Source organism: Xanthomonas sp. D-36-1 (assembly GCF_017746155.1).
Classification (GTDB): Bacteria; Pseudomonadota; Gammaproteobacteria; order Xanthomonadales; family Xanthomonadaceae; genus Xanthomonas; species Xanthomonas cissicola.
This window is the reverse complement of record NZ_JAGHWR010000002.1, coordinates 57,672-112,105: the sequence shown is the minus strand read 5'-3', so window position 1 is coordinate 112,105 and position 54,434 is coordinate 57,672. Positions and strand designations below refer to the sequence as shown.

At 64.3% G+C, this 54,434-nt stretch carries 42 protein-coding genes, 4 pseudogenes and 1 riboswitch (1 of these 47 only partly in view); of the genes and pseudogenes, 23 read left to right on the top strand and 23 right to left on the bottom strand.

Annotation, left to right across the window (positions count from 1 at the left end; translation table 11 throughout):
- Positions 1-134: 134 nt before the first annotated feature.
- The 3 genes and pseudogenes from J7367_RS00745 to J7367_RS00735 form a co-directional block, all read right to left on the bottom strand.
- Positions 135-956 carry a two-component regulator propeller domain-containing protein gene (locus J7367_RS00745; protein WP_244672236.1) on the bottom strand — a complete coding sequence of 274 codons (822 nt, stop codon included), beginning with the start codon at positions 954-956 and terminating at the stop codon, positions 135-137.
- A 65-nt stretch (positions 957-1,021) separates the two neighbouring features.
- Positions 1,022-1,937 (bottom strand): annotated as a pseudogene (locus J7367_RS00740) (ATP-binding protein); the annotation flags it as partial.
- A gap of 123 nt (positions 1,938-2,060) precedes the next feature.
- The gene (locus tag J7367_RS00735) at positions 2,061-5,636 is read right to left on the bottom strand and encodes a hybrid sensor histidine kinase/response regulator (protein WP_057660205.1); all 3,576 of its coding nucleotides are present in this window, start codon (positions 5,634-5,636) and stop codon (positions 2,061-2,063) included.
- Between the two features lie 96 nt (positions 5,637-5,732).
- Here J7367_RS00735 and J7367_RS00730 point away from each other — a divergent pair, with 96 nt between their 5' ends.
- Genes J7367_RS00730 through J7367_RS00720 form a run of 3 tightly spaced genes read left to right on the top strand, consistent with a single transcriptional unit; the run spans position 5,733 to position 7,534 of the window.
- Positions 5,733-6,395 carry a YceI family protein gene (locus tag J7367_RS00730; RefSeq protein WP_057660203.1) on the top strand — a complete coding sequence of 221 codons (663 nt, stop codon included), beginning with the start codon at positions 5,733-5,735 and terminating at the stop codon, positions 6,393-6,395.
- A complete protein-coding gene (locus J7367_RS00725) occupies positions 6,392-6,955 on the top strand; it encodes a cytochrome b (RefSeq protein ID WP_057660200.1) in 564 nt (187 codons plus the stop codon). The genes J7367_RS00730 and J7367_RS00725 overlap by 4 nt, the downstream gene beginning before the upstream one ends.
- Before the next feature lie 9 nt (positions 6,956-6,964).
- Positions 6,965-7,534, top strand: coding sequence for a YceI family protein (locus J7367_RS00720; RefSeq protein WP_057660198.1), 570 nt, complete (start codon positions 6,965-6,967; stop codon positions 7,532-7,534).
- A gap of 189 nt (positions 7,535-7,723) precedes the next feature.
- Here the strand turns inward: J7367_RS00720 and J7367_RS00715 are convergent, their stop codons facing one another.
- The gene (locus J7367_RS00715; protein WP_022558793.1) at positions 7,724-7,963 is read right to left on the bottom strand and encodes a glutaredoxin family protein; all 240 of its coding nucleotides are present in this window, start codon (positions 7,961-7,963) and stop codon (positions 7,724-7,726) included.
- An 87-nt stretch (positions 7,964-8,050) separates the two neighbouring features.
- On the opposite strand from J7367_RS00715, the gene J7367_RS00710 reads away from it, so the two are divergent.
- The gene (locus J7367_RS00710; RefSeq protein ID WP_057660192.1) at positions 8,051-9,433 is read left to right on the top strand and encodes an L-serine ammonia-lyase; all 1,383 of its coding nucleotides are present in this window, start codon (positions 8,051-8,053) and stop codon (positions 9,431-9,433) included.
- Between the two features lie 335 nt (positions 9,434-9,768).
- Positions 9,769-10,776 (top strand): alpha/beta hydrolase, encoded by a 1,008-nt coding sequence (locus tag J7367_RS00705; RefSeq protein ID WP_057660190.1) that lies wholly within the window; start codon positions 9,769-9,771, stop codon positions 10,774-10,776.
- 331 nt (positions 10,777-11,107) lie between these two features.
- Here J7367_RS00705 and J7367_RS00700 read toward each other — a convergent pair whose 3' ends face one another.
- The 3 genes from J7367_RS00700 to J7367_RS00690 are packed head-to-tail and all read right to left on the bottom strand — an operon-like array spanning position 11,108 to position 14,438.
- Positions 11,108-12,196 (bottom strand): homoserine dehydrogenase, encoded by a 1,089-nt coding sequence (locus J7367_RS00700; RefSeq protein ID WP_057660187.1) that lies wholly within the window; start codon positions 12,194-12,196, stop codon positions 11,108-11,110.
- Positions 12,193-13,410, bottom strand: coding sequence for an O-succinylhomoserine (thiol)-lyase (locus J7367_RS00695; protein ID WP_022558790.1), 1,218 nt, complete (start codon positions 13,408-13,410; stop codon positions 12,193-12,195). Before J7367_RS00695 ends, J7367_RS00700 begins: the two co-directional genes overlap by 4 nt.
- Entirely contained in the window at positions 13,407-14,438 is a 1,032-nt protein-coding gene (locus J7367_RS00690; protein WP_007967951.1) for a homoserine O-succinyltransferase, read from the bottom strand. Before J7367_RS00690 ends, J7367_RS00695 begins: the two co-directional genes overlap by 4 nt.
- Before the next feature lie 70 nt (positions 14,439-14,508).
- Positions 14,509-14,629, bottom strand: a riboswitch (SAM riboswitch).
- Between the two features lie 127 nt (positions 14,630-14,756).
- On the opposite strand from J7367_RS00690, the gene J7367_RS00685 reads away from it, so the two are divergent.
- From J7367_RS00685 to J7367_RS00670, 4 genes are all read left to right on the top strand, one after another.
- Positions 14,757-15,662, top strand: coding sequence for a M23 family metallopeptidase (locus J7367_RS00685; RefSeq protein WP_057660185.1), 906 nt, complete (start codon positions 14,757-14,759; stop codon positions 15,660-15,662).
- Between the two features lie 139 nt (positions 15,663-15,801).
- Positions 15,802-17,406, top strand: coding sequence for a peptide chain release factor 3 (locus J7367_RS00680; protein WP_057660182.1), 1,605 nt, complete (start codon positions 15,802-15,804; stop codon positions 17,404-17,406).
- Between the two features lie 75 nt (positions 17,407-17,481).
- Positions 17,482-18,126, top strand: a complete 645-nt coding sequence (locus tag J7367_RS00675) for a hemolysin III family protein (protein ID WP_003482378.1) — start codon at positions 17,482-17,484, stop codon at positions 18,124-18,126.
- A gap of 58 nt (positions 18,127-18,184) precedes the next feature.
- Positions 18,185-20,140: an AsmA family protein gene (locus J7367_RS00670; protein WP_081027560.1), complete on the top strand. Its 1,956-nt coding sequence runs from the start codon at positions 18,185-18,187 to the stop codon at positions 20,138-20,140.
- Positions 20,141-20,152: 12 nt separating this feature from the next.
- On the opposite strand, the gene J7367_RS00665 is transcribed toward J7367_RS00670, so the two are convergent.
- The 3 genes from J7367_RS00665 to mtgA are packed head-to-tail and all read right to left on the bottom strand — an operon-like array spanning position 20,153 to position 22,330.
- The gene (locus J7367_RS00665) at positions 20,153-20,581 is read right to left on the bottom strand and encodes a CBS domain-containing protein (protein ID WP_057660180.1); all 429 of its coding nucleotides are present in this window, start codon (positions 20,579-20,581) and stop codon (positions 20,153-20,155) included.
- Positions 20,541-21,587 (bottom strand): glycosyltransferase family 2 protein, encoded by a 1,047-nt coding sequence (locus J7367_RS00660; RefSeq protein WP_057660179.1) that lies wholly within the window; start codon positions 21,585-21,587, stop codon positions 20,541-20,543. Before J7367_RS00660 ends, J7367_RS00665 begins: the two co-directional genes overlap by 41 nt.
- 2 nt (positions 21,588-21,589) lie before the next feature.
- Positions 21,590-22,330, bottom strand: coding sequence for a monofunctional biosynthetic peptidoglycan transglycosylase (gene mtgA, locus J7367_RS00655; protein WP_007967961.1), 741 nt, complete (start codon positions 22,328-22,330; stop codon positions 21,590-21,592).
- 74 nt (positions 22,331-22,404) lie between these two features.
- Between mtgA and J7367_RS00650 the strand changes: the two genes are divergently transcribed.
- From J7367_RS00650 to J7367_RS00640, 3 genes are all read left to right on the top strand, one after another.
- A complete protein-coding gene (locus J7367_RS00650; protein ID WP_007967963.1) occupies positions 22,405-23,295 on the top strand; it encodes an Hsp33 family molecular chaperone HslO in 891 nt (296 codons plus the stop codon).
- Positions 23,296-23,448: 153 nt separating this feature from the next.
- Complete coding sequence (locus J7367_RS00645) at positions 23,449-24,282, top strand: hypothetical protein (protein ID WP_033481266.1); 834 nt, start codon at positions 23,449-23,451, stop codon at positions 24,280-24,282.
- Between the two features lie 243 nt (positions 24,283-24,525).
- Entirely contained in the window at positions 24,526-27,357 is a 2,832-nt protein-coding gene (locus J7367_RS00640) for a TonB-dependent receptor (protein WP_209028890.1), read from the top strand.
- Positions 27,358-27,473: 116 nt separating this feature from the next.
- Here J7367_RS00640 and J7367_RS00635 read toward each other — a convergent pair whose 3' ends face one another.
- Entirely contained in the window at positions 27,474-28,082 is a 609-nt protein-coding gene (locus tag J7367_RS00635) for a TetR/AcrR family transcriptional regulator (protein ID WP_022558782.1), read from the bottom strand.
- A gap of 136 nt (positions 28,083-28,218) precedes the next feature.
- Here J7367_RS00635 and J7367_RS00630 point away from each other — a divergent pair, with 136 nt between their 5' ends.
- A complete protein-coding gene (locus J7367_RS00630) occupies positions 28,219-29,142 on the top strand; it encodes an alpha/beta hydrolase (protein ID WP_007967971.1) in 924 nt (307 codons plus the stop codon).
- Positions 29,139-31,613, top strand: a complete 2,475-nt coding sequence (locus J7367_RS00625; RefSeq protein WP_022558781.1) for an acyl-CoA dehydrogenase — start codon at positions 29,139-29,141, stop codon at positions 31,611-31,613. Before J7367_RS00630 ends, J7367_RS00625 begins: the two co-directional genes overlap by 4 nt.
- Positions 31,614-31,926: 313 nt before the next feature.
- Here J7367_RS00625 and J7367_RS00620 read toward each other — a convergent pair whose 3' ends face one another.
- The gene (locus J7367_RS00620; RefSeq protein WP_007967975.1) at positions 31,927-32,280 is read right to left on the bottom strand and encodes a DUF1304 domain-containing protein; all 354 of its coding nucleotides are present in this window, start codon (positions 32,278-32,280) and stop codon (positions 31,927-31,929) included.
- Between the two features lie 182 nt (positions 32,281-32,462).
- Positions 32,463-33,824 carry an MFS transporter gene (locus J7367_RS00615; RefSeq protein ID WP_022558779.1) on the bottom strand — a complete coding sequence of 454 codons (1,362 nt, stop codon included), beginning with the start codon at positions 33,822-33,824 and terminating at the stop codon, positions 32,463-32,465.
- 369 nt (positions 33,825-34,193) lie between these two features.
- Between J7367_RS00615 and J7367_RS00610 the strand changes: the two genes are divergently transcribed.
- The 3 genes from J7367_RS00610 (at position 34,194) to J7367_RS00600 (ending at position 37,638) form a co-directional block, all read left to right on the top strand.
- Positions 34,194-35,537 (top strand): serine hydrolase domain-containing protein, encoded by a 1,344-nt coding sequence (locus J7367_RS00610; RefSeq protein WP_172955852.1) that lies wholly within the window; start codon positions 34,194-34,196, stop codon positions 35,535-35,537.
- A gap of 680 nt (positions 35,538-36,217) precedes the next feature.
- Positions 36,218-36,637, top strand: a complete 420-nt coding sequence (locus tag J7367_RS22185; protein WP_033481673.1) for a hypothetical protein — start codon at positions 36,218-36,220, stop codon at positions 36,635-36,637.
- Between the two features lie 704 nt (positions 36,638-37,341).
- Positions 37,342-37,638, top strand: coding sequence for a hypothetical protein (locus J7367_RS00600; protein WP_139792716.1), 297 nt, complete (start codon positions 37,342-37,344; stop codon positions 37,636-37,638).
- On the opposite strand, the gene gcvH is transcribed toward J7367_RS00600, so the two are convergent.
- From gcvH to nudE, 9 genes and pseudogenes are all read right to left on the bottom strand, one after another.
- Complete coding sequence (gene gcvH / locus J7367_RS00595) at positions 37,639-38,034, bottom strand: glycine cleavage system protein GcvH (protein ID WP_003482419.1); 396 nt, start codon at positions 38,032-38,034, stop codon at positions 37,639-37,641.
- A gap of 143 nt (positions 38,035-38,177) precedes the next feature.
- The gene (gene gcvT, locus J7367_RS00590) at positions 38,178-39,287 is read right to left on the bottom strand and encodes a glycine cleavage system aminomethyltransferase GcvT (protein ID WP_022558774.1); all 1,110 of its coding nucleotides are present in this window, start codon (positions 39,285-39,287) and stop codon (positions 38,178-38,180) included.
- 169 nt (positions 39,288-39,456) lie between these two features.
- Positions 39,457-39,889: pseudogene (locus J7367_RS00585) on the bottom strand (NfeD family protein).
- Between the two features lie 27 nt (positions 39,890-39,916).
- Positions 39,917-40,032 (bottom strand): annotated as a pseudogene (locus J7367_RS00580) (SPFH/Band 7/PHB domain protein); the annotation flags it as partial.
- 161 nt (positions 40,033-40,193) lie between these two features.
- Positions 40,194-40,336 (bottom strand): annotated as a pseudogene (locus J7367_RS00575) (SPFH/Band 7/PHB domain protein); the annotation flags it as partial.
- Between the two features lie 141 nt (positions 40,337-40,477).
- Positions 40,478-40,813 carry a YnfA family protein gene (locus J7367_RS00570; protein ID WP_007967986.1) on the bottom strand — a complete coding sequence of 112 codons (336 nt, stop codon included), beginning with the start codon at positions 40,811-40,813 and terminating at the stop codon, positions 40,478-40,480.
- On the bottom strand, positions 40,810-41,829 hold the full coding sequence (gene mazG, locus J7367_RS00565) for a nucleoside triphosphate pyrophosphohydrolase (RefSeq protein ID WP_057660171.1): 1,020 nt from the start codon (positions 41,827-41,829) through the stop codon (positions 40,810-40,812). The genes J7367_RS00570 and mazG overlap by 4 nt, the downstream gene beginning before the upstream one ends.
- 191 nt (positions 41,830-42,020) lie before the next feature.
- Entirely contained in the window at positions 42,021-42,821 is an 801-nt protein-coding gene (gene cysQ, locus J7367_RS00560) for a 3'(2'),5'-bisphosphate nucleotidase CysQ (RefSeq protein ID WP_057660169.1), read from the bottom strand.
- Positions 42,818-43,366 carry an ADP compounds hydrolase NudE gene (nudE, locus tag J7367_RS00555; RefSeq protein WP_003482427.1) on the bottom strand — a complete coding sequence of 183 codons (549 nt, stop codon included), beginning with the start codon at positions 43,364-43,366 and terminating at the stop codon, positions 42,818-42,820. Before nudE ends, cysQ begins: the two co-directional genes overlap by 4 nt.
- 41 nt (positions 43,367-43,407) lie before the next feature.
- Here nudE and bioA point away from each other — a divergent pair, with 41 nt between their 5' ends.
- Both bioA and J7367_RS00545 read left to right on the top strand, forming a co-directional pair.
- Positions 43,408-44,826 carry an adenosylmethionine--8-amino-7-oxononanoate transaminase gene (gene bioA, locus J7367_RS00550; protein WP_057660168.1) on the top strand — a complete coding sequence of 473 codons (1,419 nt, stop codon included), beginning with the start codon at positions 43,408-43,410 and terminating at the stop codon, positions 44,824-44,826.
- A complete protein-coding gene (locus J7367_RS00545; RefSeq protein ID WP_003482429.1) occupies positions 44,817-45,551 on the top strand; it encodes a 16S rRNA (uracil(1498)-N(3))-methyltransferase in 735 nt (244 codons plus the stop codon). Before bioA ends, J7367_RS00545 begins: the two co-directional genes overlap by 10 nt.
- Before the next feature lie 296 nt (positions 45,552-45,847).
- On the opposite strand, the gene J7367_RS00540 is transcribed toward J7367_RS00545, so the two are convergent.
- Complete coding sequence (locus tag J7367_RS00540; protein WP_057660167.1) at positions 45,848-46,864, bottom strand: glucokinase family protein; 1,017 nt, start codon at positions 46,862-46,864, stop codon at positions 45,848-45,850.
- Between the two features lie 702 nt (positions 46,865-47,566).
- Between J7367_RS00540 and J7367_RS00535 the strand changes: the two genes are divergently transcribed.
- The 4 genes from J7367_RS00535 to J7367_RS00520 all read left to right on the top strand — a co-directional run.
- On the top strand, positions 47,567-50,239 hold the full coding sequence (locus J7367_RS00535; protein WP_007967998.1) for a TonB-dependent receptor: 2,673 nt from the start codon (positions 47,567-47,569) through the stop codon (positions 50,237-50,239).
- A 206-nt stretch (positions 50,240-50,445) separates the two neighbouring features.
- Complete coding sequence (locus J7367_RS00530; protein ID WP_057660166.1) at positions 50,446-52,131, top strand: alpha-L-fucosidase; 1,686 nt, start codon at positions 50,446-50,448, stop codon at positions 52,129-52,131.
- A gap of 3 nt (positions 52,132-52,134) precedes the next feature.
- Positions 52,135-53,202 (top strand): glycosyl hydrolase family 18 protein, encoded by a 1,068-nt coding sequence (locus J7367_RS00525; RefSeq protein ID WP_057660164.1) that lies wholly within the window; start codon positions 52,135-52,137, stop codon positions 53,200-53,202.
- 257 nt (positions 53,203-53,459) lie between these two features.
- Positions 53,460-54,434 carry the start of a family 20 glycosylhydrolase gene (locus J7367_RS00520; protein WP_057660163.1) on the top strand. It continues 1,476 nt past the right edge of the window, so the window shows 975 of its 2,451 coding nt (coding positions 1-975); it begins with the start codon at positions 53,460-53,462; the stop codon falls past the right edge of the window.

The window sequence follows — 54,434 nt, the reverse complement described above, 5'->3', positions numbered from 1 at the left end:
ACTGCCGGCGATGGGGAGCGTGCGTCTGTGAACCGGGAAATTCCCGCGGAAAGCGCCAGAAATGGCGAAATTCCGAAGTTCCAAAAGCCACTCTTCGGAACGACGCCACCTTCCGCCCTGTCAGGTCTCGTTGTTCAGACCTTCCCTAAGACACGGTGTTCCTTTTGATTTTTATACCAAGGCTGCGTTACAAATTTTCCTTTTAAATTGAGCTGATATAGATGGCTATTTCTATCGGTGACCCAAAGATTCCCCTGCGAATCCAGCCGTACGCCATTCGTAGCTTGTATACCTCCTGGCAGTAGTACACGCTCAAAGTCATTGCCTGTCCAGCGGGCAATGCCTGAGTCGCCGCCAATCCACAATGATCCGTCCGCCGCGACAAGCAAGGCATTGACACTATTCGACGGCAGGCTACGCGCATCATCTACCGCAAACATAAAGTGATGCAGGCTACCATCCGGCCGCCGCCGGTAAAGCCCATTCCCAAGCGTCCCAAACCATAGATCGCCATCGTGGGTCTGCGCGATCGCCCAAACTGTGGCATGCCTGAGCTCAGGAAACTGTGCACTCACCAAGGGCTTGAATGCGCGCCGTTTAGGGTCCAGAACACCCACACCACCATTATCAAAACCGACCCATAGCCCGTCGTCGGCATCGACTTTCGCAGCCCAGACAAAATTATCTGTCAGTCCGTCTTCCATCCGCCAGATGCGGTAGTTACGCCCATCAAACCGGGCCAGGCCATCGGCAGTTGCCAGCCATAGATAGCCGTTTTTATCTTCGGCAAAGTCGTTCACTGTGTTGGAAGGCAATCCATCGGCCACAGTGAGCTGGATCGGCACAGGAGTGGTTGGGACTGCCGCGGCGGCAAGCACGGGCAGCGCTGCAATCACCAAAACCAACCACAGCGCAGCAAGGTTTTGTCCGAAATCGGGGCAAAGTAGGCGTGACATAAAAGTTTCACATCAGGTCATCGCATAGTGCGGGCCACGCCGTACGTGAGCAAGCATGCATTCGATCACTTTAAGTCGGCCGATGCGGTGCCATCTGCGACCGCCGCGCATGAACTCACAACGTCGCACGCAGCCGTAATCGCTTCCACCAGCAGATCGGCAGTGACCGGTTTGCGCGGGAATCCGTCGAAGCCTGCGGCCTTCGTCTGGGTCTGCGCAGGGCTGTCAGCCTGTGCCGTGACCGCCGGCAGCGCGAAGCGATGGCCAAGCTGACGCAGCTGCAATGCCAGGGCGAAGCCGTCCCGCCCGGGGAGATCAAGATCCAGCAGCGCGATGTCGAACCGGCCATCCACCGTTTCCGACAATGCAGCCAGCCCATGCACGGCATGCACCACACGGTGACCTCGGTTGGTCGACAAGCCGCTGATCACCTCGGCCACGGCAGGGTCGTCTTCCACCAGCAGGATGCGCAGCGGCTCGCCTGCAAGCAGCTGGACCTGACCGGCAGCGATGTGCGTGCCGGAGCGGTCGATCGGCAGGGCAGATCCACGGTGAACCGGGTGCCGACGCCAAGCCGGCTGCCCACGCGGATTCGGCCTTTCATCGCCACGGTGAGTTCCTGGCAGATCGCCAGCCCAAGCCCGCTGCCGCCGTCGCGCGAACTGGTGCGCGCAGCCTCGCCTTGTTCGAAGCGCTGGAACAATCGCTTCTGCTGTTCCGGCCCGATGCCAGGCCCCCTCGCGCACCGTGAAGCGCAGGGCATCTCCATGCTGGCTGACGGTGAGCGACACCTCGCCGCGGTCGGCAAACTTGATCGCATTGCCCAGCAGGTTGATCAGGATCTGACGCACCCGCGTCGCATCGCCCACGACCACCACATGCGTGGGGAGCTGATTGCGGTACTCGAAGCGCAGGCCGCGCGCGTCAGCGACGGGGGTGCATGAAATCAGCCAGCTCCCGGGGGAGCTGTGCGGGATCGAAGGCTGCCTGCTCGGTAAGCTGTTGCCGTTGCCGTGCCAGCCCCACTCCTGCTGACGCCGCAGGCGCTTTCGCCAGGCCCAGATACCCAGGTTCTGTCGCGTACTGGTCTGGCTTGCACCTCACCTAGGCGTCGCCGGCCTCGTCATCGCGCTGGCCATCATCGACATCGGCAAGTACCCGCGCCAATGCCTGTGCCAGCAGTTCGCCTGTGACCGGTTTGCGCAGAAAGCCATTGCAGCCGGCGGCCATCGCCTGCGGTTCGGCGTCAGTGTCGGCACGTGCGGTCACTGCCACGATCGGGAAGTGCACGCCGCGCGCGCGCAACTGCGCCACCAGCGCCGCGCCGTCGAGGCCGGGCAGATCCAGATCGCACAATCCCGCATCGAAACTGCGCGTGCTTACCTCTGCCAGCGCGGCAAGACCATGCAACGCATGCGTGACGTGATGCCCACGCGTCTGCAACAGGCCCACGATCACCTGCGCCACGGTCTCATCGTCCTCGACCAGCAGCAATTGCAACGGCGCTTGCTCACGCATCGGCGGAGCGCGCACTGCAGGCGGCGTGACCGCAGGCAACGTGGACACCCAGTGCAACGGCAGCTCGACCACAAAACAGGCGCCCTGCCCCAACTCACTGGCGACCGTCACCGCGCCGCCCATCGCCGCCGCAAGTTCGCGGCAGATCGCCAGCCCCAGCCCACTGCCGCCGTGCCGTGCCAGCGTGAGCGCGCCTTCGGCCTGTTCAAACCGCTGGAATAGTCGTCCGCGCTGCTCGGCGCTCATGCCCGGCCCGGTATCGCGTACCTCCACACGCAGACCCTGCCGGGTGTGCTGCGGCAACGTGGTGACGCGCAGGTGCACGCTACCGCGCTCGGTGAACTTCACCGCATTGAACAGCAGATTCAGCAGGATCTGCTGCACGCGGCTGGCATCGCCATGCAATGCCGGCGGCAATGCATCGTCGATCTCGCAATGGAAGGCCAGCTGCTTCTGCTCGGCACTCGGGCGCACCAGTTCCACCACCTGCCCGACCAACTGGCGCAGGTCGAAATCGCGATAATCCAGCGGCAATTTTCCCGCTTCGATCCGGGCCAGATCCAGTGCATCGTTGACCAGACGCAGCAGATGCTTGCCGGCCAGCTGGATCGCGCTTGCATAGCCTTGCTGACGGCCATCCAGTGGGGTCTGCAGCAGCAACTCGCTCATGCCCAGCACACCGGTCATCGGCGTGCGCACCTCATGACCCAACGTTGCCAGAAAGCGCGTCTTGGCCAGCGACGCCTGCTCGGCCAACTCGCGCTTGTGCTGCGCCAGCTGCCACTGCGCGCGCATGCGGATACGTCGGCGATAGGCGGCGGCCAGCAAGGCGCTCAACAGCAATCCGGAAAAACAGATCAATGCAATCCCGATCTCGCTACGCCACCAGGGCGGCCTGACCGAAAATTGCAGCGAACGCACCTGCGAGCGATTGCCCAGCGGGTCGATGCCCTGCAGCGCGAGCTCATAGTTGCCGGCAGGCAGGCTGGCGAATTCGCGGATGCCGGTGTTGCCGATGGTCTGCCAGTCCGTATCGAAGCCTTTCAGGAAGCTGCGATACCGATTGGAAAGCGGGTCGCTGTACGACAGCAAGCGGCTGACGATCTGCAGCTGGCGGTCCTCAGGAGCCAGCTGGAACGGGCGGTCCATGGGCAAGGCGATGCGTGCGCCATTGCGCAGCACGCTGACATGTTCCAACTGCAGTGCCGGCACGAACGGTGCAACGTCCGGCATTGCGGTATCCAGCAGCACGGTAGAGCCGTCGCTGGTCGCTCCGATCAAGGTGCCGCCCGACATCAACAGGCAATGCTGGATGAACTCCTGACTGGTGAGGCCATCGCGCGTGCCGATATTGCGGACCCGCGCCGGATGCACCGAGGGGTCGATCCGCCAAAGCCCACGCAGACTGGAAATCCAGACACGGCCACGCGGGTCGATCTGCATGGCAGAGGCATCGAACCCGTTCAGTCCATCCGCTTCGCCGACCTGACGGATGCGCTTCCAGCCGGCTGCACGCTTTTGCCACTGCTCTGCGCCGGAGGCGCGATACACCCAAAGTGTGTCCGCAGACTGGTTGGCAAATGCCTGGATCGGCGTTCCTTCAAGCCCTGCCACCGGCACGAAGCGGCCTGTCGCGTCGTCCCATGCGAACATGCCGCCCTCGCCGGCCACCCAGACGCGTCCGTCGGGGCCCTGGTCCAGCTGTTGGATATCGATCGCGCGTAGGCCATGCAGGTCTTGTTGGGTCATCCGCTGCAGGACCTTGCCGGTGCGCAGGTCGCGCTGCTGCACCATGTCGATGAAGGCCATCCAGACGGTGTCGCCATGCTCCATGATCCATTCCGGCGCCGACAACGCCGACGACGGCTCGGGCCCGTCGGACGGCCAGTGCACGAAGTCCCCGGTACGCAGATCCATCCGCGAAAGGCCAAAGGTCAGATTCCCCAGCCACACCCGTTGCAGGCGATCCTCCAACGCCGACACCAACTCCATCCCTTTGAGCTGCGGCGACTGCAGGCCTGTCTGGAACGAATCGCCGGTGCTCGGATCCACGCGCAACAGACGCCCCTGCGCATCGACCTGCCATAAGCCCCCTGAGCGCCTGGCAGGCGCCAGGTTGCAATAAATCGCATCGCCCATCGGCACCGCGGGCTTGAGTACGGCACTGCGTTTCCAGTCGGCTGGCAGATACCCCAGCCCGGTGCCATGCATGGGCACCCACAGCCCGCCATCGGCCGCCCCCATCAAGCCGACCACGTTACGACGCGACAACGGCCCCTCGCCGCTCAGGGCGGGCACCGGTGGACGCTCTCCGCGCGTGCGCCACAGGCCACGTCCGCTGCCCAGCCAGAATTCGCCATCCGGCGTCGCGACCGCGCCCCAGAATTCATTGCCGTTGCCGAACATCGTCGACCAGGCAAGCGGCTGCCAGTGACCGTCGGCGCGCAGCACGTGCAATCCCGATTCGCTTCCCAGCCATAGACGGTCCCCGGTCCACTGCAGACCGAAAATGGACGATTGCCGGTTTGGCTCGTCCGCGATGTATTGGCGATGCAGTTGCTTGCCGTCGTAATAGGCCAGGCCATTGCTGGTACCGATCCACAGACGGTGCCGGTTGTCCACCGCCAGGTTCATGACCATGGCTTGATCCAGCGCGCCTTCGATCCCGCCCAGATCCACCGACGACATCCCTCCGCTGGCATCGATGCGCACCAGCGCACCGGTGGTGGTACCGGCCCAGATGCCGCCATCGAATGCGGCGATGCTGAAGATCTCGCCGTCCTTCAACAATGGATAGTCTGCAGCGCGATAGTGACGAAAGCGCCCGCGGGCGGCATCCAGGACGCTCAACGTCTTGCCGCAGCCGACCCAGACCCGGTCCAGCGCATCGATGTGCAGTGCCTGCACCGCGTTGCAGGGCAACGATCCAGGGTCGGCCGGATCGTGGCGCCAGGTCCTGAATCCCGCGCCGTCGTAACGCACCAGACCGTCGAGCGTTCCAAGCCATAAATAGCCGGCGCGATCCTGGCTGATGGCAACCACCATCGTCGAAGGCAAACCTTCGCTGGGTCCCACGATCCGAAAGCGTGGCACTTCCGGAATCGTTGCCGCGCACGGCCAGATCGCCAACAGCACGGCCAGCACCACGATGAGTACACGCATGGGGGAATCCTTTCCTCGTCCAGCCGGCATGCTCGCAACGGATCGTTGCGAGCGCAAGCCAAGCGCGCATTGCCGGGATATGTCTAGAATCCGCCCATGACAATCCTCGCCCGCCTGCTGGTGTCCTCTGCCCTGGTCGCAACCAGCCTCGCCGCCACCGCTGCGCCAGCGCGGTACGCGCTGGATCCGGTGCATACCCGGGTACTGTTTGCGGTGGAACATGCCGGCTTTTCCAAGGCATTGGGCACCGTTTCCGGAAGTAGCGGCACCCTGGTCTTCGACCCGGACGACTGGGCCGCCGCCCGGCTGGATGTCACCGTGCCGCTGCACCGCGCAGACCTGGGCGATGCCAAGTGGAATCAGGCCACCCTGGCACGCAACCTACTCGACGCCGAGCGCTTTCCCGACGCGCATTTCGTCTCCACGCACGTCGAGGCCAGCGGCGAAAACCACGCCAAGGTCACCGGTAACCTCACCCTGCACGGGGTCACCCGCCCGGTCACCCTGGAGGTCACCCTCAACGCGCTCAAACGTCACCCGCTGCCGCCGTTCCGCCGCACCGCCGGTTTCTCCGCCACCGCCACGCTGAGCCGCGCGGAGTTCGGGATCGACGCATGGAAATCGATGATCGGCGACAGCGTGGAGTTGCGCATCGAAGCCGAAGCCGTGCGCGAAGGCCGCGCCGACGACCAGACGCCCGAGCCGCAAGCCGCACCCACGCCGCCGGGCTCCGCCGCCAACCAGGAATCGGGCACATGAGCATGAAGAACGTCGAACGCTGGGGCGGTGTGAGCCAGACCCTGCACTGGTTGATCGCACTGCTGATCCTGGTATTGGGTATCGTCGGCCTGACCATGGGCGAACTGCCCAAGACGCCGAAGTACTTCTGGGTGTACACCGCGCACAAGTCGGTGGGACTGACCGTCCTGGCCTTGGTGATCGTGCGGCTTGGCTGGCGCATCTATGCCGGCGCACCGCCTCCGGTGGCCGGTACACCGCGCTGGCAGGAGCGCATCGCCGGGTTCACCCACTGGCTGCTGTACGCCATGATCTTCGCCATGCCGCTGTCGGGCTGGTTGTACGACTCCACCAGCGGTCTGCGGCCGTTCCGCTGGTTCGGCCTGTTCAATGTGCCCAAGCTCAGCCCCCCGGACGAACAACTGCGCGCCATTGCGCACTTCATCCACGAATGGGGTTTCTGGTTGCTGATTGCCGTGGTGCTGGCGCATGCCGGCGCTGCGTTTTACCACCACCTGTTCCAGCGCGACGCCACGCTGGCGCGGATGTTGCCGCGTGGCTGGCTGGCTCCCAAACCATAAGGATTTCCCATGTCGTCCAAGTTGTTTGTCTCTCCGCTGCTGGTCGCGGCCTCGCTGGTTGCCACGTTCGCCGCCGCACCGGTGCTGGCCGCCGATTACGTGCAGGCGCCGGGCTCTAGCCTGGTATTTGCCAGCAAGTACGACGGCGAAGTGTTCACCGGCAAGTTCCCCGGCTTCGACACCATGCTGAGTTTCGATCCGGCCAACCTTGCCGGGGCCAAGCTCGACGTGCGCATCCCGCTGGCCAGCGCGGTCAGCGGCAACAACGACCGCGATTCCACCCTGCAGGGTCCGGATTTCTTCAACGTCGCCAAGTTCGCCACTGCGCGCTACCGCGCCGACAAGTTCCGCGCCCTGGGCGGCAACCAATACGCCGCCGATGGCACCTTGGAACTGCGCGGTGTCAGCAAGCCGGTGACGCTGACCTTTACCTGGACGCCCGGCGCGCAGCCGGTGCTGGTCGGCAAGGCCGTCGTCAAGCGGCTGGACTTTGGCGTGGGCGGCGGCGACTGGGCCGACACCAAGACCATTCCGAACGAAACCGCGATCAGCACCAAGGTCGTGTTGAAGGCGAAGTAACGCCACAGGCTGCAACCGGACGCAGCCACTGAGCGGCGGACTACTCGTCGGGTCCGCCGCTTTTTTATGCCCACATGGCGTGGGATAGCGAGCGTTGATGCTCACCTTCAGGACGTGGCCGGTGTGCGCCCCCCGTCCCTTGATCGGCTGCGCTACAGATCGCGGCGTCGGCGCGCTGTCGTGCCGCCCCTACCGCTCGGCGACGTCCTCGTCCAGCCACGCGCGTAAGCGCACGCGATCGAATGGCCACTCCAGCTCGCGCCCACGCGCATCGCGCAGCACCGGCACGCGCGCGCCGTAAACGGCCTCAAGCGCCGCGTCGTCGTCGATAAACACGCTGTCGAAATCGCCCGCACGCGCCTGCGCCAGCACTTCCACGGCCTGGTCGCACAGGTGGCAATCGTCGCGCTGGTACAGGGTCAGGGGCATCCGCCGGGATCTCATGCTGCGCTGCAGCCGTGCCGCAACCGCCGAACGACTAGAATAGCCGCCTTTACGCTCACCTCTTCGGCACGCATGGCTGTCAGCACGTTCGACCTGTTCAAGATCGGTATCGGCCCGAGTTCCTCCCACACCGTGGGGCCGATGCGCGCCGCCGAGCGCTTCGTGCACCGCTGGCTGCTCGATGCCGGGCGCCTACAGGATGTGGTGCGCATCCGCGCCGAAGTGTTCGGTTCGCTCGCCCTGACCGGCCGCGGTCATGGCACCGACAAAGCCGTGCTGCTGGGGCTGGAGGGCCATCGCCCCAACCTGATCGACCCGGACATCATCCCTGCCACGCTGGAGCGCATTCGCGCCAGCAAGCGCATCGCCTTGATGGGCCAGCACGCCATCGTCTTCGACGAAAAGCGCGACCTGCCGATGAACAAGCGGCAGAAGCTGCCATACCACACCAACGGCATGCGCTTTACGGCCTATGACGCCGATGACGCGGTCATCGCCACACGCGATTACTATTCGGTCGGTGGCGGCTTTGTCGTCAATCAGGACGACGCTGCCGACGATCGCATCGTGGCCGACGAAACGCCGCTGCCCTACCCGTTCCTCAGCGGCGACGAACTGCTGGCGCAGTGCGCGCGCAGCGGCCTGAGCATTGCCGCACTCATGTTCGAAAACGAGAAGAGCTGGCGCAGCGAAGACGAGATCCGTGCTGGCCTGCGCGAACTATGGAATGCGATGCAGTCCTGCGTGACGCGCGGCATCCGCGAAGAAGGCACGCTACCGGGCGGCCTGAATGTCTCCCGCCGCGCACCTGCGCTGTATCGCGAACTCTCCTCCAAACCGGAAGCGGCCATGCGCGACCCGTTGACCACGCTGGATTGGGTCAACCTGTACGCCCTGGCAGTCAACGAAGAAAACGCCGCCGGCGGCCGGGTGGTCACCGCGCCGACCAATGGCGCGGCCGGCATCATTCCGGCGGTGCTGCATTATTTCGACCGTTTCTGCGCGGGCGCCTCCGAGCAACGCATCTTCGACTTCCTGCTCACCGCTGCCGCCATCGGCATTCTCTACAAGGAAAACGCCTCGATTTCCGGCGCCGAAGTCGGCTGCCAGGGCGAAGTGGGCGTGGCCTGTTCGATGGCCGCCGGCGGCCTGGTTGCCGCACTCGGCGGTAACCCTGGGCAGATCGAAAACGCCGCGGAAATCGGCATGGAGCACAACCTCGGCCTGACCTGCGACCCGATCGGCGGGCTGGTACAGATTCCGTGCATCGAACGCAACGCCATGGGCGCGGTGAAAGCCATCAACGCCAGCCGCATGGCCATGCGCGGCGACGGCAAGCACAAGGTCTCGCTGGACAAGGTCATCAAGACCATGCGCGACACCGGTCGCGACATGCAGGACAAGTACAAGGAAACCAGCCGCGGCGGCCTGGCGGTGAACGTCATCGAATGCTGAGCCAATCGTAGGCGGGGTGCTGATCAACCCAGCGCGCGCAGCGACGAAAAAACCCGCTGCACAGATGCATGCCCTTGCACTGCCGTTCTCGTGCACACGGGAGAAGATGGGCGAATGCCGATGAGGGAACGCACCAGCCGCGGGAAACGCTCTGCCCTTCTCCCGCACGCGGGAGAAGGTGCGCCAAGCGCGGATGAGGGCAACCAGACGTCGGCGCACGCATTGGAGCCTGGTCGCCAGCCATCATCAGCAACGCGCCCGCAGCGCCCGCCAACCGTCACCCGGCTGTACGTTCCCACCACATCCGCCGCTGTACCGTCAGAGCCTGGATTTGGATGGAGATCACGATGCGAAAGCGCGTTTGCACCCTCATGCTCGCCCTGGCCAGTAGTCCGCTACTGGCGCAGGACGCCAGTTATGGCCCGCGCCTGGAAGGCTTCGACTACCCACATCCAGTCAAGACTTATGCATTCACCTCGCAACAGCAGCCGCTGGAAATGGCCTACCTGGATGTTGCGCCAACCGGCACGCCCAATGGCCACACTGCGGTGCTCTTGCATGGCAAGAACTTCTGCGCCGCCACCTGGGAAGACAGCATCGCAGCGCTAAGCAAGGCCGGCTACCGCGTCATCGCTCCAGACCAGATCGGTTTCTGCAAATCCAGCAAGCCGGCCGCCTATCAATTTTCGTTCGCGCAACTGGCAGACAATACGCATGCGTTGTTGAAGACCCTTGGCATCCAACGTGCAGTGGTGGTCGGCCATTCGATGGGCGGCATGCTGGCCATTCGCTATGCGCTGATGTACCCGCAAGCCACCGAGCATCTGGCGCTGGTGGACCCCATCGGGCTGGAAGACTGGAAGGCCGAAGGCATCCCCTGGCGCAGCGTGGATGCGTGGTACGAGAACGAATTGAAGACCAGCTTCGAACGGATCAAGACGTACCAGATGGACGTGTACTACGCCGGTCAATGGAAGCCGGAATTCGAACGCTGGGCGCGCATGCAGGCCGGCATGTCGCTGGGCAAGGGCAAGCAGGCCGTGGCGTGGAATCAGGCGCTGACCTACGACATGGTCTTCAACCAGCCGGTGGTCTACGAGCTGCCCAAACTTGCGGTGCCGACCACGCTGTTCATCGGCCTCAAGGACCGCACCGCCATCGGCAAGGACGCCGCACCGCCCGAGGTCAAGGCACGCGTGGGCGATTACACCAGGCTGGGCAAGCGCGCGGCGGCCGCGATTCCGAATGCCAAACTGATCGAGTTTGCCGACCTGGGCCATTCGCCGCAGGTGCAGGACCCGGCGCGTTTCAATGCCGCGCTGTTGAAGGCCATTGCGCAGTAATGCTGTGGGTGGATGAGCGGGCAACGGTTGGTCGCCCTCTCATCTTCACCGCGGCGGGTCGAAGCCGGCTGCAGCCAGCACCGATGGGTAGATGGCGCCTGCCCGGCAGTCAACGTGCCGGCAGCTGGAAACCCGCGCGCCAACTTTCATCCATCATGCACCCATCCGACATCCGGTCATCTTGCAACCACGCCTGGATCGAGCGATCGGGCGCCTGCAGCCCGCACATCCGAGGCTCCAACGCGTCGGCACGCGCAGCGTCGATCGCGCACACGCATCCGCACCGCCGCTAGGCGCGCGGCAACGCACCGGAGTCAGCTCGGTCGCGTCATCAGCCGGCCACTATCCGCAGCACATCATCCAGCAGCGCCGCTGCAGTCACCTCGGCCCCGGCGCCCGGCCCCTGGATCAGCAGCGGCTGCGCACGATAGCGGTCGCTGCTGATCGCCACCCGATTATCGGTCCCGGCACCGCCTGCCAACGGGTGATCCTGTGCCAATTCGCGCACGCCCACGCTCGCTCCATGCGCGTCCACGCGGCCGACAAAGCGCAGGCAACGTCCTGCCGCACGCGCCTGTTGCCAACGCGCCCCCACCACCGTATCCAGCGCGCCCAACTGCGCATCCAGCTCAGCAAGCGGCAGCTTGGTAATAGTGTCAGGCACCAGCGATTCCACATGCACCTGCTCGGCCTCCAGCTGCCATCCCGCGGCACGCGCCAGGATCAGCAGCTTGCGCCGCACATCCTCGCCAGAGAGATCGATGCGTGGATCCGGCTCGCTATAACCAGCCACCATCGCTTCGCGCACGCAGGTGGAAAACGCGCCACTGCCGTCGTAACGGTGAAACAGCCACGCCAACGATCCGGACAACACGCCTTCGATCGAATGAATGCGGTCCCCACCGGCGACCAAGGCGCGCACGCTGCTCAGCACCGGCAGTCCCGCGCCCACAGTGGCGCTATCGCCGTAATACGCGCCACTGGCATGGCGGGCCGCGTGCAGCGCCTGTGCACGCGCCAACGCGGTGCCCTGGCCCAGTTTGTTGGCGGTAACCACATGCACGCCGCGCTGCAACCATTCGACATGCCAATCGGCCACGACATCGCTGGCAGTCGCATCCACCAGCACATCCCCGGCACGCAGCGCGGTGGTTTCTGCCCACGGCTGCAAGACCGTCTTCCCGCGCGGCGCCGCATTGGCGTGCTGCAGGGCCTGCTCGGCGCTGACGCCACAATCCTGCGCAACACGCGAATTGGCCAGCCAATCGAAGCGCGGCAAGCGCAGTTGGCGCTGCTGCAGCGCGGTGTAGCGCGTCACGAACGCGCGCCCCACGGTGCCGGTCCCCAGCAAGGCCAGCCGCGGCGTAGGCGTCACTGCAGCGACCGGAGAGCGGCGCGAAACGGGCAGGACATTGCTCACGCGTCGACCTGTTTGCGGCTGGCGTTAGTCAGGGTCGCTTCGGCCCGGGCCAGACCGGCGCGCAGATCGGCCAGCAGATCTTCGGCCGACTCGATCCCGATCGACAAGCGCAGCAAGCCATCGGAAATGCCGGCTGCCGCACGCGCTTCGGCGGTCATTGCCGCGTGCGTCATCGAGGCCGGATGCGCGATCAGGCTTTCCACGCCGCCCAACGATTCGGCCAGGGTGAAGTAACGCAAGCCATCGACGAACGCACGCACGGCCGCTTCGCCGCCTTCCAGTTCGAAACTCATCATCGCCCCGAAGCCCTTCTGCTGACGCGCGGCCAGTGCGTGGCCCGGATGCGAGGCCAGACCCGGGAAATACACCTGATTCACCGCCGCATGCCCATCCAGCAGCGCGGCGATCGCATCGGCGTTTTCCTGATGCACGCGCAGCCGGGCATCCAGCGTGCGCAGACCGCGCAAGGTGAGAAAGGCATCGAACGGCGAGCCGGTCAGGCCCAACGCATTGGCCCACCACACCAGTTGCTGATGCAGTTGGGCATCGCGTGCCACCACCGCACCGCCCACCACATCGCTATGGCCGTTGATGTACTTGGTCGTGGAATGCAGGACCAGATCGGCACCGAAATCCAGCGGCTTCTGCAACGCCGGCGACAGGAAGGTGTTGTCCACCACCGTCAGTGCGCCGACCTTCTTTGCAGCTTCGATGACGAAGCGCAGATCGGTGATGCGCAGCAGCGGGTTGGACGGGGTTTCGATCAGCACCAGTTTGGGCGACTGCGCCAATGCATCTGCCAGCGAGCGCGGATCGGTCAAGTCAGCGGTGATCAGCGCGAAGTGGCCCTTCTTGGCCAACGCATTGAACAGGCGCCAGCTGCCGCCGTACGCATCGTGCGGCACCACCAGCGTATCGCCGGGCTGCAGTACCGCATTGAGCACCAGATTGATCGCACCCATGCCGGTGGAGGTGATCACGCCGCCCGCGCCGCCTTCCAGTTCGGCCAGCGCTTCGCCTAACAGGTCGCGGGTCGGATTACCGCTGCGGGTGTAGTCGTACTGGCGCTTGTTGCCGAAACCATCGAACGAGAAATTCGACGACAGCACGATCGGCGGGGTCACTGCTCCGTAGGCGGTGTCGCGATCGATACCGGCACGCACGGCGGCAGTGGCAGCAGTACAGGGGGCGTCGGTGGGGTCACGAAAGCTCATGGGGTTTCTCCGGTGCTGCGAAGGGCGGTAGTGAGGATCGCGTCGATGCGATCGATTTCTTTCAGGAAGGCGTCGTGCCCGTACGGCGAGCGCAACACGCGCAGGCTGCCGCGCGGGCCAAGGCCTTCGACCAGGCTGACCATGTCGGCCAGCGGCACCAGGCGGTCGCCCTCCACCGCCACCACGACGGTAGGCACGCGCACCTGCGCGGGGTCGATGCGATGCAGGTCGATGGATTCGGACAGGCGCAGATACGCGTTCACCGGCGTGCGCGCCACGTACTGCGCACCAGCGGCGTCCAGATAGTCTTCAGCGGCCACACGCACCCGGCCATTGATCACTTCCGGGGGCGCATCGAAGCGCTCGCTGAATTCTTCCGGCGTGCGGTAGCTGAGCATGGCGAACTGACGCGCCAGCGCCAGGCCATGCTGCTCCGCGCACTGCAGCTGGCCCAGCGCCACCGCGCGACGCTGCAGGGCACGCCAGGCCGCGGCGTACGGGTGGGCGCGGTGTGCGCCGCTCACCGCGACCAGGGTGCCGACACGGGCCGCGTGGCGAATTGCGAATTGCAAGCCCACCAATGCACCGTAGGAATAGCCGACAAAGCCATGCAAGCGCCCGATGCCCAGCGCGTCCAGCAAGGCGGCAATCGCATCGGCCTGATCGGCGGTATCGATCGGCGCGTCCAGGATGCCGTCGGCACCGAGAAAATCGAATGCCAGCAGGCGGCGCGATGCCGGATCCAGCGCGCGGCCACTGCCCACCAGCCCATCCACCCAGCCCTTCTCGGGGAACAGGTCGCTGGCGGCCAGATGGCGGTGTGCGGAAATCCCGCCGGCCACGAACACCACCGGCGCATTGGCGGCACCGATCAGTTCATAGCGCAGCCGCAGCTCGCGCATGCCGGCATGGCGCATCGGCAGCGCAATGACGAGTTCGCCACGCACGGCAGTGATGCCGTCGTCGCTGCTGGCAGGGGTGTCAACGAAATCGTTGGTAGATGGCGATGCTGTATTCACGAGGCTCATGGCGGTATCCAGGGTGGATCGGCCATCGAGCTTCGCGGAGCTCGCGTTCGACGTGCGCAAAGCACGATTCGAACCATCTTTCGGCGGACGCGGAGGTCCCCGCAGGATTTGGCACCAAACGCGGACGCTTGCGCGCTCCGCTGGCTGCCCCGGCATCAAAGGGCCTGTCCCTCCGCCGGTCTCGATGGTGAGGCTAAGATGCCACCGGATTTTTGCGATGTCAATCTCTTCATGCGGATGGAAAGATACATTTTCATCCGATACCACTGCGGCCGATGCGGGGCCGCATACTTGCGCTCCCTTGCTCGAGTCGATGGCGTGCCCTACCAAGTGTCCCGCACCGCCCTGCCCGCCCTGATCGCGGCATGCGTTTTGCTGCCGGCCTGGGTACCTGCGGTACACGCGCAGCAGCGTTGGCATTGGCCTGGCGCCGCAAAGCCCTCGTCCCAGACACCTGGCGCACCGTCCGCGATCGCAGCCTCAGGCAGTGGCGCGTCGCTGCAACTGGAGTGGCAGGCACCGGTGTACCGGGCCTGGGTCACCAATCCGCTGGCCGGGCCTGCGCAACTGCGCCTGAGCGCGCCGCCCAGCGAGGATTACCGCGCCGTGCCGCAATTACCGCTGACGCTTGAGTTGGCCGCCCATGAGCGCCGCCTTGTGACCCGGCTGTATCCGGCCAGCAACCAGCGCACCCTGGGCGGTTTCGGGCTCACGCTCGAGGTGGTGCCGGGCAATCCGGGGGCCGTCCCGCAGCCGGTGCGTTATCAATTGCCGTTCCACAACGTGCCGGTACAGGTGGCGCAGGGCTTTGGCGGGCAGTTTAGCCATACCGATCCGCCCAACTGGTATGCGGTGGACTTCGCCATGCCGCAGGGCACGCCGGTGCTGGCAGCGCGCGAGGGCGTGGTCATGGAAGTGCGGCGCGATGTGGTCGACAGCACCCCGAACGACCCTGCCGCTGGCGGCGGCAATCTGGTGCGCGTCCTGCATGCCGACGGCAGCATGGCCCTGTACGCCCACTTGGCGCCCGATGGCGTGGCGGTGCGACCGGGCCAGGCGGTGCACGCCGGCGAGCGGCTTGGCGCCTCAGGCAATACCGGCTTCAGCACCGCGCCGCACCTGCATTTCGCGATCCAGCGCAATGCCGACATGCAGTTGCTCTCGCTGCCGTTCCGCATGCTCGGCCCGCAGGGCGAGCTGCAGTTTCCCTCGCCGGCGCCTTGACCGCCACCCAGCCCGGTCGACCTCCCACCGCCGGAATCGCACGGCGCCCGCGCCTTTCGCAAAAGCGTGCCCCAGCGAAGCCGCTATAATCGTCGGCTTCCTCAGTTTCCGCAGGCGTCCGACCGGGCGCGCCCCGCCCATGTCCGAAGTCTCCAACGAAGCCGCGCGCCGCCGCACCTTCGCCATCATTTCCCACCCCGATGCCGGCAAGACCACGCTGACCGAAAAACTGTTGCTGTTCGGCGGCGCGATCCAGATGGCCGGCTCGGTGAAGGGCCGCAAGGCCGCACGCCATGCCGCCTCGGACTGGATGGCGCTGGAAAAAGAGCGCGGCATCTCGGTGACCTCCTCGGTCATGCAGTTCCCGTACGAGGGCAAGATCGTCAACCTGCTCGACACGCCCGGCCACGCCGACTTCGGCGAGGACACCTATCGCGTGCTCACCGCAGTGGACTCGGCGCTGATGGTCATCGACGTGGCCAAGGGCGTGGAAGAACGCACCATCAAACTGATGGAAGTCTGCCGGCTGCGCGACACCCCCATCATGACCTTCATCAACAAGCTCGATCGCGAAGGCAAGAACCCGATCGATCTGCTGGACGAAGTGGAAACCGTGCTCGGCATCCAGTGCGCGCCGGTCACCTGGCCGATCGGCATGGGCCAGCGCCTCAAGGGCGTGGTGCACCTGATCTCCGGCGAAGTGCATCTGTACGAACAGGGGCGCAATTTCACCCGTCAGGATTCCACCATCTTCCCCTCGCTGGATGCGCCCGGCCTGGTCGAAAAGATCGGCGAGCAGATGCTGGCCGAGCTGCGCGAGGAGCTGGAACTGGTGCAAGGTGCCAGCAACCCGTTCGATCTTGACGCGTACCGCGCGGGCCAACAGACCCCGGTGTTCTTCGGTTCGGGTGTCAACAATTTCGGCGTGCAACCGTTGCTGGATTTCTTCGTCGAACATGCACCGCCGCCGCAGACGCGTGAGACCACCGGCCGCCGCGTGGAGCCGACCGAAGCCAAACTGAGCGGCTTCGTTTTCAAGATCCAGGCCAACATGGATCCGCAGCATCGCGACCGCGTGGCCTTCATGCGCGTGTGCTCTGGCAGGTTCACTGCCGGCATGAAGACGCTGCATGTGCGCAGCGGCAAGGACGTCAAATTGGCCAACGCACTGACCTTCATGGCGTCCGATCGCGAGATCGCCGCAGAAGCGTGGCCGGGCGATGTCATCGGCATCCACAACCACGGCACCATTTCCATCGGCGACACCTTCACCGAAGGCGAATCGCTGTCGTTCACCGGCATTCCCAACTTCGCGCCGGAACTGTTCCGCCGCGCGCGCCTGCGCGATCCGCTCAAGCTCAAGCAATTGCAGAAGGGTCTTGCGCAGCTGTCCGAAGAAGGCGCCACGCAATTCTTCCGCCCGTTGATGAGCAACGACCTGATCCTGGGCGCGGTCGGTGTACTGCAGTTCGACGTGGTCGCGTACCGGCTCAAGGACGAATACGGCGTGGATGCGATCTTCGAGCCGGTGAGCGTCACCACCGCACGCTGGGTGCACTGCGACAACCCCAAGAAGCTGGAAGAATTCCGCGAGAAAAATGCCGGCAACCTGGGCATCGACGCGGCTGGCGAGCTGGTGTACCTGGCACCGACCCGCGTGAATCTGCAGCTGGCACAGGAACGCGCGCCGGATGTGCGCTTCTCGGCCACCCGCGAACATGCGCATGTCAAGGCGGTCGATTGACCTGCGCGTGACCTGCAGCAAGCGTGCGGCACCGCTGGCGATGCGAATTGCTCGCAATTGCGGTACCTTTTTGGCATGAATGCAGATGCCTCCCCCTCGACCGACCTGCGCGACGAAATCGCCAGCGCCGTCACGCACGGCCTGGGGGCGATTGCCGCACTGGCCGGTGGTTCGGTGCTGATCACGCTGGCTGCCATCTATGGCGATGGCTGGCAACTGGCCACCGCCATCGTGTTCAGTGCCACCCTGGTACTGCTCTACGTCGCCTCCACGCTGTTCCATGCCATTCCGCATCCGGGCGCCAAGGCGCGCCTGCAGGTGCTCGATCATTGCGCGATCTATCTGCTGATCGCCGGCACCTACACACCGTTTACGTTGATCAATCTGCGCGGTCCGTGGGGCTGGGGATTGTTCGCCGCCATCTGGACGATCGCCGCCGCCGGCGTGATCTTCAAACTGTTTTTTACCGGTCGCTTTCGATTGCTCTCGACGGTGCTGTATCTGGCGATGGGCTGGCTGATCATCGTGGCCATCGAGCCGCTGCTGCGCTCTGTCGACACCTGGTCGCTGTGCTGGCTGCTGGCTGGCGGGCTCTTCTACACCTTGGGCACGTATTTCTACCAACGCGACACCCAGCGTTACTTCCACGCCATCTGGCATCTGTTCGTGCTCGCCGGTAGCGCTTGCCACTTCGTTGCGGTGATTGCGCAGGTGATGTGATCTGTGACCAACAGCGCGTTCGCGCGCCGTGCACGAGCCATCGCCAACCATTGCGCACGTGAACAACGTGCCCTCCTCCCCCGCTCCTTCGCCCGCCCGCGTATCGCGCCATCGCCGCTGGTGGATCGGGCTCGGCATCGTTGCTGCGCTCGTGGCGATCTTCGTGCTGCTGTTCGACTGGAACTGGTTACGCGGGCCGGTCGAACGCGCAGTCAGTGCGAAGACCGGGCGCGAATTTCATCTGGGTCATCTGGATGTCGATCTGGGCCGCATCACCACGGTGCGTGGCGAGCGATTGAGCCTGGGCAATGCATCGTGGTCCAAGCGCGGCGCAATGGCAGAACTGCACGCGGCAGAGATCGATGTCGAATTCTGGCCACTGCTGCGCGGCAAGCTGCGGCTGCCGGAGATCCGGCTGGAGCACCCCACGCTGTTGCTGGAAGCCGGCAACGATAGCCATCCGGGTAACTGGGTCTTCGACCAGAGCGATGGCGACGGCAGCATGCCGCGCCTGGGCCGCCTGTTGGTTACCAACGGGCGGCTGCAATATATCGACGATGCCAGCCGCTCGGATGTGGATGTGGCCATCAACAGCCTGGCACCGCCCAGCAGCGACCAGCGCGCCGCACCGATCGGCATCGACGGTAAGGGCCGCTGGAAAGGCTATCCATTCTCGCTCAAGGGCAATACTGCCTCACCGCTGGAATTGAGCCAAAGCGAACATCCTTTCCGCATCGATCTGCGCGGCAGCGCCGGCGCCACGCGGACGCATGTGCGCGGCACGTTGACCAATCCATTCCAGTTCCGGGTGTTCGACCTGCAGATGGCGCTCAGCGGCCAGGATATGGAAGACCTCTATCCGCTGATCGGCGTCGCGATGCCATCCACGCCCCCTTACAAGCTGGACGGCCGCTTGCGCCGCGACGGCGATGTCTGGCGCTATGAAAAGTTCACCGGCACTGCCGGCGACAGCGATCTTTCCGGCACTGCAGAAATCGACCTGCGCAACAAGCGCCCGTTCCTGCGCGCTGACCTGGCTTCCAAACGACTGGATTTCGACGACCTGGCCGGTTTCGTTGGCGCGCCGCCCAAGACCGGAACCAACGAGTCGGCAAACGCCGAGCAGAAAAAGCAGGCCGCGCAGCTTGCCGCCAGCGCGCGCGTTCTGCCGACAACCCCGTACGACCTGTCCAAATTGCGCGCAATGGACGCGCAGGTGCGTTGGCGCGCACAGCGCATCAACGCACCGTCCTGGCCTCTGGACGACATGGACGCTTCGTTGACCCTGAAAGACGGCCTGCTGCAGCTGGATCCATTGAACTTCGGCGTCGCCGGCGGCGACATTCGTTCCACCATCGGCATGGATGCACGCAAAGCAATAATCACCACCCAACTGAAGGCCAGCATTCGCGGCATTCGTCTGGATCGGCTGTTTCCCGATGCCACGCTCGCCAAGCAGGCCTCGGGGGCGATCGGCGGCGAGCTGGATCTGCGTGGCCGCGGTAACTCCATCGCCGCGATGCTCGGCAGCGCCGATGGCAGCATCGGCGTCGGCATGGGCCGCGGCCATGTCGGCAACCTGATCATGGAGCTGGCCGGCCTGGACATCGCCGAATCGCTGAAATACCTGCTCACCAAGGATCGCCAGATCCCCGTGCGCTGCATCTTCGGCGACTTCGGCGTGCAGGACGGGCTGATGCAGTCGCGGGCACTGGCTTTCGACAGCACCGACACCATCATCGTCGGCGAAGGCAACATCAGCCTCAAGAACGAAACACTCGATCTGCTGCTGCGCCCGCGCCCGAAAGATCGCAGCATCCTCAGCCTGCGCTCGCCGTTGCGGATCGGCGGCACTTTCAAGGACCCGAGCTTCCGCCCCGACTTCAAGGCGCTAGGCGTGCGCGGCGCGATCGCGGTCGCACTCGGCAGCATCGCACCACCGGCTGCCCTGCTGGCGACCTTCGAACCGGGCCCGGGCAAAGACAGCGATTGCGGCGGCAAGTACGCGCAGTAATGCAGCGCAGCGTCAGCTGGCGATGTAACGCTGCAGCTGGTCGATATCCTGTCGCTGCGCTTCGATCACCGCCTTGACCAGGTCGCCGATCGAAATCACGCCTTGCACGCGGCCGTTTTCGACCACCGGCAAATGGCGAAAGCGTCCGTCGGTCATCAGCTGCATGCAGCGCTCCACCGTATCCGATGGCGATACTGTCACCACCTCGGCGCTCATGATCTCGGCGACGCTGGTCGTGGAAGACGAGCGATCGCGCAGCACTATCTTGCGCGCGTAATCGCGCTCGGAGACGATGCCGACCAAGCGCGGCCCGTCCATCACCAAGACCGCGCCGACGGCCTTCTCGGCCATCAGGCGAATCGCCTCGATCACCGCGGCATCGGCGGCAACGGCAAATACCTCAACCTGCTTGGTCCCCAACAGCTGTCGTACGGTCTGCATGGCCCGCTCCGCGCTTGCTCTGGTGATCGCAGCCTACTCCTACCGCGCCGCGGTGGGTATCGACCAGATACAACGGGCGCTGCTTGGCCTCGTCGTACAAACGGCCCAGGTATTCGCCAATCAGGCCCAGAGCAATCAGCTGAACGCCCCCCAGGAACAGGATCACCGACATCAGCGTTGGCCAACCGGCCACTGGGTCGCCCACCAGCGCAGCCTTGATGACGACCCAGGCACCGAACAGGAATGCCAGCAGCGCGGTAAGTAGGCCCAGATACGTGGCCGCCCGCAGCGGCACCGTGGAAAAGCTGGTGATGCCATCGAGTGCGAAATTCCACAGCCGCCAGACCGTGAACTTGCTGTGTCCGGACAGACGCGGCTCACGCCGATACGGCAGCGCCACCTGGCGAAACCCGACCCAACCGAAGAGCCCCTTCATGAAACGGTGGCGTTCGCGCAGCTGCTGCAAGGCTTGCACGACACGTGGCGACAGCAAGCGGAAATCACCGGTATCGGCAGGGATCGGGGTGCGCGACAAGCGCCTTATCACACGATAAAACGCATGCGCAGCGCTACGCTTGAGCCAACTCTCGCCCTCGCGAATGACCCGCGTACCGAAGATGTTGTCGTAGCCGCCACGCCACAGCGCAACGAATTCCGGGATCAGTTCCGGTGGATCCTGGCCATCGGCATCGAGCAACACCACAGCCCCCGGCAGCACGTGGTCCAGTCCGGCAGAAATCGCCACTTCCTTGCCGAAATTACGCGACAGCCGCACCGCACTCACCTGCGCATCCGCCTCGGTCAGCGCATGCACCACCTCCCAGGTGCCATCGGTGCTGCCGTCGTCGACATACAGCACGTGCGTCTGCAGTGCAGGCAGCTGCGCCAACACCGCGCACAGGCGCGGATGCAGCAGGGGGATGCTGGTTTCTTCATTGAAGGCCGCGATGAGCACCGTCAGGCGTTCGGGCGCAACCGGCGACTGGGCAGCGTCGATGGCGCTCACCGTCAGGGCGCCTGCAGATAGGCAGGGCCGCCCAGCTGGCGCGCCTGCCGCTGGATCCACCCCGCACGTCGCTGCACGAATGCGCCCGGACGACGCGCGTCATAGCGCCGTGGCGATGGCAACACCGCTGCCAGGCGTGCCGATTCGCTTGGCGACAGGCCTGCCGCATCCTTGCTCCAGAACTGCTGCGCAGCCGCTTGCGCGCCATACACCCCGTCGCCGAATTCGGCCACGTTGAGATACATCTCCAGAATGCGTTGCTTCGGCCAGAACAGCTCGATCAACACCGTGTACCAGGCTTCCAGGCCCTTGCGCACCCAACTGCGCCCCTGCCAAAGGAACACATTCTTGGCAACCTGCTGGCTGATGGTGCTGGCGCCGCGCACGCGTCCACCGCGGGCATTGTGATCGCGCGCCTTTTCGATCGCCTGCAGATCGAAACCGTGGTGCATCGGGAACTGCTGATCCTCCGCGGCCACTACCGAAATCGGCAGGCTTATGGCGATCTTGTCGTAATCACGCCACTGCTGATGCAGCGAAAAACTCCAGTCGCCCTCGCCCCAGGCTTCCAGGTAACGCCCCACCATCATGCTGCTGATCGGCGGATCGACCACCCGCAAGACCAGCACCTGCAGCACGCTCGCCGCTGCAAACAGTAGCGGTGCTGCCATCAGCCAGCGCAACCACCGCCGCGCGCGCCGCGGTGGCGCCGCCTGCTTGCCATCCCATGCATCCGTCCCCATTGTTCGCTACGACCTTCAATCCCGATGCCTGCCGCATTATCCGGCAACCAGCGTCCCTTACGCCCGATGTTTCCATGACCGATCACGATCAGCTTTCCCGTTTCCTGCTGCCCGCCGCTGGCGTGCGCGGCGTCCATGTGCGCCTGACCAAGGCCTGGCACGACATCCAGGGGGCCGCCGAGTATCCGCCCGCCGCGCGCCAACTGCTCGGCGAAGCTGCGGTGGCCGCTGCACTGTTCACCGGCCACACCAAGGTCGACGGGCGCCTGTCGGTGCAACTGCGCGGCAACGACATCTTGCGCACCCTGTTTGCCGAATGCACCGCCGCCGGCACCTTGCGCGGCATCGTGCAGTTGGCCGAGGGCGCGGATGCGCCGACCGACCTGCGCGAACTGGGCGAGGCCGCGCTGCTGGCGATCACCATCGAGAACCCCGGCCTGGACCCGCGCGAGCCGCAGCGCTACCAGAGTCTGGTCGGCATGCAGGCACCGGACCTGGCCGAAGCCTTCGAAACCTATTTTCAGCAGTCCGAACAGTTGCCGACGCGCTTGCTGCTGGCCGCTGGCCCGGATCAGGCCGCCGGCCTGCTGTTGCAGAAGCTCCCCGGCGACGAGGGCGACACCGATGGCTGGACCCGGATTGGCGCCCTGTTCGACACCCTGGGCGCACCGGAGCTGCTCTCGGTTGCCGGCCAGGACCTGCTGCACCGTCTGTTCCACGAGGAAGAGCCGCAGTTGCTCGGCAGCAAGCCGCTCAGCTTCGGCTGCTCCTGTTCGCGCGAGCGGGTCGCCTCGATGCTGCAATCGCTAGGCGAGGAGGAGGCGCGCGCGGCCGCCGAGGCAACGGGCGAAGTCGAGGTGCGTTGCGAATTCTGCGGCCGTGAGTATCACTTTCCGTTGACCGCGCTGGACGTACTTTTCAACGCGGCGCAGCCCTCGCAGGAAGCGCCAGAAAGGTTGCAATAGATAGGATGACGGTGGTGTTCTGGGGGGACGCGACCACTTGTTAAATAATCATAAACACCCTAGCATCCTACTTGCCCGCTCTCGGGAACTTAACAACTGCCCCTGGGTCTGACCTCTGGTATGCGATACCTACTGCGCCTCCCGCTAGCTTTGATGGTTGCCCTTGCGGCGGCCACAGGCGTGCACGCGCAGTCGGCGCAGCAGTTGCGCGAAAGTACGATCCTGCCGGTGTGGAACAAGGGCAGCGGCAAGGTGGAAGCCTTTCTGTACCTGGAGCCGACCGGCGAGCAGAAAGCCGGTGCGCGCTGGCATTTCGGTCGCAACTCGCTCGATGCCGCGTTCGGCCTGAGCTCCGGCGACTCGCTTGGCCTGCTCTGCAACAGTAGCCGCGGCACCAATATCAGCGGTCTTGCCAGCCATTGCCTGCTTGCAGGCATCGGCGATGACGAAGAAGACAGCGCGGCTGCCTCGCGTCGCGTGTCCGGCACGCTGGGCTTCAATCGCGGCAGTGGCCGGGTTGGCGTCACCGCGGGCACTGGCCGCGACACCCTGCCAGCCTGGCTGATCGGTGCCGGCAAGGCCCCGTTGACGCGTGTCGAGCAAAACGACCTCACCGTCTTTGGGCAGAAGAACATCGGTCGCGAAGGCTTTGTTTCGATCGGCGGCACGTATGCTCGCGCGCGCCTGGTGCCGCTGGCCGACGTGTCCCCGGCCATTGCCGATCAATGGGACAGCAAGACCTTGAGCGTTGGCGGCGGCTATGGCGCTTTCAGCGCAAATGTCATAGGCCGCGTTGTCGACGTCCCCGGCCAGCCCGAAAAATGGGAAGGCCTGGGCCTGGGCCTGACCTGGCGCACTCCCTGGAGCGGCCAGCTCACCGTTGGCGCGGAGAACGTCATTTCCCGTGGCAAGAACCCGTTCGCACCAAGCAACGAGAGCAACAGCGACGGTACGGTTCCGTACGTCAGATACGAGCAAGACTTGTAACCTATTGATTTCAGAGTGTTTCACAAGACGCCATCGGCCTGCAGCCGGTGGCGTTTTCCGTTACGGATCACCCCTCCAGCCGGCACCTTCACAACCTTCTTCTTTTTCGTTAACGGGACTTTAATTTCTCTCGCAACGCATATACCATCGGTTCACCCTGACGTTTTGGATCCGCTTTTTTCGGAACCCCCGACAGGCAAAACAACCCTTGGCAGTACCCAAGATCACTTGGAGAGAGAGCTAATGAATTGCAAGTCCAACAAGCTGCGCGATGCAGTTGTCCTCGCGCTTGTCGTGGGTGTGGGCGGTACCGGTACCGCCATCGCCCAGGAAGCCGGCACTACCAATCTCGACAAGATCGAGGTGACGGGTTCGCGCATCCGCCAGGTCGATAGCGAGACAGCCCAGCCGGTGCTGCTGATCAGCAGGGATCAGATCGAAAAGCAGGGCTTCAAGTCGGTTGCGGACATCCTGCAGAACATTCCGACCGCGGGCTCGCCGGCCATCAGCCGTACCTCGCCGCTGAGCTCCGGCGAAAACGTCGGTGGTTACTACATCGACCTGCGCAACCTGGGTGCCAACCGTACCTTGGTCCTGGTTGAGCGCATCGAAGTCCTGAAGGACGGCGCATCCACGATCTACGGTTCCGACGCGATTGCAGGCGTGATCAACATCATCACCCGCAAGGATTTCGAAGGCGCCGAAGCGAACGTCTACATTGGCCAGTGGGGCCAGGGCGACGGTCAGCGCGACGTGTACGACTTCACGATGGGCTTCCGTGGTGATCGCGGCTCGCTGACCGCCGGCGTCGAATACACCAACGAAGACCCGGTCTGGGCACGTAACCGCTGGTTCAGCCGCGCCCGATTCCCGACTGGGGAAAAGACCGATCCGCGTCCGGGCGGTCTTTCGGGAACCACTGAATTTGGTCGTTTTGCTTATACCAATGCTGCAGGCGGCACCTCGACGCGCACGCTGCGCCGCGACGTTGCTGGGCTGGATCCGGCTGACTTTTCCAGCTATCGCGCGCTAAACGGCACCGACACCTACAATCCCTCGCTGGCATCCACGGTCTACAGCGGCATCAAGCGCAAATCGGCGTTCCTCAATGGGCACTTCGATTTCACCGACAATGTCGCGTTCGACACCAGCGTTCTGTACACCGACCGCGAGTCGTTCGCACAGAATGCCGGCTATCCGATGCAGAGCGCCAATTTCAACCTGAGCAACGGCGGCCTGTCCATCGACAGCGTCTTCAATCCGCTGGGCAATCAGGCGACCGGCACGCTGCCTGCAGGCGTCGCCCCGCAGGCTGTTCAATATGTGCGGCGTGGCTGGGAAGTTCCGCGCGAAGTTCAGAACAATCTGACCACCTCGCGATTCACGGGCAAGTTTAGCGGCAATTTCAATTTCGGCGAGAAATACTGGGATTGGGAAGCGGGCTTCCTTTACAACCAGAATAAAGGCACGCAGATCAGCACGGGTAATCTCAATACCTATGCCGTCGGCCAGGCCACCGGTCCGTCCTTCATCAATTCCGAGGGTGTGGCACAGTGCGGCACCGCCGCGAACCCGATTACCCTCGGCTCCGGCCCCGGGGCATGCACGCCCTGGAATCCGCTGGTTCCGTTCGGCTACAACGCGCCGAACGGCTTGAACGACCCCAACGTCCAGGCTTACCTGTATCAGCCCGGCCAGGCGCTGTCCGAAACCACCACCAAGAACTACTTCGCAAGCGTTTCCGGCATCCTGGCCTCGCTGCCGGCCGGCGACCTGGGCGTGGCGGTTGGCGTGGAACGTCGCGAAGAAACCGGCTCGTTCTCGCCAGATGCACTCGCACAGACGGGTATCTCGACGGTTCTGGCCGCCGGCCCGACCCGCGGTGGCTACAACCTCAACGAAGTCTATGCCGAGTTGCAGGTTCCGTTGCTGGCGGACCTTCCCGGCGCCAAGGAATTGAGCGTCACGCTGGCAACGCGTTATTCGGATTACGACACCTTCGGCAATACGACCAACAGCAAGTTCGGATTCAAGTGGAAGCCGTTCGAGTCTGTGCTGGTGCGTGGTACATGGTCGGAAGGTTTCCGCGCGCCGACCGTTGCAGACTTGTTCGGCGGCCTGTCGCAGAGCTTCGAGAACTACACCGATCCGTGCGATACCTCGTTCGGCCCGGCTGCCGGCAATGCACGCTGCCTGGCTGATGTGCCGGCAGGTTTCCGTCAGCTCAATGCGTCGGGTGTCGCTCCCGCACCGGGCCCTGGCGAACAGACGAATGTGCCGTTCGTGTCCGGCTCGACTCCCACGCTGACCCCGGAAACCTCGACCTCCAAGACGCTTGGCCTGGTGTGGAGCCCCGGTTTCATCACCGGCCTCAACGCCTCGCTGGATTGGTGGAATATCCGCATCGAAAACACCATCGTTGGCGACACGCCGACCGACCTGCTGGACGATTGCTACCTGCGCGGTATCGAGTCGCGTTGCGTGGGCTTTACCCGTAACGCAGCGGGCAACATCACCAGCTTGTCGTTCGGCCTGCGCAATGCCGGCTATGTTGAGACCGAAGGCTTCGACTTCGATCTGAATTATCGCTTCGAGACGCAGTGGGGCAACTTCACCACATCGCTGTTGAACACCTACGTGTCCAAGAACGAACTGAAGGCCGACAACACCAGCAATCCGCCAAGCCAGCAGAACGGATTCGGCGGCAACTTCCGCGTCCGCTCCAACCTTTCGGTGAACTGGCAGTGGGACGATTGGTCTGTGACCTGGAGCGCGCGTTACTACTCGCGTACCAAGGAGCGTTGCTTCGCCGCCGATCGCTGCAGCCTGCCTGACTTCACTGCTCCCGAGTTCCAGGGCGCAACTGTTGGCATGAACGAGCTCGGCTCCAATACTTTCCACGATCTGCAAGTGGCTTATGCCCTTCCGTGGAACGCAACGGTCGCCGTCGGTGCGAACAACATCTTCGAACACTATTCGGCACCCGCTTATGGCCAGCCCAACTCCGGCTACTCCTATTACGGTGGCTACGACATTGGTCGCTTCATGTACATGAAGTATCAGCAGCGTTTCTGATTTAAAACTGGAACAAAGTAAGTTATGAAAAAACGGCCCCAAGGGGCCGTTTTTTTGTTGGCGAGCGCCAAGATTCGAACAGAAAAATCCGTTTGCCTTACACCAACATAGTCAGCTCACCCCGGAATCAACGTCTGGATCACATGCTCGACGTAGGCTTCGAAATCTTCCCGGGCTGGCTTGGGCTGCTGCAATTGCAGTGAGAGTTGCAGGAAGCCGACGTAGGCGGCGTAGGCCAAGCGGGCACGATGCTGGGCATCGGTACGGGTAAGGCCGGCCTGGCGGAACGAGGCGATGAGGTAATCGAGGCGACGTTGGGACACGCGATCGATGACCGGGCGTACGGCCGGGTGATCGAGTGCTTTGAGCAGTTCGCTATAGATAACGTGCGGTTTGACTTCGTGGGCAACCAGCTGGAACAAGGCGCGCAAGCGGGCGCTGGGGTCGGGCACGTCTTCCAGGCTGCCGAACACTTCCTTTTGCTCGAAGATTTCCCAGCGCTCAAGGGCGGCCTGCAGCAGGGCGTCGCGCGAGGGGAAGTGCCAGTAGAAGCTGCCTTTGGTGACGCCGAGCCGGCGCGCCAGGGGCTCGACTGCAACCGCGCCCACCCCTTGTTCGGCGATCAGGTCGAGCGCGGCCTGTGCCCAATCGTCCGCGCTGAGGCGATTGCCGCGACCGGAGCTGGCGCGGGGCGTGGTGGGGCTAGAGTCGATGGTGTCGTTCATACCGCGATTTAACCATACGCTTGTGTCAGTTGCAGTATGCATCACGAAATTGACATATCAGCGCCATGATTCCGTGGCCTAACCGTCCATACGATTGAGTATTGACAGCCGCCATCGCGCATCCATACCATTAAGTATGGTCATCTCACCCTCTAGCCTCGCCTCAGCTGCGTCCTTGTCCAGCGTCAACGCTGGCGATGCAGTGCTCGCGGTGTCGATGCGGGGGGGCGAACATGCGCCGTCGGTAGTGTTCGCGCATGGGTTTGGACAGACCCGACATGCCTGGGAAGCCACTGCCACGACGCTGGCTGAAAAGGGCTACCGCACCCTGTCGTACGACGCACGCGGGCATGGCGATTCCAGCGCCAATGCGGCGGACCAGCCCTACTCGGCAACGCAGTTCACCGACGATCTGATCGTGCTGGCCGGCGAGCAGCCCCAGCCACCGGTGTTGGTTGCTGCGTCGATGGGGGGCTTGTTCGGGCTACTGGCCGAAGCGCGGTGGCCGGGCCTGTTTCGTGCCATCGTGCTGGTCGACATCACACCACGCTGGGATACCACGGGTGTGGAGCGCATCCTGCGCTTCATGACCGCGCATCCGGACGGCTTTGCATCGCTGGATGCGGCCGCCGATGCGATTGCCGCCTACCTGCCGCATCGGCCGCGCAAAACGCCGGGCCAACTGCAGGCATTGCTGCGGCAGCGTACCGATGGGCGTTGGCGCTGGCATTGGGATCCACGCCTGGTCGACGAACTGGCCGGCCAGGATGCCCAGCTCCAGCAGCATGCATTGCTGGAAGCGGCAGCACAGGTGCGTTGCCCGATGCTGCTCATCAGCGGCGGACGCAGCGATCTAGTGACACCAGCCAACATCGCCGAATTCCTCTCCATCGCGCCGCATGCGCAGCATGTGCATCTGCCCGATGCCACGCACATGCTGGCAGGCGACGACAACACCACGTTTACCGCCACCGTGTTGCATTATCTGGACGCACTGCCGGCGGCTTGCACCATCGCAGCGTCCAACACTACCGAGCATGTCACTGGAGCAAGACCATGAGCATCATTGCACCGTTCCTCCTCGTCGTCCTGGCGGCGGGTATCGCTGCCTACCACCGGATGCGCCTTGCCACGTGGGTTGCGATCAGCGCCTGTGTGCTGGTGGCGTGCTGGCTGCTGGGCGCCAATCTCACCGCCACCATCGTGGCCGCCGCGCTGGTGGTACTGATCTCCGCACCAGTGTTGCTGCCGTTCCTGCGCAAGCCGCTGCTGACCACGCCGCTGATGGGCTTCTTCCGCAAGGTGCTGCCGCCGCTGTCGCAGACCGAGCGCATCGCACTGGAAACCGGTTCGGTCGGCTTCGAAGGCGAGCTGTTCACCGGCGATCCGGATTGGCAGAAGCTGCTGAACTATCCCAAGCCGCAACTCACCGCCGAAGAGCAGGCCTTCCTGGATGGCCCGGTGGAAGAGCTGTGCAAGATGATCAACGACTGGGAAATCACCCACGTCCACGCCGACCTGCCGCCAGAGCTGTGGGACTTCATCAAGAAGAACAAGTTCTTCGGCATGATCATTCCCAAGCAGTACGGCGGCCTGGGTTTCAGCGCGCTGGCGCACCACAAGGTGATCCAGAAGCTGTCCTCGATCTCCAGCGTGGTCAGCTCCACCGTTGGCGTGCCCAACTCGCTCGGCCCCGGTGAGCTGTTGCTGCATTACGGCACCCCCGAACAGAAGGACTACTACCTGCCGCGGCTGGCGGTCGGTGCGGAAGTGCCGTGCTTCGGCCTGACTGGTCCGTTCGCCGGCTCCGATGCCACCTCGATTCCCGATTACGGCATCGTTTGCAAGGGCGAATGGAATGGCGCCAATGTGCTGGGCGTCAAGCTGACCTTCGACAAGCGCTACATCACCCTGGCACCGGTCGCCTCGCTGATCGGCCTGGCGTTCCGCGCCTACGATCCGGATGGTCTGATTGGCGACAAAAAGGACATCGGCATCACCCTGGCGCTGCTGCCGCGCGAAACTCCGGGCGTGGAAATCGGCCGCCGCCATTTCCCGTTGAATTCGCCGTTCCAGAATGGCCCGATCCACGGTGAAGAGGTGTTCATCCCGCTGAGCCAGCTGATCGGTGGCGTGGAGATGGTCGGCAAGGGCTGGAACATGCTCAACGAGTGTCTGGCTGTTGGCCGTTCGATCACCCTGCCCTCCACCGCCAGCGGCGGCAGCAAGGCCGCAGCGGTGGTCACCGGTGCGTATGCGCGTATCCGCAAGCAATTCGGCCTGTCGGTGGGCCGTTTCGAGGGCGTGGAAGAAGCGCTGGCCCGTATCGGCGGCAAGGCCTATGCGATCAGTGCGCTGTCGCAGGCCACGGCCGCGGCGGTGGATCGCGGCGATGTGCCGTCGGTGCCGTCGGCGATTGCCAAGTACCACTGCACCACCATGGGCCGCGAAGTGGTCAGCGACATGATGGACGTGATCGGCGGCAAGGGCATCATCCTGGGGCCCCGCAACTTCGCCGGCCGCGCCTGGCAGGCCGCGCCGATCGGCGTGACCGTGGAAGGCGCCAACATCATGACCCGCAGCCTGCTGATCTTCGGCCAGGGCGCCATCCTGTGCCATCCCTGGGTGTTGAAGGAGATGCAGGCCGCGCAGGATCCCGACACCCGTCGTGGTCTGGAGCAGTTCGACCAGAGCCTGTTCGGTCATATCCGCTTCGGCATTTCCAACGCGGTGCGCTCGTTCTGGTTCGGCCTGACCGGTGCGCGTCTCGGTGCGGCGCCGGGCGATGCGTATACCCGTCGCTTCTTCCGCAAGCTGGATCGCTATTCGGCCAACCTGGCCTTGATGGCCGACGTGTCGATGCTGATGCTGGGCGGCAAGTTGAAGTTCAAGGAGTCGCTGTCCGGTCGCTTGGGCGATGTGCTGAGCCATATCTACATGACCAGCGCGATCCTCAAGCGCTATCACGACGAGGGCGCACCGGCGAGCGACCAGCCGCTGCTGGCCTGGGCCTTCCACGACAGCGTGCACAAGATCGAAACCGCGCTGTCGGCGGCGCTACGCAACTTCCCGATCCGCCCGGTGGGCTGGTTGATGTGGGTGCTGATCTTCCCGTTGGGCCGTCGCGCCGAAGCGCCTGGCGATCGCCTGGGCCATCGCGTGGCTTCGCTGTTGATGACGCCCAACGAGGCGCGCGACCGTCTGGCCAAGGGCGTGTTCCTGACGCCGTGCGCCAACAATCCGGGCGGCCGTATCGCCAGCTACCTGACCAAGGCGGTGATGGCCGAACCGGTGGAGCGCAAGTTCCTGAAGGCGCTCAAGACCAAGGGCATCGAAGCGCTGGATTTCCCGGCGCAGCTGGACGAAGCCGTGGCCGAAGGCGTGATCAGCATGGAAGAGCGCAAGCTGCTGGAGGAGCTGCGGGAGATCATGATGGACACCATCACCGTGGACGACTTCGATCCGCATGAATTGCGTGCGGCCAGCTTCTACGACAAGCCGCAGATGCAACAGCCACGCGAAGCCGCGTAAGGCATAAAGCTGGGGCGAGAATAGACACGGCGGGCTTCGGCCCGCCGTTGTTGTTTGTGGAGATGGGTCTTGTCAGCAGCATGCTGCCTGCAGCTTCATCGGCTGCGGTCTTCGCGGCAGAACGCGCGCACCGGCGGCGCGACCTGTCGGCCGGCTATCGAATGAGCACGTGCTAGGGGCGAACGCGTGCGAGAGTCGCGCACGTCACACGCCGGCAGCAGCCAGGCGCTGAGGCTACAGAACAAGAGCTCATCGCAGCCATGCCCCACTCCTGCGTGTAGCGAACCTGCAGCGAACAACTGCCGCAGCTGGATCAGAACGGCAGCCACACCAGCGCCAAGGCGATCAACGCCGGCAGCGCCTGCACGAAGAAGATCCGGCGGTTGACGCTGTAGGCGCCGTAGCAACCTGCCACCACCACGCAGACCAGGAAGAAGCTCAGCACGTCGGGGCGGGCGGCCAGTGCGCCCCAGAGCAGGCCCGCGGCAAGGAAGCCGTTGTAGAGCCCCTGGTTGGCCGCCAGCACGCGGGTGGCCTGCGCCTTCTCAAGGCTATTGCGGAAGGTCTTCAAGCCCAGCGGATGCGTCCACAGCACCATTTCCAATACCAGGATGTAGACGTGCAACAGTGCGATGCACAGGCCGGCAATGATGGCAAGCAGGGACATGGCAGACCGCCTCGACAAATGGTGCCGCCAGCATAGCCGCGATTGCGGTCGCTCTGTTCGGCACACCTGCACTACCGAGCTGGTGAGTGCGCTTCTGGCGCTGCCAGAGTGAGAGAAGCAGTCCGTCTGCGTGGTCGATGCCAAGCGCCAAGCTGCATCTGCCACGTGTGCTGTGGCGGTGCTTACTCGGAAACGCGCTTGTCCGTCTCCACGTCGCGCTCGACGGGCAGCTTGCGCGCTTGGCGCAACAAGCCGAACGCGCCGACCGTCATGCCGGTCGCCACGACCAGGCCGACGCCGAACACCGCGCTGGAGCCGAACGCAGAGACCAGCTTGTGCACCCAAACGAAGGTGAGATCGCCACCGCGATAGACCACCGTGTCGATTGCGGCGCCAGCCTTGTAGCGCCACTCGCGATTTACCCGCGTGTACAGCGTTTCGCGCGCAGGCTTGGCCAGTGCGAATTCGCTGGAGCGGGTAATCACCTGCACGATCGCAATCATCATCGGCAACGGCGACGCCGCCAAAGCCGCGTAACCCAGCATGATTGCCACGCCCGGGATCAACAACGCCGGCGCGATGCCAAAGCGCGACAGCAACGCCCGCGTCACCAGCAGTTGCAGCACCAGCGCCAGCGCATTGATCGCCAGGTCGATGCTGGAGTAATAGGCGGTGGCCGCCGCTGCATCGGTGTAAAGCCGCCGCACCAGCGCCGCCTGCTCGTTGTAGAGCAAGGTCCCCACGCCCACGCCGAACAACACCATGAAGGCCAGCCAGCGCAACAGCGGTTCACGCACGATCAGCTTGAGGCCGCCGAGTACATCGCCGCCCATTGGCACTTCGCCAGAACTGAGCTGGCCCTCCTGTTCGCGCGCAACGGCCCACAGCCGCAGGCGCAGCACGCAGACCACGCATACCGCCAGAAACCCGGCCGACACCAACATCAGATGCGCGATGCCAATACGTTCGACCAGTACGCGCGTCAGGACCGGACCCAGAAACGCGCCCAGCGTGCCTGCCGCGCCGATATAGCCGTAGTAGCTACGTGCCTGGGCATTGCTGAAGACATCAGCCATGAAACTCCAGAACACCGCCACCGCAAACAGGTTGAAGACGGTCACCCACAAGAAGAACGCCATGCCACGGCCCGGCACGCCGCTGTCGAACAGCACGTAGAACAGCAGCAGGGTCGCGATGAAGAAGCCGTACACCCCCGGCAGGAACACCCGCCGCGGATAGCGGCTGACCAGGGCGCCGTAGACCGGTTGCAGCAACACCATGATCAGGAAGGTGCAGGTAAACAGCACCTGCAGCGTGAAGTCCTTCAGCGGCACACCGTGCGCGGCGAAGAACGCGATCATGCCAGCGGGAAAGAGTGCCTCTACATCGGCCGAGGCGCCCATCGCTTCGCGCACCGGACGCAACACGTAGTAACCGCTGAGCAGACAAAAGAAGTAAAGAAACGACCACGCCAGTGGTGGCGAGCTACGCAGTGCCGCGCGCAAACGGCCAGCCGCAGATCGCGGCGCAGAGGGGCTGGTCATGAGGTAACGGCCGCTCGCACAAGCGGGCCCGACAGAAAAAACATGGCAACGGCAGCACTTGTGAAGGAAGCGCGCAAGTTAGCCGATGCGAGGCAGCGCCACCAGCGACCAGTTGCTGGACACTGCGGCCCGGGTGCCCTCCGCGCCGGCACGCTGCTTGCAACTCGTCTTGCACCAAGCCGTGGCACCGCTTCGGCGGCACCGGAATCCTCGAATGCTGAATCTAAAATCATCAATAGGATCAATGCGATGCCCATTCATCTTCCGGCAGTTTGTGCTATTGCAAAGCGCGGCGCTAGAATCGCCGGAGGCAGCGGAACAGGCGGGACAACCATGACAGAAATGCGCACGCGCCGACGGTTCCGACCGTTGGCTATCGGGCTGTTCGGGGCGTTATTGCCCCTGGCCCTCTCATCCACCGCGCAGACACCCGCGCCCACCGCCACTGCGTTGCAGGCGGCCACTGTGGCGCAGTCGCCCACCGCACCGCTGCCCTATCGCACTTCGCTGCCGGCCAACCAGGTGCTGGCACCTGCTGCCGGTTTCGATGTGGCGGCATTCGAATCGATGGCCGACCAGCTGACCTACGGCAACCGGGTGCCCGGGATGGCAATGGCCATCGTGCAGGGCGGCAAGGTGCTCAGCGCGCGCGGCTATGGCGTCACCGATGTCAATCATCCGCAGGCGGTCGATGGCCATACGGTGTTTCGCCTGGCCTCGCTGTCCAAAGCCTTCGCCGGCACCATGGCCGGCCTGCTGGTCAACGATGGCGTGCTGCGCTGGGACAGCAAGGTGGTCGACTATGTGCCCGGCTTCCAGCTCAGCGACAACGCCGCCACCCGTCAACTCACCGTGGCCGAAGTACTCAGCCATCGCGTCGGCCTGACCCGCAACGCCTACGACCGCGATATCGAATCCAACGTCGATTACTACTCGCTCAGCCATAAGCTGGCTGCTGCGCCGCTGCGTTGCGCACCGGGCGATTGCTACGCGTATCAAAACGTCGCCTTCAGCCTGGTTGGCGATGTGGTGTTCGCCGCATCGGGCAGCTTCTACGAGCAATCGGTAGAGCGTCGCATCTTCAAGCCGCTGGGCATGAACGACGCCAGCATGGGGCTGGCCGGTATCCAGGCGAGCCCGCACTGGGCACGTCCGCATGTGCGCAGCCGCAATGGCTGGGTCTCGCTGACGCCCAAGCCCACCTACTACCGTCTGGCGCCCGCTGCGGGCGTCAACGCCAGCGCCAGTGACATGGCGCAGTGGCTGCTCGCGCACACCGGCCATCGCACCGATGTGCTGCCTGCGCCGCTGTTGGCGACGCTGCACGCGCCGTTGATTTCCACGCCGGGCGAAATGCGTTCGGGCTGGCGCCACGAGCGCGTGGACGCGGCCAGCTATGCGCTGGGCTGGCGCGTGTTCGATTACGCCGGCCATCAAGTGGTGTTCCATGCCGGCGCGGTGCAAGGTTATCGCGGTTTGGTCGCACTGCTGCCGGAGCGCGACCTGGGTGTTGCGATCCTGTGGAACGGCGAAAGCGGCCTGCCCTCGGGCATGCTGCCGACCATCCTGGATCGCGCGCTCGGCCTGCCGGCCAAGCGCTGGCTGGACATCGACGTGGACGGCGACTTCGGCAGCGAGAACATGCTGGCAGAAAAACCCGACCCGGCTGGCAAGGGTGCGTCTTCCGGCAAGTCGGTGGCCTCGCCGCGCTGAGTGGACCTCGTGCACTGACCTCGTGTCGGTGACGTCGGCAAAGGCGGCTTCGGCCGCCTTCGTTGTTTCTGTGTCTCCGACGCGCGTTGCTCGGCTAGCGAAGGCATGCCTGCCTGGCGCGCAAAGAGCAAGGCCGTGGATGCGCACTACGCCGGCATTGTCTGGCTGCCGTAAACACCCCTTGCCACCAACGTTGCGGCTGAGCCGATCTGTTCGGCGTACCGAAGTGGAAGCACCGGCAGTCGGCTCTGGAGTCTCGCGGCTTGGTTCTCCCAAAGGTCTCTGCCTTCCGACCTGCTGCATTGCCGGCACGCCATCAGGTCAGGCAGCGGTGGCGTGCTGTCCTCGAGCCATCGTGCGAAGGCATCGACAACTGTCCAAGTTGGCCGGCAAAGTCAGAATGATCCCGCGGCGGCATCTGCACTGCCGACCGGTACGCGCGCCTGGCGGCACAATGCCGCAAACTTGAATGAGCGACGTTGTTCGGCCGGCAACACCTACGCCGTTTGCGGACTGGCAACGCGCAGCCTCGCACCGAGCGCGCCAGCGCCAGGCACATAAAAAAGCTCCCGCCCCGCTGGGCGTCGGGGAGAGAGCTCGATGTTTACGGCGATCGGGTATTACAAGATCAGATCAGCGGTGCCGGGGTTGCGGGCAGCGCGACCGGAGCGGCCTTCTTCTTGCGAACGGCCGGCTTCTTCTTGGCGACCTTCTTCACGGCAGGCTTCTTGGTAGCGGTCTTCTTGGTGGCGGACTTCTTGGTCGCCTTCTTCGCTACTGCCTTTTTGGCGGTCTTCTTGACGGCTTTCTTGGCGGTCTTCTTGGCGGCAGCCTTCTTGGTCGCCTTCTTTGCAGTCTTCTTCACTGCCTTCTTGGCGGCCGTCTTCTTGGTTGCCTTCTTCGCAGTCTTCTTTACTGCCTTCTTGGCGGTCGCCTTCTTTGCAGTCTTCTTGACGGCCTTCTTGGCAGCAGTCTTCTTTACTGCCTTCTTGGCGGTTGCCTTTTTGGCGACCTTCTTGACTGCCTTCTTGGCGGCAGTCTTCTTCACTGCCTTTTTGGCAGTGGGTTTCTTTTTCGCAGCTTTTGCAGTGGCCATGTAATTGGCTCCTCGTCAGTGAACTATGGAGGTGAAACGCCCAGTTGAACCAAACCCCGCGACGGCATGCCGTCGTCGGGAACCGTCCGCAGATGATGCGCGACGGAACGGATACAGAAACACCCGCATCGAACAGCGACACGGGTGCGTAGTCGGAACGACAACTGCTTTCTTGGAGAGAAGCGGACCCGACTCCACCGTGGTTAGCGCTTCGGTGGACATCCGGAACAAGCTTGTCGGCGTGATGTCGATTCTGCTCACTCTCTTCCGCAGCAATGTCTGCTGGGCGAAACCTAATCACGCTTTTTTTTACTGTCAACACTCTTTTGCAATTTTTTTTCTACCCACCGTCGCTGCGTGCCATGTCCGCGCCAGCGAATCACCCCGCGCGCGGGCGTACCGGTCCAACCGAGAAGCGCGCTCGCCCAACAGCGTTTTCAAAAAAGCACTTCTTTTCCGCTGTTTTTTTTAATTCGTGCGCTTGCACGCCTGCCCGAACACTTCGACCGCACGGCAGCGAAGCCGATGCGACGGCATGGCTTGCCGCCTGTCCGCCAGCTGAAAATTTTTTATCCAACGGCTGCACTTCCGACGTCGCATGAGCAGAAATGCGCAAACTTATTGAGCGCCTGGAGCGTCGTGCATGCAGCCACGCGCACCGACTGCGGCATCCATCGCGTGCGCTAGCGGATGATCGGGCAAGGCGACATGCACAAAATTTTTTCACCGGGCGCACGCCAAACCCTCACGAACGACTCACGTCAGAAATCCGGCGCAGTGCAGGTGGGCGAGCAGTGGACGCGCGTCGGACCGTTGCTGTCGACGTACCGCATCGACATGCGCCAGCACCATCGCGATCCCCGACCGACGTTCCCCTTTCTCCGATTTCGCTGGCGGCTTGCGCGGCATCGCTGCACCAAGATACGCATCACCGACAGAAGGCGTGCTCAAAAAAAATGGCCGCTCTATGAGCGGCCATCGGATGCCGGCGTCAACGACACCTGATCAGTGATCGTCGTCTTCGAGCAGCTCGGCATAATCGTCCGGGTCCAGCAGGTCGTTGAGCTGTTCCTTGTCGTCGATCTCGACGACGAAGATCCAGCCTTCGCCGTAGGCGTCTTCGTTGATGGTTTCCGGCTTGTCGCTCAACGCGCTGTTGACCTCGACGACGGTGCCGCTGACCGGGCTGTAGACGTCGGAGGCAGCCTTGACCGATTCCACTACCGCAGCGCCGTTGCCGACCTGCACGGTGTCGCCGACGCCCGGCAGTTCGACGTAAACCAGGTCACCCAGCAAGCCCTGCGCGTGGTCGGAAATGCCGACGGTCACGCGACCGTTGCTTTCGACGCGGGCCCACTCGTGGGATTTGAGGAACTTGAGGTCGCCAGGGATCTCGCTCATGGGTGTGCTCCGGGAAAGATGATGGTTGGGGACAGGTGGCTAGTTTAGACCGCGCGACAAGACAGGTGCACGCACGGCGGTGTGGCGATGGCGATCCGGACGCGTGCGCAGCGCCGCGCACGGCATACATGGCGCTACACGATTCAGTCGCCGAGCACGCCGGGCTGTGCCTGGCCATCGCGCACGAACGGAAACTTCACTGCTCTCAACGGCACCTGCTTGCCGCGGATGTCCACCCGCAGCGGCTCGATGCTGCCGGCCGGCACGCGCGCGAAGGCGATCGCCTTGCCCAGCGTCGGCGAGAACGTGCCGGACAGGATCTCGCCTTCGCCGCTGGCGGTGAGCACGGTCTGGCCATGCCGCAACACGCCCTTCTCGTCCATCACCACACCGATCAGCTGACGCGGTGCGCCCTGCGCCTTTTGATATTCGAGCACGCTGCGACCGATGAAGTCGCGTCCTTCGTCCAGGGCGATCGTCCAGGCCAGCCCTGCCTCGTATGGGGTGACGCCATCGTCCATGTCCTGCCCGTAAAGATTCATGCCCGCTTCCAGTCGCAGGGTGTCGCGTGCGCCCAGGCCGGCCGGCTTGACGCCCTGCGCGAGCAACGCATTCCAGAATGCGACGGCGGCCTGCTGCGGCAACACGATTTCGAAACCGTCTTCGCCGGTGTAGCCGGTGCGCGCAAGAAACAACTCGATGCCATCGCGCGAACGCGTCTGCAGCGCGGCGAACCGGCCGAGCTTGCTCGCCGCTGCGGTGTCGGCAGGGTCGAGCAGGTCGATGACCTTGGTACGCGCGCTGGGACCTTGCACGGCAATCATGGCGAAGTCGCTGCGCTCTTCGACGCGCACGTCGAAGCGCGCGGCCTGCTCGCCGATCCACTGCAGGTCCTTCTCGCGGGTGGCGGCGTTGACCACCAGACGGAAGAAGTCTTCTGCCATGTAATAGACGATGAGGTCGTCGATCACCCCACCCTGCGGATTGAGCATGCAGGTGTACAGCGCCTTGCCGGCGACCTTGAGCTTGTCCACCGAGTTGGCGAGCAGGTAGCGCAGGAACTCGCGCACGCGCGCGCCGTGCAGGTCGACCACCGTCATGTGGCTGACGTCGAACATGCCGGCGTCGCGACGCACCTGGTGGTGCTCGTCCAGTTGCGAGCCGTAGTGGATCGGCATGTCCCAGCCGCCGAAGTCGACCATCTTGGCGCCAAGCGCACGATGGGTGTCGTTGAGGATGGTCTTCTGGGTCATGTGCGCCGTTCCAAGGAAAGACGGCCATTATCGCCATCCTTTCACGCTTGGGGGAACGACATACCGCTGTGTGGTTGCGCTGCCTGCGGGGCGCGAACGCAGCGCGACGCTACGCCGCGCTGCAACAGTGCCGAGGTAGGCACCGCAGTGCATGCCCTGCCGGCGTACATCAACCGGCCAGCTGCACCAGCGAGGTCATGCCATCGACGCCGACGATGCGCAGCGGCGTGCCGGCCGGCAGGTCCGGGCGGGCCACCACCCAGAACGCATCATCGACCTTGGCGCGGCCGCAACCATCGTGGATGGCCTGATCGGGCGGCACGCAACGGCCGATCAACTGCTCGGCACGCCGATTGAGCAGCGGGCGATCGCTCTGGGGCCCTTGCCGCGAACCAGGTGCGATAGACCTGCACCGAGAGGAAGCTGAGCAGCACGGATGCCACGATTTGCCACAGCAATGCGATGTCCGGCAACACCAGCACCAATAAGCACATCGCTGCGGCAGCGATCCCCATCCACAGCAGGAAGGCACCCGGCACCAGGGTCTCGGCCGCAATCAGCAGCAGCGCCAGCACTGCCCAGACCGCCATGTCCCAGCGCATGGCTCAGCCTGCCGCGCGCGGCGGCATCGATTGACGCGAGCCTTCGGCTTCGAGGATCTGCGCACGCTTTCGCGCTCGGCCTTCATCTGCCGCGCCATCGAATCGATCAGGTCGCGCGGCGGCTGGATGTCGCGGATATAGAGCGTGTTGCGGGCGTTGAGATGAGATGCGTCGGCCGTCAGCGGTGCGGAGCGGGTGCTGCGTGGCGCCGGCTCGGCTGGCGCCCAGGCAAGCCGCGCGGCGCACGCTGCGTGGCGCCGACGCCCCCCATCCGGGAAGTGTCCAGTGGCGCGCCGATACTCCGTTGCGCGCCCCCGCCGTAGACCACCGGCATCAGGAAACGCAGCCCCGGGCTCATGGTGTGGCGGCACCATGCGCACGGGTTTTGAACAGGACAACGACACCGGCAACCAGAACGACGGTGGCGAGAAATGAAGTCGGAAACAGGTGCAGCCCCTTGCAGGTCGTGGATCTATCCGTGCGTGAGTATGCTTCGGCGCTCCCGGCGGCTTACGCCGGCACGTGCGGAGCGGGCCCGGGCGCAGCCGCTGCACCCTGCGGCCGTGGTAAGACAGCCAACGAGCGCGGTCAGGCGCTACGTGGCGAGAACATGATGACCGCCATGCCAAACAGGCAACAGGCAGCGCCTAGCAGATCCCAGCGCGTTGGCGTCACGCCGTCCACCCACCACAGCCACAACAGCGCGCTGGCGATGTAGACGCCGCCATAGGCCGCGTACACGCGACCGCTCGCTTCCGGATGCAAGCTCAACAGCCAGACGAAGACGGCAAGACTCAGCGTAGTGGGCAGCAGCAACCACACGCTGCCACCCTTGCGCAGCCAGAAATAAGGAAGGTAGCAACCCACCAACTCGGCGAGCGCCGTCGCGGCAAACAGCAGCAGCGTGGTCGGCGCGATCGTCATGCGGGGCGCGGCGTTTCGAAGTCGGTGCCATTGACGTCGGTTTGATCGCCCATTGCGCCGCGGGAAACCTCACCGCCAACGGACGGGTGACTGCTGACAGGGCCGTGCACCGGCGGCGCGTGGGACACCGGGGCGTGCAAGGCCGATGCGTCGCCCGCGGAAGCGTCGACGGCCGGACTGTCGACTGCCGGCACATCGCCGCTGCGCTCCTCACGCTTGGCCTGTTGCCACAACGCTTCCTGCTCGCCCAGCGACAACGCGTTCAACGAGGTGCCGGCAGTACGCGCCTGCGCTTCCATCGCACGAAAGCGACGTTCGAATTTCAGGTTGGCGTGCCGCAACGCGGCGCCGACATCCACCTTGGCATGGCGCGCCAGGTTGGCGCAGACGAACAACACATCGCCCAGTTCGTCTTCCAGCCGGGCCTGATTGTCGGCGACCGGGCCGCGTGCGAATTCCACGCGCAACTCTTCGACTTCTTCCTGCAGTTTTTCCAGCACCGGCACCGGGCCGGGCCAATCGAAACCCACTCGCGCCGCACGCGACTGCAGTTTGGTGGATCGCTGCCATTCGGGCAGCCCGCGCGCGATGCCGGCAAGTGCGGAGTCGTCTTGGTTGCCGGCAGCACGGCGTTCTTCGCGCTTGATCTGCTCCCAGTTGGCGCTCACCGCCTGCGCATCGGGCGCCGATTGCGCAGCGAACACATGCGGGTGGCGCCTTACGAGCTTGTCGCTGAGCGTGGCGACCACGTCGGCGAATGTAAACGCCCCCTGCTCGGCCGCCATCTGCGAATGGAAGACCACCTGCAGCAACAGGTCGCCCAACTCCTCGCGCAGGCCAGCCAGGTCGTTGCGATCGATCGCATCGGCCACCCCGTAGGCTTCTTCGATGGTGTACGGCGCGATGCTGGCGAAGGTCTGCTGCACATCCCAGGGACAGCCGTGTTCGCGATCGCGCAGGCGCGCCATCACGTGCAACAGCTGCTGGACATCGCCGGTGGATGGGGTCTGAGACATCGTGTATTCCTGGAACCTGTGAGTGGGTGCGCCACCGGCGCATGTCCCACGCGACGCCAAGCGACGCACGCGGCCGTTGCACACCGCAACAACGCGCGGCACGCAAGTGCGTGCCGGGAGACCGGAGTGTACCTTTCAGTGCGTCAGGACCTTGCACAGCCATGCCGTCGCGACGACGGCGCGCATGCCGCTCAGGCCAGCCAATCGCGCCAGGGCAGATTGGGATCGCCCAGTGCGATGAAGTCGCCGTTGAGCAAGGTGTCGCGGCGGTTGTAGCGGAACGGCTTGCCGCTAGCGCCGGCCAGCAACACGCCACCGGCCGCATGCAGCACGCACTGACCAGCGGCGGTGTCCCACTCGGAGGTGGGGCCGAAACGTGGATACACGTCCAGATCGCCCTCGGCGATGCGGCAGAACTTCAACGACGACCCTTGCGCGACCACGTCGATCTCGCCCATCCGCTCCAGCGCGGCGGCAGTCCGCGCGTCGCGATGCGAACGGCTGGCTGCCACCCGCAACGGCGTGGCGGCCGGGGTGCGCGTGTGCAGCATCTCATCGCGGTCGCCATCGCGGCGGAAGGCGTTCTCGCCACGCGCGGCATACCAGACCCGCCCGTCGACCGGCGCCTGCACCACCCCGAGCATCGGTGCGCCCATATGGATGAGCGCGATGTTGACGCTGAACTCGCCATTGCGCTTGACGAATTCGCGGGTGCCATCGAGCGGATCGACCAGCCAGTAACTGGTCCAGTACTGGCGTTGTTCCCAGGCCACGTGCGCAGACTCTTCCGACAGCACCGGCACATCCGGGGTGACACGGCGCAGGCCGTCGACGATGACGCGGTTGGCCGCCAGGTCGGCCTGGGTCAGCGGGCTGGCGTCGTCCTTGATCTCCACCGAAAAGTCCTGCGCGTAGACCTCCATGATTGCGGCACCGGCATCGCGCGCGATGGCGATCACGGTTTCGCGCAGCTCCATCGGGATGCGGATCATGGATTGCGCTCCAGCCACTCGCGCGCAATGAACAAGGCGGCCAGCGAGCGGCCTTCGGAAAAATCTTCGCGCAGCATCAATTCGTCCAGACGTGCGATTGGCCACGGCACCACGTCCATCTCTTCCGGCTCGTCGCCGACCAGGCGCTCGGGATAGAGGTCGCGTGCCAGCACCAACCAGGATTGGTGACTCATATAAGTAGGAGCGAGCGTCATCGCGCGCAGCACCTGGACCTGGCGTGCGCCGTAGCCGGCTTCTTCCTTGAGCTCGCGGTCGGCGGCCTGCTCGGGTGTTTCGCCGGCGTCGATGCGGCCCTTGACCAGACCGAGTTCGTAGCGATGCACGCCGGCGGCGTATTCGCGCACCAGCAGCACGGTTTGCGCATCGAGCATCGGTACCACCACCACGGCGCCATGGCCCTGGCTGAGTTGGCGTTCGTAGATGCGACGCTGCCCGTTGGAGAACTCCAGATCCAGCTGCTGCCGACGGAACGGCCCGTCGCCCAGATCGGTGATCTTGTGGATGATCGGCAGGCGCGAGCTCATGCGTCGCACGCAGCCGCAAAGCGGGCCGATAGAATAGGCGGATGCATCGACATGTCCATGAACCCGAAATCCTAGCAGACCCTGCAGCCGCACAAACTGCCGAACATTGGCGGCAACGCGATCTTGCCGTGGTGTGGCACCCCTGCACGCAGATGCGTGAGCACCCGCACACGCTGCCGCTGGTGCCGATCGCGCGTGGCGAAGGCGCATGGCTGGTCGGCCATGACGGCCGCCGCTATCTGGACGCGGTGAGCAGTTGGTGGACCAACCTGTTCGGTCATACCGAACCGCGCATCGGCGCGGCCATCGCGCGCCAGGCCGGCGAACTGGAGCAGGTGATGCTGGCCGGCTTCACGCATACGCCGGCCGTGCAACTGGCCGAGCAGTTGCTGGCGATCGCGCCACGCCAGGCCGGGCGCGCGCCGCTGTCCAAGGTGTTCTACGCCGACAACGGATCGGCCGGCGTGGAGGTGGCACTGAAGATGGCGTTTCATTACTTCCACAATCGCGGCGACCACCGGCGGACGCGGTTCATCGCACTGGAGAATGGTTACCACGGCGAAACCATCGGCGCGCTATCGGTTGGCGATATTCCGCTGTACCGGCGCGTGTATGCGCCGCTGTTGCTGGAGGCGATGTTCACGCCCTCGCCCGATGCCTACCTGGCCGAACCGGGGCAAAGCGCCGAAGACTATGCGCTGCAGGCAGCCGATGCGTTGCAGGCACTGTTCGAACGCTCGCCCGGCGAAATCTGTGCGCTGATCCTGGAGCCGCGCGTGCAATGCGCGGGCGGGATGCGCATGTACCACCCGGCGTATCTGCGCCGCGCGCGCGAATTATGCGATGCCCATGGTGCATTCTTGATCGCCGACGAGATCGCCACCGGCTTCGGCCGTACCGGCACCCTGTTTGCCTGCGAACAGGCCGGCGTGATGCCCGACCTGTTGTGCCTGTCGAAGGGACTGACCGGCGGCTTCCTGCCGCTGTCGGCGGTGCTGGCCACGCAGCAGTTGTACGACGAATTTCTGGACGATTCGCGCGAGCGTGCGTTTCTGCATTCGCACAGCTACACCGGCAACCCGCTGGCATGTGCCGCGGCGCTGGCGACCTTGAAGATCTTCGCAGACGACGACGTGATTGCGCGTAACCAACCCATCGCCGCGCGCATGCGCGCACTCGCTGCGCAGATCGGCGAACACCCGGTCGTGGCAGACGTGCGCCAGGCCGGCATGATCGTGGCCTTCGAGCTGACCCAGGGCGGTAACAAGCGCACGCCGTTTGCCTCTGCCGCACGCGTCGGCCTGAAGGCGTATCGCGCGGCGCTCGAAAAAGGCGTGGTGCTGCGCCCGCTTGGCGACGTGCTGTACTGGATGCCACCGTATTGCGTGGACGAGTCGCAGCTTGCGTTGTTGGCCGACACCACCCGCCATGCCATCACGGAGGCGGTCGCATGCGCCTGACCCGTTCGCATGTCGCGCTGCCACTGCACTGCGACCAGGAAGTGACATTGCCGGAAGAGTCGGCCAATCACCTGCTGCGGGTACTGCGGCTGCGCGAGGGCGATGCCTGCATCCTGTTCAACGGCGACGGCAGCGATTACCACGCACGCATCACCGTGGCGGGCAAGCGCGATGCACGTGCGCGGGTGGAACGTGCCGAGCCGCTCTCCAACGAATCGCCGCTGCGTATCACCTTGATGCAAGGCATCGCGCGCGGCGAGAAGATGGATCTGATCCTGCAGAAGGCCACCGAATTGGGCGTTGCGGCGATCGTGCCGGTGATCGCCGAGCGCACCGAGGTCAAGCTCGATGCGGCGCGCACCGAAAAACGCGTGGCGCACTGGCGCAGCGTGGTGGTGTCGGCCTGCGAGCAATCCGGGCGCGCACGTCTTCCCAGCGTGGCCGCGCCGCAGGGTCTGCAGGACGCGGCGCAGGCCAGCGACGCGCATGCGCTACGGCTGACGCTGGACCCGCAGGGCGAGCATCGCCTGGGCACGTTGGCATCAAGCATCCAGCAACACATCGTCGTGGCGATCGGGCCGGAAGGCGGCTGGTCGCCACGCGATCGCGCACTGCTTGCCGAGGCGGGTTTCAGCGGCCTGCAGCTGGGGCCGCGCATTCTGCGCACCGAAACGGCGGGGCTGGCGGCGATTGCGGCGCTGCAGTCGCGGTTCGGGGACCTATAGCGCCATGACATCGTAGGGGCGCACCCGGGCGCGACCAGGCGTTTATCGGTAACGCCTCGTCCCGCCCGGGTGCGCTCCTACCGGAATGCGGGAATTTGCTCGGCATTGCGCCGTCCGTTGCATGTGGACGGCTCCGTCGCGTGTCCCGGCCTGATACCCGCGCTGGCCCGTAGGAGCGCACCTGGGCGCGACAGGGCCTTATCGGCAACGCCGCGTCGCGCCCGGGTGCGCTCCTACGGAATGCGGAGTTGATCGATCTGGTGCAGCCGGCCTGCTGCACCTGCCATGTGGAGCTCTCAGCGACCGCGCTGCAGGAACCAACTGGCAGCACCGATGACGCCAAGCTGGCCGTGCTCGACGATGCTCACCGGCACCTGCTCCAGCGCGGGACGCAAGGCGCCCTTGTCGAGCAGGCGCGCGACGAAGTCGCTATCGGCGATAAAGGTGGCGATTTGCGGCAGGAAACCGCCAGCCAGATAAACGCCACTGCGCACGCCATACAGCAGCATCAGGTCGCCGACCACGCTGCCCATAAATCCGCAAAACGCCTGCAGGGCATCGTGCGCCAATCCATCGTTGCCGGCCATTGCGGCAGCGGTGATATCGGCCGGGCTGGCGTGCACCACGGTCTCGCCACGCAAGGCCGCCAGCGCGGTGTACAGATTCAACAGGCCCGGACCTGACAACAGCGTTTCGGTCCCCACGTGGGTGCGCGTGCGCCGCAGTTCCTGCAGCAACGCCATTTCCAGATCGCTTGCCGGCGCCAGTGCAGCGTGGCCGGCTTCGGTGGGCAGCACCACCGGGTGACCACCGTTGGGGATCCACAGCGCCGCGCCCAGGCCCGTGCCCGGACCAAGCACCAACGCCGGGCCTGCGGCACCCTGCACCGGGCCAGACAACTGCATGACCTGGTTGCCGCTCATGTAATTGGCCGCATAGGCGACCGCTTCGAAATCGTTGACCAGATGCAGGGCCTGCATGCCGAGCTGGCGGCGAATCTGCTCCGGCGCCAGCACCCAGGGCAGATTGGTGGTGATCACGCTACCGTCTTCCAGCGCGTAGCCGGCGCTGGCGATCACGCCCCGGCGTACTGGTGCACAACCCAGTTCCGCGAAGAACGCGGCCATGATGTCGGCGAGGCCCGGATAGTCGGCGCAGCGGTACTTGCGGTAGTCCAGCACCGTGATCGGCTTGCCCGCGTCATTGCTCTCGCATACCAGCGCCAGGCGCACGTGCGTCCCGCCCACATCGGCGGCCACGAAGGTTTCGGGGCGCGGAAAGGCCACCGCTTCCATTGGACTGCTTGCGCTCACGCATTCTCCTGATCAGTGCCGGCGGCTGGCTCGTCGTCCGTTTATCCGACGAACGGCAAACGGGTAGACAACGTTGTCAGCAATCGTCTTGTAACGCAACCGTCGCAACCGCGACATGGCCCGATTGTAACGGCGCGCATCATTCGCCAAAAATCCGCAGGCGCGCCGGCGATTCCAGCACAACTTCAGGGCGAAGCGGTGGCGTTGTGGTCTTTACGATAGTACGCGCCGATGGTAGCAGTCGCGCTCGCGAAGCGCATTGCGCAAAATGCTGCGGCGCAGCGTCTGCCTTTGCCCGGAAATGCTGCATTGCAGCGCAGTCGCGGCCACATCAGAGATCTGTGACGACGTGTTGACAACGCTGTCAGGGCTACGCGAGACTCGATTCAAATCGGGGTTCTGGCAGGAGGGGCCATGGACTGTTCGGTACTGAAGAACGGGCATTCCCTCGCCTGGCATTCCAGATTCGCGAGTCGTGCGTCGCCAGACGTTCCCGCTCGCTGATGTGCGTTTAGCTCCACCGCTTCACCACACGGGGGACACCTCCTTCACCACGCGAATCGCCTGCACTGTGCTTCGAAAGAAGCCTGCCAGCGCAATCACCGCGATCGGTCAGGGCGTGTTGTTTTGCCGGCCACGCCGAGCGCGTTGCGTCCTATCGCAGGGCAGCGCGCTCACAGCACTAACCAATGAGGTTTAGCCATGCACAGCCGCACCACGACGTTAGCACTCTGTATCACCGCCGCTCTGTACTGCTCCGGCTCTGCAATGGCTGCCGGACAAGAACAACAAGCTCCGGCCAGCACGCCGTCGGCCACCACCGAGCTGGATACCATCACCGTCACCGGCTACCGCGCGTCGCTGGAGAAGAGCCAGGCGGTCAAGCGCTCGGCCAACTCCATCGTCGATGCGATCAGCGCCGAAGACATCGGCAAGTTCCCGGACGTCAATGCGGCCGAATCGCTGTCGCATCTTCCGGGTATCAGCGTCGACCGCCAGTTCGGCGAAGGCGAAAAAGTCAGCATCAACGGCACCGACCCGGCGTTGAACCGCGTGCTGCTCAATGGCCAGACCATCGCTTCGGGCGACTGGGGCGGCAACCCGACCGACACCAGCGGCCGTACCTTCAACTACACGCTGCTGTCGCCGGAAATCATCGGCCTGATGGAGGTCTACAAGACCCCCGAAGCGCGCATCGACGAAGGCTCGATCGGCGGCACCGTGATCGTGCACACCCGCAAGCCGCTGGATCTGCCCAAGAACACCATCCGCGGCTCGGTCGGCTACAACTACAACGACCGCTCCGAAGAAGGCAATCCGCGTGGCTCGGCGCTGTGGAGCTGGAAGAACGACGACGAAACCTTCGGCGCGTTGATTTCGGCCACGCACGACAAGCAGGACCTGGCGCGCGCCGGTATCGAATACTTCGGCTACACCACCGGTGCCAACATTCCGCCGACCGCCACCATCACCGGCGACGGCAGCGATGTGGCCACCGCGCGCGTGCCGGCCGGTATCAATAGCGCCTTCTTCCAGCAGACACGCGAGCGCAACGGTCTTCAGGGTGCGCTGCAGTGGAAGCCCGACGACCAGAACGAATTCAATCTGACCGGCATCTACATCAAGGGCAAGTACAACAACTTCAGCGAATCGCGTTACGTCTGCCCGGCCTGTAACAACGACATCCAGAAGATCACCAGCGCCAACGTCGAGAACGGCGTGGTCTCCTCGGCCACGGTATCGGACAACACCCGCGGTGGCGTCAACGATCAGCCATACGCGCAGCTGGATGCGAACTATCGCGAGAGCACCGTCACCACCAAGAGCCTGAATCTGCGTCACGACTGGTCGGGTGAGAAGTGGGTGTTCACCACCCAGGTTGGCGACACCCAGGCAACCGGCGGCAAGAACCCCGAATACCTGATGAAGTTCCTGATGACCGATGGCGGCTATAACTACGCCTTCGATGGTTCGCACACCGCGGTGAATTACGCCAACGGCGGTGCATCGAACTGGACGCTGCCCGGCTCGCCGGCAGGCCTTGCTCCGGGTTCGCAGGATGCCAGCGCCATGCAGGCGGGCGGCATCTTCTATCAGAAGAGCAAGGATGAAGAGAAGTATTTCCAGTGGGACGCAGCACGCGACCTGGCGGTTGGCCCGTTCACCAAACTGCTGTTCGGCTACAAGTACATCAACCATAACAATGGTGTGGACGCACGCGGCAACCGCATCAACACCACCGACCCGATCTCGCTGACCCAGTTCAACCCGGGCACCACCCCGAGCGGTCTGTACGACGGTTTGGGTGCAAGTGGCGATCTGACCACCTGGCCGACCGCGAACCTGAGCTCGATCCGCAACTATCTGCTGTCGCAGCCGCAAGGCCCGTATCGTCCCGACTACGGCTCCTCGTTCGAGGTGAAGGAGATCACGCACAACGTCTATACCCAGTTGAACTACGAGACCGGCAAGTGGCGCGGTAACGTGGGCGTGCGTCTGGTCGACACCAGCGACAAGTCGCTGTACTGGCAGACTGCCGATGGCGGCACGAACTACTCGCGCGTGGCCGAAAACAACGACTACCGCAAGGCGCTGCCGAGCTTAAACATCGCCTATGACGTCACCGACGATGCCGTGCTGCGCTTCTCGGCTGCCAAGGTCATCGCACGCCCACGCTATGGCGATCTGGCCGGTACCTTCAGCATCAACAGCGCCAACGGCAATCTCACCGCCGGCGGCGGCAACCCGGATCTGAAGCCGTACGAATCCACCAACTACGATCTGGCTGCCGAATGGTATTTCGCGCCGTCCAGCATGTTGTCCGGTGAAGTGTTCTATCGCGACATCAGCTCCTACATCGTCAATACCACCAGCCAGCAGCAGTTGACCGATCCGATCAGCGGCAACTCTGGTATTTACACGGTTACCTCGCCGATCAACGTCTCCGACGCCAAGGTCAAGGGCGCATCGATCAACTACCAGCAGACCTTCGGCCTCGGCTTCGGTTTCCAGGCGAACTACACGTTTGCCAAATCCGATGCGAGCACCGGCCTGAACCTGCCCTACCTGTCGCGCGATACCTACAACGTGATCCCGTATTGGGAACACGGCGACTGGACGGTGCGTGTCAACTACAGCTACCGCTCGAAGTACTTCACCCAGATCGGACGCCTGGGCTCGGAAGACTTCGCAGACAGCTACAAGCAGCTGGATTTGACCGCCTCGTATCAGATCACCGACTACATGGGTCTCACCTTCGGCGCCACCAATCTGCTGGATTCCACCTACCGCTTGTACAGCGGAACCAGGGACACCCCGACGGCGTTCTACAAGAACGGCCGCGGCTACCAGGCCCAGCTGAACTTCAAGTTCTGACGTAGTCCCGGCGCGCCACCGCCCCTCCACGGTGGCGCGCTTTTTTTTGGACCTGTCGCTGTCCGCAGCGGCAGGTCGATGTCGCACCAAGGAGTGGTACTGGCCGCGCCCCTTCGCAGCCGAGGGGGCGTGGCCAGGCCCGCTTTCGCCATCCACGCGCGGCCGCAGCATGACCGACGCGTTTCGCTTACAGGAGTGCAGTTCCCATGACGACCGATAGCCGCCAGTTCGCGGCTCCATCCCGCCGCCACGCCGGAGCTGCACCCAGGAGCCGAATGCTCGCGTTCGCTCTCTTGCTCGCGCTGCCCGCGCTGCACGTCAATGCGGCGCAATCGCCGACCGCCGCCACCGCCGCCACGCTCAGCCCCGACGCGATCGACCAGCAGTGGCTCGATGCCACCGCCGCTTATGCGCCCGAGCGCGAGCGCCTGGTGCGCGAAGCAGAAGCCGGCGCGCGCAAGGGTCCGTTCCGTCCCGATTGGGCGGCACTGAAGGCCTATCAATCGCCGGCGTGGTACGACAACGCCAAGTTCGGCATCTTCATCCACTGGGGTGTGTTCTCGGTGCCGGCGTTCGGCAGCGAGTGGTATTCGCGCAACATGTATCTGCAAGGCTCCAAGGAATTCGCCCATCATGTGGCGACCTACGGGCCGCAGGCGCGTTCCGGCTACAAGGATCTGATTCCCAAGTTCACCGCCCCCAAGTTCGACCCGACTGGCTGGGCCAAGCTGTTCCGGCAATCCGGCGCGCGCTATGTGGTGCCGGTGGCCGAACACCACGACGGTTTTGCGCTGTACGATTCCAAGTTGTCCGACTGGACCGCGATGAAGATGGCGCCCAAGCGCGACCTGCTGGGCGAACTGTCCAGGGCCATCCGCGCACAGGGGCTGCATTTCGGGCTGTCATCGCACCGCGCCGAACACAACTGGTTCTTCGATGGCGGGCGAAAGTTCGATTCGGACGTCAACGACCCGCGTTACGCGGCGCTGTATGGTCCGGCGCAGGTGCGCCTGCCGGGCAAGGACGATGCCGATGTGGCCAACGACTGGACGCCGGTCTCGCAGGCCTGGCTGGACGATTGGCTGGCGCGCACCACCGAGTTGATCGATACCTATCAACCGGACCTGATCTATTTCGATTGGTGGATTGCCCACCCCACCTTCCGCCGCAGCCTGCCGACGATGCTGGCGTATTACTACAATAAGGGCGCGGCGCGTACCGAAGCCGACCGCGGCGTGGTGGTGAACTACAAGCTCGGCGCCTTCCCCGAAGGCGCAGGCACGCTGGATATCGAGCGCGGCCAGCTCACCGGCATCCACCCCACGCATTGGCAGACCGACACCTCGGTGAGCAACGCCTCGTGGGGCTACATCGAAAACGACACCTACAAGTCGCCCACCTTCATCATCCACATGCTGGCCGACGTGGTGGCCAAGAACGGCAACCTGATGCTCAACATCGGGCCGCGCGCCGATGGTTCGATCCCGGACACCGAGCGCGGCATCCTGCTGGCGATCGGCAAGTGGCTCAAGACCAACGGCGGCGCGATCTACGACAGCAAGCCGTGGCGCGTGTATGGCGAAGGCCCCACGGAAGTGGTGGGCGGCACCTTCCAGGACATCAAGACCAAGCCGTACACGGCCGAGGATTTCCGCTTCACCACGCGCGATGGCGCGCTGTATGCGATCGAGCTCGGCTGGCCCAGCAATGGCGAAGCGGTGATCGGCTCGCTCAAGGCCGCCGACGGCGTACGCGCCGTGACCTTGCTGGCAAACGGCAAGAAGATCCCGTTCGAACAACGCGCCGACGGCCTGCATCTGCGCCTGCCGGTCAAGCCGGTTGGCGAGAGTGCCTACGTCTTCCGCATCGACCTTTCCTCCCCCACTCCCTGACGGATGTTGTCTTTCATGAGTAAGCGATTGACCTGGATGTTGCTCGCGCTGGCACTGACCTGCGCTCCGGCCTTGGCCAAAAACCCCACGGCGTTGTTCTATCTGATGAACACGCAGAAATCGACCAACTCCTTCATCGCCAACGTCGACAAGATCGATGTGGTGGTGCCTACCTGGTATGGCGTGGACCAGAACGGCCTGGTCAACGGCACCCCCAACATGTATCTGTACGACATCGCCAAGCAGCACAAGCTGCGGGTCATGCCGATCCTGTCGATGACCACCGGTCGCGAAGGCTTCCACAAGCTGATGCACGACGAAGCCGCCAAGAAGCGCATGATCGAGTCGCTGCTCATCCACGGCAAGCAGCGCAAGTACTACGGCTTCCAGTTCGATTTCGAAAACATCGCCTGGACCGACCGCGACGCCTACACGCTGATGGTCAAGCAGACCGCAGACGCGCTGCACAAGGCCGGTTTCAAGATGTCGGTCGCCGTGGTGCCGAACGCACCGGGTTATGCCGAAGGCGGTCAGTTCTCCAAGTGGATGTGGGAATACTGGCGCGGTGCGTACGACCTCAAGGCGCTGGGCCGGGCGGTGGATCTGGTCAGCCTGATGACCTACGACCAGCACACGCGCTGGACCACGCCGGGCCCGGTCGATGGCATGGTGTGGATGAAGAAGCACCTGGATTACGCCATCACCCAGGTGCCGAAGGACAAGCTGTCGCTGGGCATCGCCACCTACGGTTACCGCTGGTACACCGGCAACCCGGTGAAGGAAGACGGCACCGAGGCATCGAATATTTCCGCAACGTATATCGATGCAGACGAGTCGTTCCCGCTGGCGCAGGAACAGAACGCCACCGTGCAGTGGGATCCGGTCGAGCAGGAGTCGTGGTTCTACTTCTATCGCGACGACATGCGCGAGTGGGTGTTCCGCCCTGATGCACGCAGCTTCAAGGCACGTTACGAGCTGACCAAACAATACGGCCTGGAAGGATTCAGCTGCTGGGTGCTGGGCGCCGAAGATCCGAAGGTGTGGGACGAGCTACCGACTGCGCAGCGCTGAGCGCAGCTGACGCAACGACGGCACCGTGAGCGGGCGGGCGCGGTTGGTACAAGGAGTCGGACTGCCGGGCTGCATTCCGATTCCAGCGTTGCCCCCGCCGGTTTTGCAGCGACCGGCGCCACTGACGTGATCGCATGACCACGCAGTGCCCGCGCTGCGCAGCGGAACGAAGCGTGCGCCAGTCACTGCGTCTTCCGACACGGCTTTGCTACTGTGCGTGGCTGCCGTGTACCGCCGCCATATCGGGATCTGATTGCATGATGTCGAACTCCGCACCCACCGCACGCCTGACAGCCGTCGCACCGTTATCCTCGCGCCTGCTTGCGCTTGCATTCGTAGCAGCGTCGCTGGCCGGTTGCGGTCAACGAGCGCCAGGCACCTCGCCGGCCGCCGCAACCGCGGGCGCACCTGCTGCTGCAGCCGCAAACACTGCGGGTACGCCGTTGCCGCTGATTCCTGCAGCAGTGGAGGTCAAACGCGGTAGCGGCAGCTTCACGGTGGGCACCGGCACGGTGATCTCGATCGCGCCCGGCGATGCCGATGCACGCCGCAGTGCCGAACATCTGGCCGATCTGCTGCAACGCACACGCGGGCTGCGGTTGGAAGTGCGCGCCGAAACCAGCGCCTCGCCGGACAGCATCCGCCTGGAGCGCAGCGTGCAGGCCCCGGTAGCGCACAAGGAAGGGTACAGCCTGGAGGCCGATGCCAAGGGCGTGCGTATCACCGCGCGCGATGGTGCCGGCTTGTTGTATGGCGCAATCAGCGCCTGGCAATTGATGACACCGGATGCGCGCAAGGGCGAGGTCCAGGTCCCGGCGGTGGCGATACGCGACTGGCCGCGTTTCAGCTGGCGCGGCCAGCACCTGGATGTGGCCCGGCATTTCCATGATGTGGACACGGTCAAGCATGTGCTCGATACGATGGCCCTGCACAAGCTCAACGTGCTGCATTGGCATCTCACCGATGATCAGGGCTGGCGTATCGAGATCAAGCGCTATCCCAAGCTCACCGAGGTGGGCGCATGGCGCATGCCGCCCGGCGCCGGCCAGCACGGCACGCCGCAGCGGTATGGCGGCTTCTACACCCAGGAACAGATCAGCGAGATCGTCGCCTATGCAGCGCGCCTGCATATCACCGTGCTGCCCGAACTGGACATGCCCGGCCATGCACAGGCAGCCGTTGCTGCCTACCCCGAAGAAGTGGGCGTACCCGGCGCACGCACGCAGGTGGGC

What these genes read in the sequence shown, in the direction of transcription:
- J7367_RS00745 (WP_244672236.1), bottom strand. Translation starts at nt 956, where the DNA reads ATGTCACGCCTACTTTGCCCCGATTTCGGACAAAACCTTGCTGCGCTG.
- J7367_RS00735 (WP_057660205.1), bottom strand. Translation starts at nt 5,636, where the DNA reads ATGCGTGTACTCATCGTGGTGCTGGCCGTGCTGTTGGCGATCTGGCCG.
- J7367_RS00730 (WP_057660203.1), top strand. Translation starts at nt 5,733, where the DNA reads ATGACAATCCTCGCCCGCCTGCTGGTGTCCTCTGCCCTGGTCGCAACC.
- J7367_RS00725 (WP_057660200.1), top strand. Translation starts at nt 6,392, where the DNA reads ATGAGCATGAAGAACGTCGAACGCTGGGGCGGTGTGAGCCAGACCCTG.
- J7367_RS00720 (WP_057660198.1), top strand. Translation starts at nt 6,965, where the DNA reads ATGTCGTCCAAGTTGTTTGTCTCTCCGCTGCTGGTCGCGGCCTCGCTG.
- J7367_RS00715 (WP_022558793.1), bottom strand. Translation starts at nt 7,963, where the DNA reads ATGCCCCTGACCCTGTACCAGCGCGACGATTGCCACCTGTGCGACCAG.
- J7367_RS00710 (WP_057660192.1), top strand. Translation starts at nt 8,051, where the DNA reads ATGGCTGTCAGCACGTTCGACCTGTTCAAGATCGGTATCGGCCCGAGT.
- J7367_RS00705 (WP_057660190.1), top strand. Translation starts at nt 9,769, where the DNA reads ATGGAGATCACGATGCGAAAGCGCGTTTGCACCCTCATGCTCGCCCTG.
- J7367_RS00695 (WP_022558790.1), bottom strand. Translation starts at nt 13,410, where the DNA reads ATGAGCTTTCGTGACCCCACCGACGCCCCCTGTACTGCTGCCACTGCC.
- J7367_RS00690 (WP_007967951.1), bottom strand. Translation starts at nt 14,438, where the DNA reads ATGAGCCTCGTGAATACAGCATCGCCATCTACCAACGATTTCGTTGAC.
- J7367_RS00680 (WP_057660182.1), top strand. Translation starts at nt 15,802, where the DNA reads ATGTCCGAAGTCTCCAACGAAGCCGCGCGCCGCCGCACCTTCGCCATC.
- J7367_RS00675 (WP_003482378.1), top strand. Translation starts at nt 17,482, where the DNA reads ATGAATGCAGATGCCTCCCCCTCGACCGACCTGCGCGACGAAATCGCC.
- J7367_RS00665 (WP_057660180.1), bottom strand. Translation starts at nt 20,581, where the DNA reads ATGCAGACCGTACGACAGCTGTTGGGGACCAAGCAGGTTGAGGTATTT.
- mtgA (WP_007967961.1), bottom strand. Translation starts at nt 22,330, where the DNA reads ATGGGGACGGATGCATGGGATGGCAAGCAGGCGGCGCCACCGCGGCGC.
- J7367_RS00650 (WP_007967963.1), top strand. Translation starts at nt 22,405, where the DNA reads ATGACCGATCACGATCAGCTTTCCCGTTTCCTGCTGCCCGCCGCTGGC.
- J7367_RS00645 (WP_033481266.1), top strand. Translation starts at nt 23,449, where the DNA reads ATGGTTGCCCTTGCGGCGGCCACAGGCGTGCACGCGCAGTCGGCGCAG.
- J7367_RS00640 (WP_209028890.1), top strand. Translation starts at nt 24,526, where the DNA reads ATGAATTGCAAGTCCAACAAGCTGCGCGATGCAGTTGTCCTCGCGCTT.
- J7367_RS00635 (WP_022558782.1), bottom strand. Translation starts at nt 28,082, where the DNA reads ATGAACGACACCATCGACTCTAGCCCCACCACGCCCCGCGCCAGCTCC.
- J7367_RS00630 (WP_007967971.1), top strand. Translation starts at nt 28,219, where the DNA reads ATGGTCATCTCACCCTCTAGCCTCGCCTCAGCTGCGTCCTTGTCCAGC.
- J7367_RS00625 (WP_022558781.1), top strand. Translation starts at nt 29,139, where the DNA reads ATGAGCATCATTGCACCGTTCCTCCTCGTCGTCCTGGCGGCGGGTATC.
- J7367_RS00620 (WP_007967975.1), bottom strand. Translation starts at nt 32,280, where the DNA reads ATGTCCCTGCTTGCCATCATTGCCGGCCTGTGCATCGCACTGTTGCAC.
- J7367_RS00615 (WP_022558779.1), bottom strand. Translation starts at nt 33,824, where the DNA reads ATGACCAGCCCCTCTGCGCCGCGATCTGCGGCTGGCCGTTTGCGCGCG.
- J7367_RS00600 (WP_139792716.1), top strand. Translation starts at nt 37,342, where the DNA reads ATGCACAAAATTTTTTCACCGGGCGCACGCCAAACCCTCACGAACGAC.
- gcvH (WP_003482419.1), bottom strand. Translation starts at nt 38,034, where the DNA reads ATGAGCGAGATCCCTGGCGACCTCAAGTTCCTCAAATCCCACGAGTGG.
- gcvT (WP_022558774.1), bottom strand. Translation starts at nt 39,287, where the DNA reads ATGACCCAGAAGACCATCCTCAACGACACCCATCGTGCGCTTGGCGCC.
- J7367_RS00570 (WP_007967986.1), bottom strand. Translation starts at nt 40,813, where the DNA reads ATGACGATCGCGCCGACCACGCTGCTGCTGTTTGCCGCGACGGCGCTC.
- mazG (WP_057660171.1), bottom strand. Translation starts at nt 41,829, where the DNA reads ATGTCTCAGACCCCATCCACCGGCGATGTCCAGCAGCTGTTGCACGTG.
- cysQ (WP_057660169.1), bottom strand. Translation starts at nt 42,821, where the DNA reads ATGATCCGCATCCCGATGGAGCTGCGCGAAACCGTGATCGCCATCGCG.
- nudE (WP_003482427.1), bottom strand. Translation starts at nt 43,366, where the DNA reads ATGAGCTCGCGCCTGCCGATCATCCACAAGATCACCGATCTGGGCGAC.
- bioA (WP_057660168.1), top strand. Translation starts at nt 43,408, where the DNA reads ATGCATCGACATGTCCATGAACCCGAAATCCTAGCAGACCCTGCAGCC.
- J7367_RS00545 (WP_003482429.1), top strand. Translation starts at nt 44,817, where the DNA reads ATGCGCCTGACCCGTTCGCATGTCGCGCTGCCACTGCACTGCGACCAG.
- J7367_RS00535 (WP_007967998.1), top strand. Translation starts at nt 47,567, where the DNA reads ATGCACAGCCGCACCACGACGTTAGCACTCTGTATCACCGCCGCTCTG.
- J7367_RS00530 (WP_057660166.1), top strand. Translation starts at nt 50,446, where the DNA reads ATGACGACCGATAGCCGCCAGTTCGCGGCTCCATCCCGCCGCCACGCC.
- J7367_RS00525 (WP_057660164.1), top strand. Translation starts at nt 52,135, where the DNA reads ATGTTGTCTTTCATGAGTAAGCGATTGACCTGGATGTTGCTCGCGCTG.